The 48,349-nt window shown below is 68.8% G+C and carries 54 protein-coding genes (2 of these 54 running past the window's edge); 14 read left to right on the forward strand and 40 right to left on the reverse strand.

The features are described 5' to 3' along the window. The 17 genes from fliD to PGN16_RS13095 all read right to left on the reverse strand — a co-directional run. Window positions 1-856, reverse strand: partial view of a flagellar filament capping protein FliD gene (fliD, locus tag PGN16_RS13015; protein ID WP_335309818.1) — the 5' portion only. Its footprint begins 689 nt before the window's first position; the window shows 856 of its 1,545 coding nt (coding positions 1-856); its start codon is at window positions 854-856; its stop codon lies beyond the left edge, outside the window. A gap of 34 nt (window positions 857-890) precedes the next feature. Continuing rightward, the gene (flhB, locus tag PGN16_RS13020; protein ID WP_335309819.1) at window positions 891-2,015 is read right to left on the reverse strand and encodes a flagellar type III secretion system protein FlhB; all 1,125 of its coding nucleotides are present in this window, start codon (window positions 2,013-2,015) and stop codon (window positions 891-893) included. Further along, window positions 2,015-2,788: a flagellar biosynthetic protein FliR gene (gene fliR, locus PGN16_RS13025; protein ID WP_335309820.1), complete on the reverse strand. Its 774-nt coding sequence runs from the start codon at window positions 2,786-2,788 to the stop codon at window positions 2,015-2,017. Before fliR ends, flhB begins: the two co-directional genes overlap by 1 nt. 111 nt (window positions 2,789-2,899) lie before the next feature. After that, window positions 2,900-3,181, reverse strand: a complete 282-nt coding sequence (gene fliQ / locus PGN16_RS13030) for a flagellar biosynthesis protein FliQ (RefSeq protein WP_028967499.1) — start codon at window positions 3,179-3,181, stop codon at window positions 2,900-2,902. Between the two features lie 136 nt (window positions 3,182-3,317). Then, the gene (gene fliP / locus PGN16_RS13035; protein WP_443019636.1) at window positions 3,318-4,214 is read right to left on the reverse strand and encodes a flagellar type III secretion system pore protein FliP; all 897 of its coding nucleotides are present in this window, start codon (window positions 4,212-4,214) and stop codon (window positions 3,318-3,320) included. Beyond that, on the reverse strand, window positions 4,211-4,489 hold the full coding sequence (locus PGN16_RS13040; protein ID WP_028967501.1) for a flagellar biosynthetic protein FliO: 279 nt from the start codon (window positions 4,487-4,489) through the stop codon (window positions 4,211-4,213). The genes fliP and PGN16_RS13040 overlap by 4 nt, the downstream gene beginning before the upstream one ends. Before the next feature lie 14 nt (window positions 4,490-4,503). Further along, window positions 4,504-4,794: a flagellar motor switch protein FliN gene (gene fliN / locus PGN16_RS13045; protein ID WP_028967502.1), complete on the reverse strand. Its 291-nt coding sequence runs from the start codon at window positions 4,792-4,794 to the stop codon at window positions 4,504-4,506. After that, entirely contained in the window at window positions 4,791-5,729 is a 939-nt protein-coding gene (locus PGN16_RS13050; RefSeq protein WP_335309821.1) for a flagellar motor switch protein FliM, read from the reverse strand. The genes fliN and PGN16_RS13050 overlap by 4 nt, the downstream gene beginning before the upstream one ends. 6 nt (window positions 5,730-5,735) lie before the next feature. Continuing rightward, a complete protein-coding gene (locus tag PGN16_RS13055; protein ID WP_335309822.1) occupies window positions 5,736-6,419 on the reverse strand; it encodes a flagellar basal body-associated FliL family protein in 684 nt (227 codons plus the stop codon). A gap of 16 nt (window positions 6,420-6,435) precedes the next feature. Next, complete coding sequence (locus PGN16_RS13060; protein WP_335309823.1) at window positions 6,436-8,850, reverse strand: flagellar hook-length control protein FliK; 2,415 nt, start codon at window positions 8,848-8,850, stop codon at window positions 6,436-6,438. Window positions 8,851-8,952: 102 nt separating this feature from the next. Then, window positions 8,953-9,360: a hypothetical protein gene (locus PGN16_RS13065; protein ID WP_335309824.1), complete on the reverse strand. Its 408-nt coding sequence runs from the start codon at window positions 9,358-9,360 to the stop codon at window positions 8,953-8,955. Continuing rightward, window positions 9,353-10,684, reverse strand: a complete 1,332-nt coding sequence (locus PGN16_RS13070) for a FliI/YscN family ATPase (protein WP_335309825.1) — start codon at window positions 10,682-10,684, stop codon at window positions 9,353-9,355. Before PGN16_RS13070 ends, PGN16_RS13065 begins: the two co-directional genes overlap by 8 nt. Next, window positions 10,678-11,448, reverse strand: coding sequence for a FliH/SctL family protein (locus PGN16_RS13075; RefSeq protein WP_335309826.1), 771 nt, complete (start codon window positions 11,446-11,448; stop codon window positions 10,678-10,680). The genes PGN16_RS13070 and PGN16_RS13075 overlap by 7 nt, the downstream gene beginning before the upstream one ends. Next, on the reverse strand, window positions 11,441-12,478 hold the full coding sequence (gene fliG / locus PGN16_RS13080) for a flagellar motor switch protein FliG (protein ID WP_335309827.1): 1,038 nt from the start codon (window positions 12,476-12,478) through the stop codon (window positions 11,441-11,443). The genes PGN16_RS13075 and fliG overlap by 8 nt, the downstream gene beginning before the upstream one ends. After that, on the reverse strand, window positions 12,475-14,214 hold the full coding sequence (gene fliF / locus PGN16_RS13085) for a flagellar basal-body MS-ring/collar protein FliF (RefSeq protein ID WP_335309828.1): 1,740 nt from the start codon (window positions 14,212-14,214) through the stop codon (window positions 12,475-12,477). The genes fliG and fliF overlap by 4 nt, the downstream gene beginning before the upstream one ends. A 1-nt stretch (window position 14,215) precedes the next feature. After that, on the reverse strand, window positions 14,216-14,578 hold the full coding sequence (fliE, locus tag PGN16_RS13090) for a flagellar hook-basal body complex protein FliE (protein WP_335309829.1): 363 nt from the start codon (window positions 14,576-14,578) through the stop codon (window positions 14,216-14,218). Continuing rightward, window positions 14,575-15,846: a sigma-54 interaction domain-containing protein gene (locus tag PGN16_RS13095; protein WP_335309830.1), complete on the reverse strand. Its 1,272-nt coding sequence runs from the start codon at window positions 15,844-15,846 to the stop codon at window positions 14,575-14,577. The genes fliE and PGN16_RS13095 overlap by 4 nt, the downstream gene beginning before the upstream one ends. Before the next feature lie 283 nt (window positions 15,847-16,129). Here PGN16_RS13095 and PGN16_RS13100 point away from each other — a divergent pair, with 283 nt between their 5' ends. Beyond that, the gene (locus PGN16_RS13100; RefSeq protein ID WP_335309831.1) at window positions 16,130-17,503 is read left to right on the forward strand and encodes a flagellin N-terminal helical domain-containing protein; all 1,374 of its coding nucleotides are present in this window, start codon (window positions 16,130-16,132) and stop codon (window positions 17,501-17,503) included. A gap of 376 nt (window positions 17,504-17,879) precedes the next feature. On the opposite strand, the gene PGN16_RS13105 is transcribed toward PGN16_RS13100, so the two are convergent. The 7 genes from PGN16_RS13105 to ispG all read right to left on the reverse strand — a co-directional run bounded on the left by PGN16_RS13105 (window position 17,880) and on the right by ispG (window position 21,853). Then, complete coding sequence (locus PGN16_RS13105; RefSeq protein WP_335309832.1) at window positions 17,880-18,251, reverse strand: TfoX/Sxy family protein; 372 nt, start codon at window positions 18,249-18,251, stop codon at window positions 17,880-17,882. Between the two features lie 4 nt (window positions 18,252-18,255). Further along, the gene (locus PGN16_RS13110) at window positions 18,256-18,576 is read right to left on the reverse strand and encodes a DMT family transporter (RefSeq protein ID WP_335309833.1); all 321 of its coding nucleotides are present in this window, start codon (window positions 18,574-18,576) and stop codon (window positions 18,256-18,258) included. Beyond that, entirely contained in the window at window positions 18,576-19,058 is a 483-nt protein-coding gene (locus PGN16_RS13115) for a GNAT family N-acetyltransferase (protein WP_335309834.1), read from the reverse strand. The genes PGN16_RS13110 and PGN16_RS13115 overlap by 1 nt, the downstream gene beginning before the upstream one ends. A gap of 82 nt (window positions 19,059-19,140) precedes the next feature. Further along, complete coding sequence (locus PGN16_RS13120) at window positions 19,141-20,043, reverse strand: DMT family transporter (RefSeq protein WP_335309835.1); 903 nt, start codon at window positions 20,041-20,043, stop codon at window positions 19,141-19,143. Further along, complete coding sequence (locus tag PGN16_RS13125; RefSeq protein ID WP_335309836.1) at window positions 20,040-20,420, reverse strand: type II toxin-antitoxin system VapC family toxin; 381 nt, start codon at window positions 20,418-20,420, stop codon at window positions 20,040-20,042. The genes PGN16_RS13120 and PGN16_RS13125 overlap by 4 nt, the downstream gene beginning before the upstream one ends. Beyond that, complete coding sequence (locus PGN16_RS13130; RefSeq protein ID WP_335309837.1) at window positions 20,417-20,692, reverse strand: AbrB/MazE/SpoVT family DNA-binding domain-containing protein; 276 nt, start codon at window positions 20,690-20,692, stop codon at window positions 20,417-20,419. The genes PGN16_RS13125 and PGN16_RS13130 overlap by 4 nt, the downstream gene beginning before the upstream one ends. 36 nt (window positions 20,693-20,728) lie before the next feature. Continuing rightward, window positions 20,729-21,853 carry a flavodoxin-dependent (E)-4-hydroxy-3-methylbut-2-enyl-diphosphate synthase gene (ispG, locus tag PGN16_RS13135; protein ID WP_335309838.1) on the reverse strand — a complete coding sequence of 375 codons (1,125 nt, stop codon included), beginning with the start codon at window positions 21,851-21,853 and terminating at the stop codon, window positions 20,729-20,731. Window positions 21,854-21,925: 72 nt separating this feature from the next. Between ispG and PGN16_RS13140 the strand changes: the two genes are divergently transcribed. Beyond that, complete coding sequence (locus PGN16_RS13140) at window positions 21,926-23,050, forward strand: acyltransferase family protein (protein WP_335309839.1); 1,125 nt, start codon at window positions 21,926-21,928, stop codon at window positions 23,048-23,050. Between the two features lie 211 nt (window positions 23,051-23,261). Here the strand turns inward: PGN16_RS13140 and PGN16_RS13145 are convergent, their stop codons facing one another. From PGN16_RS13145 to PGN16_RS13205, 13 genes are all read right to left on the reverse strand, one after another. Beyond that, window positions 23,262-24,164, reverse strand: a complete 903-nt coding sequence (locus tag PGN16_RS13145) for a flagellar motor protein MotB (protein ID WP_335309840.1) — start codon at window positions 24,162-24,164, stop codon at window positions 23,262-23,264. A 5-nt stretch (window positions 24,165-24,169) separates the two neighbouring features. Continuing rightward, entirely contained in the window at window positions 24,170-25,033 is an 864-nt protein-coding gene (motA, locus tag PGN16_RS13150; protein ID WP_335309841.1) for a flagellar motor stator protein MotA, read from the reverse strand. A gap of 294 nt (window positions 25,034-25,327) precedes the next feature. Next, window positions 25,328-26,224, reverse strand: coding sequence for a flagellin N-terminal helical domain-containing protein (locus tag PGN16_RS13155; protein WP_335309842.1), 897 nt, complete (start codon window positions 26,222-26,224; stop codon window positions 25,328-25,330). Between the two features lie 5 nt (window positions 26,225-26,229). Further along, window positions 26,230-27,573 carry a flagellar hook-associated protein FlgK gene (gene flgK / locus PGN16_RS13160; protein ID WP_335309843.1) on the reverse strand — a complete coding sequence of 448 codons (1,344 nt, stop codon included), beginning with the start codon at window positions 27,571-27,573 and terminating at the stop codon, window positions 26,230-26,232. 248 nt (window positions 27,574-27,821) lie between these two features. After that, window positions 27,822-28,175 carry a rod-binding protein gene (locus PGN16_RS13165; RefSeq protein ID WP_335309844.1) on the reverse strand — a complete coding sequence of 118 codons (354 nt, stop codon included), beginning with the start codon at window positions 28,173-28,175 and terminating at the stop codon, window positions 27,822-27,824. Then, a complete protein-coding gene (locus PGN16_RS13170; protein WP_335309845.1) occupies window positions 28,175-29,269 on the reverse strand; it encodes a flagellar basal body P-ring protein FlgI in 1,095 nt (364 codons plus the stop codon). The genes PGN16_RS13165 and PGN16_RS13170 overlap by 1 nt, the downstream gene beginning before the upstream one ends. Next, on the reverse strand, window positions 29,269-30,000 hold the full coding sequence (locus tag PGN16_RS13175) for a flagellar basal body L-ring protein FlgH (RefSeq protein ID WP_443019637.1): 732 nt from the start codon (window positions 29,998-30,000) through the stop codon (window positions 29,269-29,271). Before PGN16_RS13175 ends, PGN16_RS13170 begins: the two co-directional genes overlap by 1 nt. Window positions 30,001-30,008: 8 nt before the next feature. Further along, entirely contained in the window at window positions 30,009-30,800 is a 792-nt protein-coding gene (gene flgG, locus PGN16_RS13180) for a flagellar basal-body rod protein FlgG (RefSeq protein WP_028967528.1), read from the reverse strand. A gap of 15 nt (window positions 30,801-30,815) precedes the next feature. Then, entirely contained in the window at window positions 30,816-31,568 is a 753-nt protein-coding gene (locus PGN16_RS13185) for a flagellar basal body rod protein FlgF (RefSeq protein ID WP_335309846.1), read from the reverse strand. A 32-nt stretch (window positions 31,569-31,600) separates the two neighbouring features. After that, complete coding sequence (locus tag PGN16_RS13190; RefSeq protein ID WP_335309847.1) at window positions 31,601-32,899, reverse strand: flagellar hook protein FlgE; 1,299 nt, start codon at window positions 32,897-32,899, stop codon at window positions 31,601-31,603. A gap of 39 nt (window positions 32,900-32,938) precedes the next feature. Further along, window positions 32,939-33,658, reverse strand: coding sequence for a flagellar hook assembly protein FlgD (locus PGN16_RS13195; RefSeq protein ID WP_335309848.1), 720 nt, complete (start codon window positions 33,656-33,658; stop codon window positions 32,939-32,941). 2 nt (window positions 33,659-33,660) lie between these two features. After that, entirely contained in the window at window positions 33,661-34,071 is a 411-nt protein-coding gene (flgC, locus tag PGN16_RS13200; RefSeq protein WP_335309849.1) for a flagellar basal body rod protein FlgC, read from the reverse strand. A gap of 3 nt (window positions 34,072-34,074) precedes the next feature. Further along, window positions 34,075-34,425, reverse strand: coding sequence for a flagellar basal body rod protein FlgB (locus PGN16_RS13205; RefSeq protein ID WP_335310339.1), 351 nt, complete (start codon window positions 34,423-34,425; stop codon window positions 34,075-34,077). A 288-nt stretch (window positions 34,426-34,713) separates the two neighbouring features. Here PGN16_RS13205 and PGN16_RS13210 point away from each other — a divergent pair, with 288 nt between their 5' ends. From PGN16_RS13210 to PGN16_RS13250, 9 genes are all read left to right on the forward strand, one after another. Then, on the forward strand, window positions 34,714-35,403 hold the full coding sequence (locus PGN16_RS13210; RefSeq protein ID WP_335309850.1) for a motility protein A: 690 nt from the start codon (window positions 34,714-34,716) through the stop codon (window positions 35,401-35,403). Continuing rightward, window positions 35,400-35,930 carry an OmpA family protein gene (locus PGN16_RS13215; RefSeq protein WP_335309851.1) on the forward strand — a complete coding sequence of 177 codons (531 nt, stop codon included), beginning with the start codon at window positions 35,400-35,402 and terminating at the stop codon, window positions 35,928-35,930. Before PGN16_RS13210 ends, PGN16_RS13215 begins: the two co-directional genes overlap by 4 nt. Continuing rightward, window positions 35,927-36,436 (forward strand): flagella basal body P-ring formation protein FlgA, encoded by a 510-nt coding sequence (locus tag PGN16_RS13220; protein WP_335309852.1) that lies wholly within the window; start codon window positions 35,927-35,929, stop codon window positions 36,434-36,436. The genes PGN16_RS13215 and PGN16_RS13220 overlap by 4 nt, the downstream gene beginning before the upstream one ends. A 95-nt stretch (window positions 36,437-36,531) precedes the next feature. Continuing rightward, window positions 36,532-36,813, forward strand: a complete 282-nt coding sequence (gene flgM, locus PGN16_RS13225; protein WP_051273052.1) for a flagellar biosynthesis anti-sigma factor FlgM — start codon at window positions 36,532-36,534, stop codon at window positions 36,811-36,813. Further along, entirely contained in the window at window positions 36,800-37,111 is a 312-nt protein-coding gene (locus PGN16_RS13230) for a flagellar protein FlgN (RefSeq protein WP_335309853.1), read from the forward strand. The genes flgM and PGN16_RS13230 overlap by 14 nt, the downstream gene beginning before the upstream one ends. Before the next feature lie 256 nt (window positions 37,112-37,367). Further along, window positions 37,368-38,207 carry a transglycosylase SLT domain-containing protein gene (locus tag PGN16_RS13235; protein ID WP_335309854.1) on the forward strand — a complete coding sequence of 280 codons (840 nt, stop codon included), beginning with the start codon at window positions 37,368-37,370 and terminating at the stop codon, window positions 38,205-38,207. Between the two features lie 3 nt (window positions 38,208-38,210). After that, window positions 38,211-40,274 carry a flagellar biosynthesis protein FlhA gene (flhA, locus tag PGN16_RS13240; RefSeq protein WP_335309855.1) on the forward strand — a complete coding sequence of 688 codons (2,064 nt, stop codon included), beginning with the start codon at window positions 38,211-38,213 and terminating at the stop codon, window positions 40,272-40,274. Next, entirely contained in the window at window positions 40,271-41,044 is a 774-nt protein-coding gene (locus tag PGN16_RS13245; RefSeq protein WP_335309856.1) for a sigma-70 family RNA polymerase sigma factor, read from the forward strand. The genes flhA and PGN16_RS13245 overlap by 4 nt, the downstream gene beginning before the upstream one ends. A gap of 58 nt (window positions 41,045-41,102) precedes the next feature. Next, complete coding sequence (locus tag PGN16_RS13250) at window positions 41,103-41,237, forward strand: hypothetical protein (protein WP_335309857.1); 135 nt, start codon at window positions 41,103-41,105, stop codon at window positions 41,235-41,237. A gap of 322 nt (window positions 41,238-41,559) precedes the next feature. Here PGN16_RS13250 and ppa read toward each other — a convergent pair whose 3' ends face one another. From ppa to PGN16_RS13265, 3 genes are all read right to left on the reverse strand, one after another. Next, complete coding sequence (ppa, locus tag PGN16_RS13255) at window positions 41,560-42,138, reverse strand: inorganic diphosphatase (protein ID WP_335309858.1); 579 nt, start codon at window positions 42,136-42,138, stop codon at window positions 41,560-41,562. A gap of 33 nt (window positions 42,139-42,171) precedes the next feature. Continuing rightward, on the reverse strand, window positions 42,172-44,094 hold the full coding sequence (locus PGN16_RS13260; RefSeq protein WP_335309859.1) for a M61 family metallopeptidase: 1,923 nt from the start codon (window positions 44,092-44,094) through the stop codon (window positions 42,172-42,174). A 71-nt stretch (window positions 44,095-44,165) separates the two neighbouring features. Further along, window positions 44,166-44,816 carry a DUF1345 domain-containing protein gene (locus tag PGN16_RS13265; RefSeq protein ID WP_335309860.1) on the reverse strand — a complete coding sequence of 217 codons (651 nt, stop codon included), beginning with the start codon at window positions 44,814-44,816 and terminating at the stop codon, window positions 44,166-44,168. A 52-nt stretch (window positions 44,817-44,868) separates the two neighbouring features. On the opposite strand from PGN16_RS13265, the gene hisS reads away from it, so the two are divergent. From hisS to prmC, 3 genes are all read left to right on the forward strand, one after another. Next, window positions 44,869-46,092, forward strand: a complete 1,224-nt coding sequence (gene hisS, locus PGN16_RS13270; protein WP_335309861.1) for a histidine--tRNA ligase — start codon at window positions 44,869-44,871, stop codon at window positions 46,090-46,092. A gap of 112 nt (window positions 46,093-46,204) precedes the next feature. Then, window positions 46,205-47,281, forward strand: coding sequence for a peptide chain release factor 1 (gene prfA, locus PGN16_RS13275; RefSeq protein ID WP_335309862.1), 1,077 nt, complete (start codon window positions 46,205-46,207; stop codon window positions 47,279-47,281). A 639-nt stretch (window positions 47,282-47,920) separates the two neighbouring features. Then, a protein-coding gene (gene prmC, locus PGN16_RS13280) for a peptide chain release factor N(5)-glutamine methyltransferase (protein WP_335309863.1) crosses the window boundary here: on the forward strand, window positions 47,921-48,349 show its 5' portion. 393 nt of this gene lie beyond the right edge of the window; only the first 429 of its 822 coding nucleotides appear in the window; it begins with the start codon at window positions 47,921-47,923; its stop codon lies beyond the right edge, outside the window.

Genomic DNA, 48,349 nt, shown 5'->3' on the forward strand with positions numbered 1-48,349 from the left:
CGTCCACCGACAGCTTGGCGTTGGCGGACTGGCCGACGACCGCCATCTTCGAGGTCCCGGTCGCATCCGGCCCGACGCTGAGCGTGTCGAGCGTGCCGCCGGTGCCCTTCACCGAAAACGCCTGCGCGGTGCCGCTCTGCCCCTTGAGCGACAGGAACGCGCCGCCGTCGGCATCGGTGATGATCGCGGCGGTGACGCCGGTGTTCTTGGCGTTGATCGCGGCGGCGATGCCCGAGAGCGTGTCGTTCGGCGGCGCGATGTCGACGTCGAACGACAGGTCGGTGCCGTCGCTTGCTTTGCCGACCGTCAGGCTGTCCATCTTGCCCGCGGTGTAGTTCGCGGTGCCGATGTTGATCGTCAGCTTGCCGGTGCCGAACTGATCGGTCTTGCCGAGCTTCGCGCTGGTGACGGTCTGCACCGTGGCGAGCGAGGTGACGGTGACGTTCGCCGAGGCGGTGGCCGACATCGGCGCGCCCGAGATCGCGGTCGCCCCGGCCACCTTCGGATCGCTGACGTTCGGCTGCGTCGCCAGCGTACCGCCGGTGACCAGCGTGTTGACCGCCTTGGCGAAGTCGCTGACGAAATTCTTGAGCGTCGCCGCGTCGGAAATCTGCGCGGTCAGCTTGTCGGTCTTGGCGGTGATCTGCGCGCGCTTGGCGGCGAACTGCGCGTCGACGAGCTGCGTGACCAAAGTATCGGTGTCGACGCCCGAGCCCGAGCCGAGCGAGGTCAGGATCGAGTTGGCGGTCGACTTGTTGATCGACGCCGCGCTGCCGGTCTTGGTGGTCGACGTCGTCGACGACGTTTTCGTCGTCGTCGCCGTGCTGCTCGTGCTCGTGCTGCTGATCGTCGCCATGATGCTCTCCTAAACGGCCGCGCGCGGCGATTCTTTATGACTGACGGACACCATTTTCGTCGAAACGTGCGGTATCCGGCACTTCGACCGGCGGTTGCGTCCCGCCGGCTTGCGCATTGAGTCCGAAGACAAAAGCCAGCACGGTGGCGATGGCGAGGTACAGGTCGTCGCGCACCTCCTGTCCCTCGCGGCTGGTGTAGTAGACGGCACGCGCCAGCGCCGGATATTCGAGGATCGGCAGCGCGCGGTCCTTCGCCGCCGAGCGGATCGCGAGCGCCAGCGCGCCGCGCCCCTTGGCGACCACCACCGGCACCTCGTCGCGCCCGCGGTCGTAGCGGAGCGCGACCGCGAAGTGCGTCGGGTTGGTGAGCACGACATGCGCCTGGTCGAGCGCCTTGTGCATCCCGCCGGACAGCATCTCGCGCTGCTTCATGCGCATATGCCCCTTCATCTCGGGGTTGCCCTCGCTCTCCTTATGCTCGTCCTTCACTTCCTGCTTGGTCATGCGCAACTTCTTGAGCAGCTGCATGATCTGGGTCGGCACGTCGATCATGCCGATCGCGACCAGCCCCATCGCCATGACGAGCAGGACATGCGTCAGCGTCGACCCCAGCCCGGCGAGCGCGACCGGCAGGTTGGAGGCGGCAAGCCCGAAGCTGAAATGGGCGGTCTGCCACAGCATCCACGCGCCGATCGCGCCGAGCAGGGTGACCTTGAGCAGCGACTTGCCCAGCTCGATCCAGCCCTGCATCCCGACGATCCGCATGATCCCCGAACCCGGATTGATCCGCGACGCCTTGGGGGCGAGCAGCTTGGCGTTGAAGCTCAGCGAGCCGAGCCCGGCCTGGCTGGCGATCGCGGCGGCGATGGTGATCGCGAACAGCGTGCCGAGCGGCGCGGCCAGCTTCCATCCGGCCTGGATCAGCGGGCGCCACGGCTGGAAATCCTCGACATCGGCGTGGCTGAAGCTGAAGCTCGCCGCCATCACCTCGCGGCACGCGGCGAGCAGCGCCGGGCCGAAGAACATGATCCAGGTGATGCCGGCCAGCACGACGAACGCGGTCGCGAGGTCGCGGCTCTTGAGGACGTCACCCTTTTCCTTGGCGTCGTCGCGACGCTTCTGGGTTGGGGCTTCTGTCTTGTCGCCACCCTCCGACATCAGCCGAGCACCAGGCTTTGCGCGGCGGCGAGGCCCTCACGGACGATCACCTGCATGTAATCGCCCATCGCGGGCAGCGCGATCGCGAGGCTGATGACGCCGACCGCGAGGCTGGCGGGCAGGCCGATCGAGAACAGGTTGAGCGACGGTGCCGAGCGCGACACCATCCCCATGACGAGGTTGAGGCACAACAGCAGGAAGCCGACCGGCAATGCGAGCAGCAGCCCGGCCATGAACGCATAGCCGCCGAACAGCGCGATATCGCGCAGCTGCGCCGCGTTCATCCACGCCGCGCCGGGCGGCAGCGCGGTGTAGCTCTTCACCACCATGTCGACGAGCACCAGATGCCCGTCGAGCGACAGGAACAGCAGGGTCAGCAGGATCGACAGGAACTGGCCGATCGCCGGGCTGGAGCGGCCCGAATTGGGGTCGATCATGTTGGCGAAGCCGATCCCCATCGACCCGCCGATGATCTCGCCCGCGATCAGCGGCGCGGCGAACGCGATCTGGACGATGAAGCCGAGCGCGAGCCCGACCAACGCCTCGGCGGCGACCGCGACGAAGGTGGACAGCGCGAAGATCGTCGGCGGCGGCTGGATCGAGGTGGTGCCGAGCACCAGCACCCCGACCGCGCCGGCCAGCGTGATCCGCACCGGCAGCGGCACGGAGACGTTGCCGAACACGGGCGCGGCGATGAACGCCGCCCCGACGCGGATCATTACGAAGATCAGCGCCCAGAGTTGGGGTTCGATGCTTAAGCCGAAGCCCAACAACCTACGCCTCCGTCACCCCGGCGCAGGCCGGGGTCCAGAGCCACGCAGAACCGCGCTTGCGGCTCTGGACCCCGGCCTGCGCCGGGGTGACGGGGAGAGGCTGGCGCAAGATTAGTGAACCAGATCCGGAATGCGCGCGAAGATTTCGGTCGTGAAGTCGCTCAGCAGCCCGAGGATCATCGCGCCGAATACCATGATCGACACCGCGACGACGATCAGCTTCGGCACGAAGCTCAGCGTCTGCTCGTTGATCGAAGTCGCGGCCTGCACCATCCCGAGGATCAGCCCCGACAAGAGCGCCGGGATCAGGATCGGCGCGGAGACGAGCGCCAGCACCCACATGGTCTGGTTGGCGACGGTCAGGAAGTAATCGGCGTCGACGAGCGGTTGCATGTCATGAACCTTGCGCAAAAATGATGCCGTTCGTGGTGAGGAGGGGCTGAGCGCAGTCGAAGCCCCGTCTCGAACCAGATTGTCCTTCGAGACGCCGCCAAGACTGCGCTCAGCGGCTCCTCAGGACGAACGGAAGCTAAGTCGCAAAACTGTTCGCCAGACTGCCCATCGTCAGCGCCCAGCCGTCGACCAGCACGAACAGCAGCAGTTTGAACGGCAGCGAGATGATCGTCGGGCTGAGCATCGCCATGCCGAGCGCCATCAGCACCGTCGCAACGACGAGGTCGATGACGATGAACGGCAGGAACAGCAGGAAGCCGATCTGGAACGCGGTCTTCAGCTCCGAGGTGACGAACGCCGGCAGCAGCACCGAATAGGGAATGTCCTTCGGCGTGGCATAGGGGCCGGACTTCGCCATCTGCGCGAACATCGTCACATCCTTCACGCGCGTCTGCTTGGCCATGAAGGCGTGGAGCGGCGCCGCGGCGGTCTGGATCAGCTCGGTGCCGCCGATGCGGCCCTGCGAATAGGGCTGGATCGCGGTCGTGTTGATCTGGTTGATCGCGGGGGCCATGATGAAGAAGCTGAGGAACAGCGACAGGCCGATCAGCACCTGGTTGGGCGGGGTCTGTTGCAGTCCCATCGCCTGCCGCAGGATCGACAGCACGATGATGATCCGGGTGAAGCTGGTCATCATCAGCACGATGCCCGGCAGCACCGTGAGCAGGCCCATGATGATGAGCACTTGCAGCGACAGCGACAGCGAGCCGTTATTGTTCTGCGCCCCCGCATCGCCGCGCGACAATTGCCCGAGCGCGCGGTCGACCGCGTCGCCGACGCCCGGCGCGGGCGCTGCCGGCGCACCCTGCACCGCCGGCTGCGACGGGGCGGGGAAGTTCTGCGCCAACGCCGGCATCGCGACGCACAGCGCCACGACGATCGCGAGCAGCGCGAGGATCAGGTGCGAGCGCTTGCCCGCGGTCCGTGCGCGCGGGCGGATCAGCGCGCCGCTGTGCATCGCCGAGGCGCTCATGCGGCGGGCTCCACCGGCACGCGCCCTTCGGCCTTGTCGACCAGCGTCACGCCGGCGCGATTGACCGAGACGAGCAGGCGACGCCCCTCGAAATCGACCACCGCCAGCTTGACCCCCGGCGAAATCATCATCGTCTCGCGCACGGCGATGCCGCGCGTCGACGGCTTGCCCGGCATCCGCGCCTCGAGCCGCCGCCACAGGTACAGGCAGCCGATCATCAACCCGCAGACGAGCGGGAGCATCACGACCAGCTTCAGGATATAAGTCCACATCATCGCGTGCGTGCCCCTCAGCCGCGCTTCTCGGGCGAGACCAGCTCGGTCATCTTGACGCCGTAGCGCTCGCCGACCGTCACGATCTCGCCGCGCCCGATCAGCGTGCCGTTGACCAGCACGTCGAGCAGCTCGCCGGCCTGCCGGTCCAGTTCGATCACGCTCGATTCGCCCAGCGCGAGCAATTCGCGCAGCGACAAGGTGGTCGAGCCGATCTCGACGGTCAGCTTGACGTCGACGCCCTGCAGAAGCCGCAGGTTGGCGGCGACGGCGGCGTCGATCGCGAATCCGCCGGTCATGTCGTTCATTGCAGGGGTCCTTCGAACTTGGAGATGCGAATGGCCGCGCGGCCGTTGGAGGTGCCCACGGTGCCCAGCCCCAGCGCCATCCCGCCGACCACGATCGGCACGTCGGCGCCGAAGCTGATCGGGATGATGTCGCCTTCCTTGAGATCCATGAGCCGCGAAAGCGGGATGGTCGGCTCGGCGAGCACCGAGCGGACCGGGAAGCGCACGCCCATCGCGGCGCGCGTCAGCTGGGTGCGCCATTCGGCGTCGACCTCGCTGGGCTTGGCGACGACCTTGCCGGTCAGCGCGACCGTGTGCGGCTTCAGCGTCGCGACCGGGTAGAGGATGTCGACGAACGCCGGCTTGGCGCTGCCGCGCGCGATCGCGAAGCGGGTGGCGATCACCACCTCGTCGGCCTCGACGCCGGGCACCATGTTCCCGCCCAGCTCGAACGGCTCGGCGGTGAAGCGCGCGCGCGCCAGCGGCTCCCATGCGGTTTCCAGCGCGCGCGCCAATGCCTTGGCGATGCGCGCGACGATCACGTCGCAGGCGGGGGTGAATTCGAGCGCGAGCACCGGCGAAACGTCGCCGGTGCCGCCGAAGAACAGGTCGATGATCTCGACGACGAACTGGCTGTCGATGACGCACAGCGCCGGGCGGCCGTCCATCGACAGCGGGAGCCACGCGGTCAGCTTGTCGCCGCGCGCCGCGCGATAATCGGCGAGGCGCAGCACCTCCAGCGGTTCGGCCCAGGCGCGCGTCTCGGCGCGCCAATAGCCTTCGAACGTTTGACGCACCCCGCGCGCGGCGCGCGCCGACAGATGCTGGAGCGTGTGCAGATCGCCGAACGGATGCAATTTCGCGGGCGCGCCGCTCCCCCCGCCCAATGCGGCAGCGGTGCCGATCGGCGTACCGGAGTCGAATCCGGCATCGGGGGAAGCGGGCCTGTTAACCATGCCCGTTCACTGAACCACGAAAGTGGTAAAGTAGACGTTACTGATCCCGCCGAACCCCTCCTTTTCGCGCAGAACCTGGTTGATCGTTGCGACGAGCCGTTTCTGGAGCTGCTGTTTTCCGGCGCCGGTGAACACCTGATCCTCCGGCGTGTCGCCCAGCGTCAACAGAATCGCCGAGCGAATCGCGATGTCGTTGGTCTTCAGGTTGTTGATGACCTTGTCGTCGTACGGCGTCGACACGGCCAGGCCGATCTGGATGAAGTGCACCGAATCCTGAAGGTTGGAGGTGAACTCCTTCTCCATCGCATAATAGTTCGAGGCATAGGGTTCGCCGCCGTGGCCCTCCGGCGTCGGCGTGCCGTGCGACTCGCTGCCACCGGCTTCGCCCTCGCCACCGCCTTCGGCCTTGGCTTCACCGCCGCCGTGGCCGCCCTCACCACCTTCGCCGCCTTCGGCACCTTCACCGGCGTGCTTCTGCTCGCTCTTGGGGACGAGCTTGGGCTTGTTCGGGTCCTCGTGCGCGGCGGCCTTTTCGGCACCGCCGCCACCGACCATCCCGGAGCCGGCGGCATACAGACCGGCACCGACGCCACCGCCCAGCAGGACGATGACGCCGACGGCGCCGATCACGATCATCTTCATCTTGCCCTTTTTCTTGGGCGCGGCCTCTGCGGCCGGAGCGTCACTCATCGGTCGTTTCCCTCAATCATGCGATTCGCTGGTCGGTGTCGTCGGCGTCCGCGGTGGCGGCCCGACGGGCGGAAGGCGGCGCGGCCGGAACCGGTGCGGCGCGGTGTTGCTGCTGTTGTTGCTGAGGCGGCTGGCGGTCGCCCTGCGCGGTCGTGCCGCCGGGCTGCGCATGGTGGAGCTTCAGCCCGCGCGCCTCGGCCATTTCGGTCAGCCGCGGCTGCGCATCGGCGAGCATCGCGCGCGTCTGCGGCTGTTCGGCGGTGAGCTGGACCTGCACCGTATCGCCCTCGCGACGCAGCGCGACGTCGATCGCGCCGAGCGCATCGGGGACGACGCGGATGCGCATGTCATTGGCATCGGCCATGTCGCGCAGCTTCTCGATGTGCTGGATCATCGCCGCGGGCCAGTGTGGCTGGCGCATGTCGAGCGTCTGCTGCTGCGTCTGGCCGGTTGCGGTGACCGCGGCGGGGGAGATCGCGGCGGTCGCCTGCGGCTGCGTGACCGGCGCGGTCGGATCCGCGGGACGCGCGCGATCCTCGGCGGTGACGGCGCGGTGGATCGCCTCGGCAAAGGTGCGCGCGGCGGAGGCGATCACCGGTGCCGGTGTCGCCTCGGGCGCGGTCGGTACCGGGGCGGGGGCGGCGCGGGGTGTGTCGCGAACGGCGGGCGCGTCCGGTGCGGGTGCGTCGGTAGCCGGTGTCGCGCCCAGCGGAGCGGGAGCGGCGGCGGCCGGGACGGGTTGCGGGACGGCCGGGGCAGCGGCGAGCGGGGTGGGCGCGTCGACGCGGACCGTCGCGGCGCTGGCGATGATCGGGCCGGGTGCCGCTACCGGCTCGTTGCGGAGCGGCTGCGGTAGCGGATTTGCAGCGCTTTCGCGTGGTGCGGGCGCGATCGGTGCGTCGATTTGCGCGGTCTGCGTCGCGATCGGTGCATCATTTGCGACGTCCGATGCCGGGATCGGCGTCGCGCGTGTCGCTTCGGTGCCGCGCGCGGAGCCGGTTCGGGCCACCGGGAGCGGTGCTTCGGCGATGGGCGGACGCGCCGGGGCTGTTTCGACCGGCGCTGGGGTTGCGGGTGCGGCGGCCGGGGGCGCGATCTCTGCGCGCGAAGTCGGGGCAGCGGCGCGCGGCGCGGCGTCCTGGATGATCGCGGCGGCGGTGTCGACGGTGAGGTCGAGCACCGGAGGCGACGCCGCCTCGCCGGTCGCAGCGATCGCGGCAGGCGCGGCTGCGGTGCGGCGCGGCGCGGGGGCGGCGGTGACGCGCGTTTCCTTGGCCGAAGGCACGGTCGGCGATGCGTCTTGCGGCGCAACGTCTACCCATGCGGGCATGGCCTCGGGCGCGACCTTCGCCTCGGGTGCGGGCGCGGTGGGGGCGGCGTTCTGCGGATGCGGTGTGGGGTCGACCGGCTGTTGCGCGACGCGCGGCATCGGAGGGGCCTTGGCTGGCTGCTGCTGGGCGCGGGGTGTCCGGGGGGCGCTGACCGGTTGCTGCTCGGCGCGCGGAGCCGGCGGGGCGCTGGCCGGCTGCTGCTCGGCATTCGATGCTGGGGCGGCGGTGAGCGGCGGTTGCGACGCCTTCGCCGCTGCCGGCTCGGGTGACGTCGGTGCCGGATCGATCGTGGGGCTTGCGGGAGTGTGTGCGACCGTATCGGGAGTCGGCGCGGTGGCCATCTCCGTCACTGCGGGTGCGGGAGCCGGGGGCGCGGCGACCTGCGTCTGTGCGCCGGCGGTCGCCGACACGTTCATGGGGTCGGCGGACGCAGCCTTCGGCGTCGCGGTCGCGACCGGCGGCAGGGCGGGCGGAGCTGCCGCGAGCACGGCTTGCGCTTCGGCCGCGGGATGCGGGGCGTGGGGCGCATCCGCGTGCGGCGTGGCGAGGGCCGGCGGCGTTTCGACATTCGTTGCGGTCACGTCGGTCGGGACTGTCGGGACCGTCGGCGTTTCGGTCGCGGTCGTCGGTGTCTCGCGATCGTCGGTGGCCGGCGTGGCCGGGTCTGCGATGGCGACGGTCGCGTCTGCTTCACCCTTCCTGAGCGGCAATTGCACCGGCACGTCGGGGGTCACGATCCGCAGGCGCGGACGCGCGGGGGCTTCGGTGCCCGGCTTGGCCTCCGCGCGGGCGGCGACCTTCGGATCGAGGACGGTCGGCGCGGCAAGCTCTTCGTTTGCGGGGAGCGCGGGCGGCGGCGGGGGGACCGCGACGCCGGTCGCATCGGCCAGCCACGCCAGCGCCGCCTCGCCGGTCGGCACCACGGCATCGACCAGCGGCAGCCCGGTGCCGGTACCGGCAAGATCCTGCCGCCCCGGCTCGCCGACGACCGTCGGCACGCCGACCGCAACGCCGTCGCCGCAGCCGGGCAGCACCAGCTTCAGGAAGTCGCCGGTCGCGCCCGCCACCCCCGGCGTGGGCGAGGCCGCACCCGGCAGCATCGCGCCCGGTGCCGTCGTCAGGAGAAGGCTTGCGATCGTGGTCAAAGGTCAGGCCGCTTTCGTGGACAGGGTTCGCCGGCCACCTTGCAAGGAGCGTGCCGTTTATTTCTTCGGGCGCGCGGGCACGTCCTCGAGCGCCTTCATCTCGGCGCGCAGATCGGCGGCGTGCTGCCGCTCCATCAGCTTTTCGACCGCGCTCTGGTCGCGGCGCGCGCCACGCGTCGCCTCGCTGCTGCGTTCGACCTGCGCCTCGGCGGCGCGGACGCGATTCATCGCGGCTTCCGCCGACCGGTGCAGCCGCTCGCGGAAATGCGCGCTGGCGGCGAGATTGACCGCGCCGGCAAAGGTGGAAGGGGCAGGGGCGACCGCATCGGCGAGCTGCGCGATCCGCTGCGCCAGTTGCGTCTCGCTGGTCAGCTGCGCCTGCGTCCGCGCCTCGTCGGCGCGCGCCAGCCCGAGCTGGAGCGTGCGGACGCGGTGCAGGCGCTTCAGTCGCTTGGCGTCAGGCATCGCCGAAGACGCCGACCAGCTCCATCTCGGCATCGGCCAGCGACACCATCTGGTGCGTGTCCTGGCGCACGAATTCCATGATCGCGGGCTGGTAGGCGATCGCGGCGTCGATCGCGGGATCGCTGCCGCTGCGATACGCGCCCATCAGCACGAGGTCGCGGTTTTCCTCATAGGTCGCCAGATGGCGGCGCAGGATGCGCGCGGCCTGCTGGTGATGCTGCGGCACGATGTCGTTCATCACGCGGCTGATCGATTTGGAGATGTCGATCGCCGGATAGACCGCGCGCTCAGCCATCGCGCGGCTCAGCACGATATGCCCGTCGAGGATCGAGCGCGCGGAGTCGACGACCGGATCGTTGCCGTCGTCGCCGTCGGCCAGCACCGTATAGATGCCGGTGATCGACCCGCCGGTGTTCACGTCCGACCCGGCGCGCTCCAGCAAATTGGGGAGCATCGCGATCGCGGAGGGCGGATAGCCGCGCGCCGAGGCCGGCTCGCCCAGCGCCAGCCCGATCTCGCGCCCGGCGTGCGCGACGCGGGTCAGCGAATCGATGATGAGCAGCACGCTCTTGCCCTCGGCGCGGAACGCCTCGGCGATCGCGGTGGCGCGCAGCGCGCCGCGGATGCGCAGCACCGGCGAGTGGTTGGCGGGCACCGCGACGACGACCGAGCGCTTGCGCGCCTCGCCCGCGACCTTGGTTTCGAGGAAGTCGGCGACCTCGCGGCTGCGCTCGCCGATCAGCCCGATGACGACGACATCGGCCTGCGCCGCGCGGACCATCATGCCGAGCAGCACCGACTTGCCGACGCCCGATCCGGCCATGATCCCGACGCGCTGGCCCTGGCCGACGGTGAGCAGCCCGTTGATCGCGCGCACGCCGACGTCCATCGGCGCGAGCACGCGGCCACGGTCGAGCGGCGACTGCATATGCCCGGCGAGCGGCCAGCGCCCCGCGCCGCGGATCGGGCCGAGCCCGTCAATCGGATGGCCCGCGCCGTCGACGACGCGCCCGAGCATCGCCGCGCCGACTTCCGCCTCGCCGGGAGGGCCGAGCGGACGGACGGGGGCGTTGGGGAGCAGGGCGGCGGGGCCACCGAGATTCATCATCAGCGTGCGGCCGTTGCGGAAGCCGATCACCTCGGCCTCGACCTGTTGCCCGCCCTCCGCGCCGATCCTGCAGACGGTGCCGACCGGCAGCGAGAGCCCGACCGCCTCCATCAACAGCCCGTCATAGGACGACAGCCTACCGGCGACGCGCGGCTTCGGCCGCGATCCGGCGAGGGCGAGCGTGCCGAGATAATCCTCGGCGAACTGGTTCAGCACGCCGGCACCGCCGCGCGTTCGATCGCGGTGGACAGCTGATCGAGCCACATCGCCGGGCCATCCTCGACGATCGTCGACGCGGCCTCCATGACGAAGCTGCCGCGTTCGACGCTGTCGTCGGCGACCGGGAAGACGGTGCCGGGCACGCGGCCTTCGAGCAGCGGCAGGTCCTCGGGATGGACGCGCAGCATCGCCGATTCGCTGGCGTCGGCGAGCAGGTCGGTCGCGGCCTCGACGCGCGCGGCGAGCAACGGCGCGGAGACGCCGATCTCACCGACCAATTGCGTCACCAGCATCGTGACCGTGCGGCGCAACGCCTCGGCCAGCGCGACGCGGTCGATCGCGCCGCCGGCCTTCATCGCGCCCGCGACCGCCTCCAGCAGCTCGCGTTCGCGCGACACCACTGCGTCGGCCGCCATCGCGGCGTCGGCGAGCCCTTCGTGATAGCCGGCGATCCGCGCCGCCTCGATCTGTTCGACGCACGCCGGGATCGGCGCATCGGCGTCCAGCATGTCCCAGCCGGCGGTCGGATCGGCATCCGGATCGGCGGGCGAGAAATGGCGCGGCTGGTCGCCCGCCACGTCGTCCGACATTTCCTCGGCCGACGACGGCGCGGGTGGACGCGCGCCGAACGCCTGTTCGATGCGCGCGATCAGGTCCGCCGGCGTGAAGCCCGGCGCGATCCCGGATTGCGCGCGCGTGCGGCTGAGCGCCGCGGCATCGGCGCGCGATGGCATACCACTGACGAAATCCGCCTCAGACATAATCGTCGTCGCCTGCCCCCAGATTGATCGTGCCGTCCTTGGCAAGGTTGCGCGCGATCTGGATGATCGCCTTTTGCGCCTCGAGCACTTCGCTCAGCTTCATCGGCCCGCGTGCTTCCATATCGTCGCGGATGCCCGATGCGGCGCGTGCGGACATGCAGCCTAGGATGCGGTTGCGCGCCGCCTCGTCCACGCCCTTCAGCGCGCGGCCCAAAGTATCGCCGTCGACGTTGCGGATGAGCGTGCCCAGCCCCTTGTCGTCCAGCTCCAGCAGGTTGTCGAAGACGAACATCGCCTCCTCGATCTGCCGCGCGATGTCGCGGTCCATCTTGAGCAGCTTGGGCATGACGCGCTGTTCGGTCGACTTGCGCGCGCCCTGCAGGATCTTCGCCGCCTCGCGCGCGCCGCCCAGCTGGAGCGCGGTGGAGGACGCCCCGCCGCCACCGCTCGCGCCGCCGCCGCCGGTGCGGCTGGCGATCAGCGTGCGCAGCGCGTCGACCGCGTCGGGGGTGATCGGCCCGAGCCGCGCGATGCGGTGCAGGATGTCGGGCTGCACCAGCTCGGGCAGCAGTTCGAGCACCTGGCTGCCGATCGACGGATCGAGATTGGCGATCATCACCGCGCAGATCTGCGGATGCTCCTTGTCGAGCATCGCGGCGATCTCCTTGGCGTCGAGCCAGTCGAGCAGGTCGATCTCGCACACCGCCTCGGCCGGGGTGATCTGCGCCAGCACGCTCTCGGCCTTGTCGCGGCCGAGCGCGCGCGTCATCACCGCCTCGACCTTCGGGCCGGGGTTGAAGGTGATGCCGGTGCGCTCGCGGGCCTTGCCGACGAAATCGTCGAGCACCAGCTCGACCTCTTCCTCGCTGACGTCGGCGACCGCGAACATGGCGGTGCCGAGCTTGCGGACCTCTTCGGGATCGAGCTTCTGGAGGATCGCGGCGGCCTCTTCCTCGCCGACGAGCATCATCAGCACCGCGGCGCGCTCGACGCCGGTGAAGACCCGCGGGGCGGTGGCGACCTCGGTCACGGCTTGGCGTCCGCGCCGAGCATGTCGCGCACCGCCAGCGCCGCGCGCGCCGGATTGTCGCGCGTGAAGCCGCGCACCGCGTCGATCCGCTCCTCGTAGCTCTGGCTGGTCTCGATCTGGTCGAGGCTGACCGGCGGCTGGACCGCGATCTGCTCGCCATCCGCGCCCTCGCCCTCGCCGGCTTCGCCCGACGCATCGGTCAATGCCGCGCCATCGCGCTTCGCGCCGTCCGCCAGCGCGGCGGCGTCCTTGTCGGCGGTGGCATCCTCGCGCTTCTTCATCAGCGCCTTGGCGATCGGGCGCACGCCGAGCAGCAGCACCAGCAATGCGATGACGAGCGCGGTCAGGTTGCGCGCGAGCATCGGCACCAGCGCATTGTCGTACCATTTGGGCGCGGCGCTCGCGTCGGCACTGGCATCGGCGAACTTGCGGCTGATGACGGTGACATTGTCGTTGCGCGACTGGTCGAAGCCGACCGCGCTCTTCACCAGATCGTTGATCTGCTGGATCTCCATCGCGGTGCGCTTGGTCTTCTCCGGATCGCGCAGCAGCACCGCGACCGACAGCCGCTTGATGTTGCCCGGCGCGGCGCGTGTGACCGAGACTTCCTTGTTCAGGTCATAGGCGCGCTGGAACGCGTCGGTCTGCTTGGCGGGATCGGGTGCGGGGCCGCCGGCGGTCGGCTGCGGCGCGGGCGTGCCGGGGTTGCCGGTCGCGGGCTGCGGCGTGGAAAGCTGCGAGGCGGGCGGGGGCGTGTTGCTCAGCGCGCCGGGGATGCCCGACGGCGGCGCGTTGGTCGCCATGTTGCCGGTCCAATTGCCGGTTTCGGCGCGCAGCCGGCCTTCCTTGTCGTAGCTTTCGCGGGTCGCGCTGGTTTCGTCGAGGTTGACGTCGGCCTGTACCTCGGCGGTGAAATTGCCCGCGCCGACCAGCGGCGTGAGCAGCTGGATCAGTTGCTGGCGGTATTTGTCCTCGACGCGGCGCTGGAATTCGATGCGCCTGTCGTTGGCGCTGTCGGGGCCGTCGCCCGACTTGGTGAGCAGCCCGCCCATCTGGTCGACGATCGTCACCGCATCGGGCTTCAGCCCCGGCACCGACGAGGCGACGAGGTTGACGATCGACTGGACCTGCGCGTCGCTCAGCGAGCGGCCGCCCTGCAACTTGACGACCACCGACGCCGACGGCGCGGCATTGTCGCGCACGAACACGCTTGCCTCGGGCATCGCGAGATGGACGCGCGCCTCGGCGACCGCATCGATCTCCTGGATCGAGCGCGCCAGCTCGGTCTCGCGCGCCTGGCGAAGCCGTTCGCCCTCGACCGCGCGGCTGACGCCCATCGGCAGCTCGTCGAGGATCGCGTACCCGCCCGGCGCGGCCTTGGGCAGACCCTGCCCGGCGAGCAGCAGCCGCGCCTTGGAATAATCCTCCTCGTTGACGGTCAGCGTGCCCGCCGAATCGTCGATATGGCTGGGGATGTTCGCCGCCGACAGCGCGGTGGTGACCGCGGCCTTGTCCGAATCGGGCAGCCCCGAGAACAGCGTCTTCTGCGGCGGGGTCGACAACGCCGACCAGGCGAGCCCGGCCGCGCCGATCAGCCCGACCATCAACGCCATCGGTCCGGCGCGCCGCACTGCGGGCTGCGCCATCACGCCCTGGATCTGGCGCAGCGGGTTGGCGAACTTCTCCGGGACCAGCGTGACCGGCACCGGGTTCTGCGGGGTGAGAGCGTTGCTCATATCAGACCGGCATGCTCATGATGTCCTTGTACGCGGACAGGATCTTGTTGCGGACCTGCAGGGTGGCCTCGAAGCCGACCGACGCTTCCTGACGGGCGAGCATCACCTTGGCGATGTCGACGGTCTCGCCGCGTTCGTATTGCTCCGACAGCGCCGAGGCCTTTTGCTGGCCGTCGTTCACCTTGGCGATCGCCGACTGCATCGTGTCGGCGAAGCTGGTCGCGTTCGCCGCGCCGCCCGCCGCCGGGGCGGGGGCGGCCGAGGCCGCGCCGCTGGTGCGGTTCAGGGCGGCGTTGCGCTCGAGGATCTGCGCGCGCAGCGCCATCACCCGGTCGACGCCGCCGACGCCTCCGATCGCGCTCATGCCGACAGCATCCGGCTGGTGCCGGCGGCGAGATCGTCACCCTGCTCGCGCGCCTTGGCGAGGCGATAGCGCAGTGTGCGCTCGGAGATGCCGAGCCGCTTGGCGGTCTCGATCCGGCTGCCGCCGCACGCCGCCAGCGTCTCGCGGATCGCGGCGAATTCGGAGAATTGCACGACCTGCCCCAGCGTATTGTCGTCGCCGCCGCCCAGCGGTGCGACGCGCGGTGCGGGCGAAGGACGGTCGAAGACGATGTGATCGACCTCGATCGTGTCGCCGCCCGCGAACAGCAAAGCGCGCTGGATCACGTTCTCCAGCTCGCGGACGTTGCCCGGCCAGTCGTGCGCGACCAGCTTGGCGATCGCCGCATCGCTCGGCCACGGTACCGACGGACGGTTGCCGGCGTGGCGCAGGATCATCGTCGCGGCGAGCGCGGGAATGTCCTGCGGCCGCTCGGCGAGCGCGCGGGTCGACAGCGGGAAGACCGACAGGCGGTAGTAAAGATCGGCGCGGAACCGGCCCGCCGCCACTTCGGCCTGCAGGTCGCGGTTGGCGCAGGCGACAACGCGGACGTCGACCGGCTGCGGCATGGTCGCGCCGATCGGCACCACCTCGCGCTCCTGCAAGACGCGCAGCAGCTTGGCCTGGAGGTTGAGCGGCATCTCGGCGATCTCGTCGAGCAGCAAGGTGCCGCCGTTCGCGGCGCGGAAGAAGCCCTCGCCGCCCGACGACGCGCCGGTGAACGCGCCCTTCTGGTGGCCGAACAGCATCGCCTCCAGCATCGTCTCGGGCAAAGCGGCGCAGTTGATCGCGACGAACGGGCCGTCGCGACGCTCGGAGTTCAGGTGGATGGTGCGCGCCAGCACTTCCTTGCCGGTGCCGGTCGGGCCGTTGATCAGCACGGTGATGTCGGCCTGCGCGACGCGCTCGGCCAGCGCCAGCAGCGCCAGCGACTCGGGATCGGCGGCGGTGGGCAGCTCGGGTCCGCCGATCAGCGCGCGCGCAAAGGCGTTGCCGACCGCGGCATCCTCATGGCCATAGGCGATGCGCGCCGGCTGACCATCGCGGAACGGGATCACCTCGCGCCCGGTGTTGCCGACGATCAGCGTGCGCGCCGGGGCGGGCACCGCCTCGCCCTCGGCGACGAGATAGGCGACGTTCGGCTGCGGCCGCGCGGCGGGGGCCTGCACGGCGAAGCCCTGCGCGCGCAGCGAGGACACGAGCGTCAGGTGCGCGCGCTCCACGGTGGCTGTCGGCATGATCGAACGCATGGCGAGTATTTCCCTCGAATCAGTGCGACGGTGATGCGGCCGGGGTGGTTAACGCGCGGTATAATTGCCGCCGTTGCCGGCAGACTTTTTCCGGGCGCCCGGGGCGCCCGCGCGCGCGTACACGTAGGGGGAAGTGGGGGGGCGGCGGCGGCCTGCCGGTCGCAGAAATTCTGCGACGAAAAGCGCTAAAGGTCCGGCGCGGACAGCCGTTTGATGCGGTGACGGCACGGCCACCTGCTCATTCGGGGGCGGCGGGACGGGCCGGTAAGATGGAGATTTTCCCATGACCGTGATCAACACCAACACCTCGGCGATGCGCGCGACCAACGCTTCGACCGCCGCCAGCAAGGCGCTGTCGACCTCGATGGAGCGCCTGTCGACCGGCAAGCGCATCAACTCGGCAAAGGACGACGCCGCCGGCCTCGCGATCGCCAACCGCATGGCGAGCCAGACCAAGAGCATGGCGATGGCCGTCCGCAACGCCAACGACGGCATCAGCCTGGCGCAGACCGCCGAAGGCGCGATGGGCGAAGTGACCAACATGCTGACCCGCATGAAGGAACTGGCCACCCAGTCGGCCAACGGCACGCTGCAGGACTCGGACCGCACCGCGCTTCAGTCGGAAATGACCCAGCTCACCGCCGAAGTGAACAACGTCGCGAAGACGACCTCGTTCAACGGCGTCAACCTGCTCGACGGCAGTTCCAGCTCGGTCAAGCTGCAGACTGGCATCAACTCGAACCAGACGATCAGCATGGCGCTGACCGACACGCGCGCTTCAACGCTCGGCCTGACGGCGGCGGTCAAGGGTACGGCTGTTACCGCCACCGCGCTCGCCGCCGGCGCTGTGGTTGTGAACGGGCAGGACATTGGCGTGGTTGCAGCCGCTGACAAGGACGCCAGCAAGATTGCGACCGCGATCAACTCGGCGGTGTCGAACGTCACCGCGACCGCCAAGAACAGCGTCACCGCCAGCGTCGGCACGCCGACTACCGGCAACACCCTGACCGTCGGCTCGACCGTCGTCACGATGACTGACAACGAAAAGGATGCCGCATCGGTCGCCGCCAAGATCAACGCCACGCTTGCGGGGGTTTCGGGCAACAAGATCGCTGCCACGACCGACAGCACGGGTAAGCTGGTCCTTACCAGCAGCGACGGCAGCAACATTGGGCTGACCGACACCAACAGCATCCTGTCGGGTGCCAAGGACGGCCTGGGCAACTCGGTGACGACCGGCTCGACCGCTGTGACCGTTCGCGGCAACGTGTCGATCGAAGCGGCTTCGGGTACCGCGTTGACGATCTCGGGTACCGCGGTGGGAGACGCCGGCTTGACGGCGGCCAGCACCTCGGCGATCTCGATCTCGTCGCAGACCGGCGCGTCGGCAGCGATGTCGGTGATCGACGGCGCGCTCGACAAGATCTCGTCGGCTCGTGGCACGATGGGTGCGGCGCAGAACCGGCTGGAATCGACGGTCAACAACCTGACCACCACCGCGACCAACCTGTCGGACGCCAAGAGCCGTATCGAGGACGCCGACTTCTCGACCGAGACGACCGCGCTCGCCAAGGCGCAGATCCTCGGCCAGGCCTCGACCGCGATGCTGGCGCAGGCCAACCAGTCGCAGCAGGGCGTAATGAAGCTGCTCGGCTAAGTCCGGCAGCCGACCACCGGCCTCTCGCCCCCGATCAGAGCGGGGCCGGTGCCGGACAAGAAGACCCCCGTCAGCCGGATGGCTGGCGGGGGTTTTCGCTGTTTGCGGCCGGGGACTCGCCCCGCACATCGTCGCCCCTGCGCAGGCAGGGGCCTATCGCTGTTTCGTCCGGGTGAGCGGCGAGACACAGGCGGGTCGGTGCGTGTGTCGGCGTCACGCAAGACGAAACAGACATGGGCCCCTGCCTGCGCAGGGGCGACGGCGCGTGGCGTTGATGGCAGCTTCTCTTGCGCGGTCGTCAGCTTCCATCCGCTTCGTGCGGGGCGGCAAGTCCGGTATGACGACGATGGTGCGAGTGAATCGTCGCGCGTCGTCGTTATGCGCGCTTCCGTCGGGATGCCGGCTTCTTCCTGACCGGCGCTCTCCGCCCTGCCGCGACGCCGAGCATCGCCCAGTCGCGCAATGCCTCGGGATCGTCGTGGCACTCCTCGGGCGCGCGCCGGTAGTTCATCGACGCCGTCGTCCCGTCGCTGCGCTCATGCGTGAAGCGCGCGCAGCCCGCCGCATCCCATGTCGCGTCGCTCTCGGCATCGCCCTTGAACCACAGGCTGCCATCGCCGCCGACGATCGCGAAGACCACGCCGTCGAGGTAGAGCGTCGCGCCGCCCATCATCCGGCGGTGCGTGACGCTGCCCTCCGCGGCGAGCGCCTCCGCGACCCAGTCGACCAATCCGCGATTCAGCGCCATCGTCTCAATGCCCCGCCGTCAGCTTCAGCCCGGCGATACATCCGACCGCGCCGAGGATCAGCAGCAGCCGCACCGGTGTCGCCGCCTCGCCGTAGAAGACGATGCCGGTCAGCACGGTGCCGAGCGCGCCGATCCCGGTCCACACCGCATAGGCGGTGCCCATCGGGATGCTGCGCGCCGCGACCTCCAGCAGCAGCATCGACATCGATACCGAGGCGAGGAAGGCGAGCGTCCAGCCGATGTGGCGGAAGCCGTCGGCGTTGCGCAGGCAGGTGGTGAAGCCGACCTCGAACAGCCCGCCGACGACCAGCCAGACCCACGCCATCAGCCGCGCCCCGCCAGCGTGCGCAACGCCGCGCCGTCGACGCGCTGCACGGTCCATTCACCTTGCGCGACCGCACCCTTGGCGCGGTAGAAGTCGATCGCGGGGGTGTTCCAGTCGAGCACCCACCATTCGAAGCGCGCATAGCCGCGGTCGACCGCGATGCCGGCCAGCGCCTTCAGCAGCGCCGCGCCCGCGCCCTGCCCGCGTGCTTCGGGCGCGATGTAGAGGTCGTCGAGCCAGATGCCGCGCTTGCCGGTCCAGGTCGAGAAGGTGAGATAGAAGATCGCGAAGCCGACCGCGCGGCCATCCAGCTCGGCGATCAGCGCCTCGGCGGCCGGGGCGGTGCCGAACAGCGCGTCGTGGAGCATCGGCTCGGTCGTCTCGACCGCGTCGGGTGCTTTCTCGAACGCGGCGAGATCGCGGACGAAGCCGAGCATCGTCGGGACATCGGCGGGGGTGGCAGGGCGGATAACAAGCGTCATGCGCGCGGGTGTATCGTCTCGGACGCGTCCGCCCAACCCTCTCACGTTATCCCGGATCAAGTCCGGGGCGACGGTGAAGGAACTACGCCGCGCCCTCCAGCGCCCCCTGCGGCACCGCGCGCCGCCGCGCCGCGTACAGGCACGCCGCGACGATCACGCCGGCACCCGCCAGCGTCGTCGGCGCGACCCGCTCGCCGAAGCACAGCCAGCCGAGCACCGCGGCATAGACGAACGACGTATATTCGGTGGTCGCCAGAAACCCCGCCTCGGCATGGGCATAGGCCCAGCCGAGCAGGAACAGCGAACCGGTCGCGAGCAGCGCGGCGACCGCCACCTTCCACCACAGCGCGGGCGCGGGCAGCATTGCCAGCCACGGCGCGGCGCACAGCAGCAGCGTGGCGGTGACCGCCGACTGGACGAAGGCGATCTCGCGTGGGCTCGCGGCCTGGCTCTGGAGCCGCGCGACGATCAGGTTCGCGGCGTAGAGGATCGCCGAGCCGAGGATCGCGCCCGCGCCGGCAAGCGCCTCCGGGCCGAGGGTCATCCGCGTCTGCCCGGCGAGGATCACCGCCACCCCGGCGAGCGCCGCAACCGACGCCATCACCACCCGTGCGCCGACGCGCTCGCCCAGCAACCACGCGCCGAGCAGCAAGGCGAGCAGCGGCGCGATATAGGTCAGCGCGATCGCCTGCGCCATCGGCACGCGCGCCAGCCCCCAGAAGAACAACAGCGCCATCGCGGTGGTCAGCGCGCCGCGCGCCAGATGCAGCCTGAGCGCGCGCGCGCCGATCCTGCGCCCGCCGCCGAGGCGCCACGCCGCGCCGCCGATCGCGGTCTGGAGCAGCGTCCGCCACAGCAGCGCATTGTAGACGCCGATCGCCAGCACCAGCGACTTCATGAACGCGTCCATGACCGAGAACAGCCCGATCCCGCCTGCCGCGACGCCGAGCGCCAGTGCGGGGGAGAGGTGGCGTGGGGTGGTCAACGGATCAGGCGAACGTCGACGTCGCCGTCGAACGCCTGCCAGACGCGGTCGGCGGTCACGACGGTAGCGCGATGGACGATGCCGAGCGCCAGACAGGCGCGGTCGGCGAAGGACAGGCACAACGCCTGGGCGCGGGGGTGAAGCGCGGCGCTGACCCGAGCCTGTTCGCTGTCGAAGGAGGCGATCACCACTTCAAGGCGACGCAAGCTGTCCAGCACCGCCCCGGCGTCTATGCCACGGCGGACACATTTGTGGAGCACTTCATCGAGATTGACCGCCGAGAGCAGCGCGCCGCGTACGAACGGCAGCGCGACATCACTGCCTGCTTCGTCGAATAACAACGCCAGCAGCGCGGACGAATCGAAGACGATCGTCACGCTGCCGATGCCGCGTCCGCGTCACCTTCGCGGCGCTGTTCCTCTCGGCGGCCGGCGAGCAGATCGTCGACGATACTTCCATGTGCATCACGGAACGGACGGAAGATGTCCTGCACCTCCCGGACGACCTGGGCGTGCGTCCTGAGGACCATTCCGCCTTGTGCGTCACGGTCGATGACGACCATGTCGCCGTCTTTGATGCCCAACTCGCGGCGCAGGTCGGCAGGGATGACGATCTTGCCGCCCGCGATCACCTTCGCATGATAGGTCATGTCAGGTCCTCCAGGACCTGATGCATAGCACAAGACCTACGCCGCTGCCAGTTTCGCCGCCGCGTCCGACGCCTCGATCTCTGCCGCCTTCGCCTCGACCAGCTTGACGATATGGTCGATCATGTCGGCGTCCTGCACATGATGGTCGGTGACGCCCGACAGATAGACCATGTGCTTGCCGTTGCCGCCGCCGGTGATGCCGATGTCGGTCTCGCGCGCCTCACCGGGGCCGTTGACGACGCAGCCGAGCACCGACAGGCTCATCGGGGTGCGGATGTGCTGGAGCCGTTCCTCCAGCGCCTGCACGGTGCGGATCACGTCGAAGCCCTGCCGCGCGCAGCTGGGGCAGCTCACCACGCGCACGCCGCGGTTGCGGATGCCGAGCGCCTTGAGGATCTCGAACCCGACGCGGACTTCCTCTTCGGGCTCGGCCGACAGCGAGACGCGGATCGTGTCGCCGATCCCGAACCACAGGAGCGAGCCGAGCCCGATCGACGACTTCACCGTCCCGCCGATCAGCCCGCCGGCCTCGGTGATGCCGAGATGGAGCGGGCAGTCGGTCGCCTCGGCGAGCCCCTGATAGGCGGCGACCGCGAGGAACACGTCCGACGCCTTCACCGCGACCTTATATTCATGGAAGTCGTGGTCCTGGAGCAGCTTGATATGGTCGAGCGCCGATTCAACCAGCGCCTCCGGGCACGGCTCGCCGTATTTTTCGAGCAGGTCCTTCTCCAGCGACCCGGCGTTGACGCCGATGCGGATCGCGCAGCCGTTGGCCTTGGCGGCGCGCACCACCTCCGCGACCCGATCGGACGAGCCGATGTTGCCGGGATTGATGCGCAGGCACGCCGCGCCGGCGTCGGCGGCCTCGAGCGCGCGCTTGTAGTGGAAATGGATGTCGGCGACGATCGGCACCTTCGCGGCGCGCACGATCTGGCCGAGCGCGGCGGTGGAGGCGGTGTCGGGACAACTGACGCGGATGATGTCCGCCCCGGCCTCCTCGCAGCGGCGGATCTGGTCGATCGTCGCGGCGGCATCCTCGGTCGGGGTATTGGTCATCGTCTGCACGGTGACCGGAGCATCCCCGCCGACGGGGACATTGCCGACCATGATCTGGCGGCTGGGACGACGCGCGATATCGCGCCACGGACGGATCGACATGCGCGCCATATACGCGTGTGGCGTGGCAGTTCAAAGTCGCGGCGCGCGCTTACTGGTGCTAGGCGACCGCAAATGCAGCGTCATTACGGCCTGGACTGGCTCCGCATCGGGGCCTTTGCGATCCTGATCCTCTATCATGTCGGCATGGTGTTCGTGCCGTGGGACTTCCATGCGAAGCTGCCCGGCGCGTGGTGGGTGGCGGTGCCGATGATGGCGTCGAACCCGTGGCGGCTGGCGCTGCTGTTCCTCGTGTCGGGCTATGCGAGCCGGGCGCTGATGCTGCGCAACAAGGCGCCGTGGCGGTTCGCGCGGCAGCGCTCGCTCAGGCTACTGGTGCCGTTGATCTTCGGCGTGGCGGTGATCGTCCCGGTGCAGCCGTGGGTCGAGCTTTCGCAGAAATATGGCTATCCGCACGGCTTCGGGCACTTCTGGGTGCACGATTATTTCCGGTTCGCCCAGATCGAGCCGCTGTTTCTGCCGACGTGGAACCACCTGTGGTTCGTCGCCTATCTGTGGGTCTATACGTTGGTGCTCGCCGCGGGCGCGTTGCTGCTGCCGCGGGCGGTGCGGCGGGCGATACAGGCCGGGTTCGCGTGGATGGTGCTGGTCAGCTTCTGGCTGTTCCCGGGCGGGCGCGAGACGCATGCGCTGATCGACGACTGGGTCGCGCACTTCAGCTACTTTCCGTTCTTCCTGTTCGGCTATGCGCTGGCGTGTGCGCCGGAGACGCTGGCGGCGCTGGTCGCGCGCTGGAAGCCGTCGGCGGCGATCGCGCTGGTCGCCTATGCCGTGGTCGCGGGGATCGAGATCCGCTGGCCGGGGAGCCGGATGCCATACCCGTGGGGGATCGTCTTCTCGGTGGCGCGTTCGGTCGAGGGCTGGGCGGCGGTCGCGGCGCTGATCGGCTATGCCGACGGGCATTGGAACCGCGACCGCAAGTGGCGGCGGATGCTGACCGAGGCGGTGTTCCCCTTCTACATCGTCCACCAGTCGATCATCGTGCTGGTCGCCTTCTGGCTCGCGCCGTTCGCGCTGCCGGGCGGGGTGGCGTTTGCGGTGCTGGTCGCGGCGACGCTGGCGGGCTGCTGGGCCTTCTATCTGGGTGGGCGTGCGATCGGGCCGCTGCGCCCGTTGATCGGGCTGCGGCGACATGCGTCGCGGCGGACGCATGTCGATCCGCGGCCGGCGATCGTTTGAGTAGCGGTGACCTGCCTTCTTCCGTCATCCCGGATCCCTCGACGAAGCTCGGGAGAGCCTTGATCCGGGATCCCGCTTTTGGGTTCGGCCGGGAAGAAGCGGGGCCCCGGATCAAGTCCGGGGCGACGAGGAAGGGGGTGGGGAGCGCGCCTCAACCTCCACCGTCATCGCTTCGCTACGCTCGCAACGACGGAAGGGGGAACGCCGTCGCTTACTGGCCGAACGTGCCCGCGCGGTAGAGCAGGGTGATCGCGACGCGGCGGTTGCGGGGGTCCTGCGGATTGTCGGCGATCATTGGCTCGCGGTCCGCCACGCCCTCGATCCGGTTGAAGCGCGTCTCCGGAATGCCGCCCAGCGCCAGCCGGCGGCGGGTCGCCTCGGCGCGGCCCGACGACAGCATCCAGTTGTTCATCGCGCGCGGATCGCCATAGGGCAGGCTGTCGGTATAGCCGCGGATCGAGATCGGGTTCTGCGTCTCCCTGATCCCCTGCGCGACCAGCCCGATCAGCGCCGACGCATCGCTGGCGAGCGCGGTGGTGCCCAGCGCGAACATCGAATAATCGGCGTCGTCGACCAGATCGATACGCATCCCGTCCGAGGTCATCGTGAAGCGGATGTGCTTGGCCAGCTTCGCCAGCTCGCGCTGCGCCATGATCTTCTGCATGACCTGCTGGCGCAGCTTGGCGAAGTTCTTGGCGTCTTCCTTGGCGATCGCGCTGCTGCTGCGCAGCGAGCCCTTCTGCCCGAAGCCCTTGGCCTCGCCGACCGGATCGGTGGTGACCAGCGCCAGCGCGTGCAGGTCCGACGTGCCCGCCTTCGGCCCGATCTTCTCCTTGGAGGTCAGCGACTCGCCGCCGAACATGCCATTGCCGCCGATCCCGACGCGCTTCTTGTCGATCAGCGTCGGCGCGAAATAATCGGCGATGCCCTTGCGCTGCTTCTCGGTCGTCGCGCCGAGCAGCCACAGCAGCAGGAAGAACGCCATCATCGCGGTCACGAAATCGGCATAGGCGACCTTCCACGCGCCGCCGTGGTGTCCCCCGGCGACCATGGTGATCTTCTTGACGATGACGATCTTGGGCGGCTCGTTCTTGCCGTGCGGAGCTTTTGCCATCGCGCTTACTTACCGCGCAGGCCGTCGAAGACCTCGGCGAAGCCGGGCTGATTCTTGTGGTCGATTCCCGAGCGCGCCGCCTCGATCACCAGCGGCTGCGGATGGCCGTGGAGCGAGGCGATGATGATCTGCTTGACGACGTGATAGATCGCCGCGTCGGCCGCCACGACCTGCTTCAGCCGGCCCGCGAACGGATTGACGATGCCGTAGGCGAGCAGCACGCCCATGAAGGTGCCGACCAGCGCCGAGCCGATCATCCCGCCCAGCACCGACGGCGGCTTGTCGATCGAGCCCATCGTCTTCACGATGCCGAGCACCGCCGCGACGATGCCGAGCGCGGGGAGCGAATCGGCGAGGCTCTGCAGCGTATGCTCCGGACCCTCGACCTCGTGATGGTGGGTCTTGATCGCGTTTTCCATCACTTCCTCGACGGCATGGACGTCGAGCGTGCCCGAGGACACGACGACCAGCCGCAGCGTGTCGGCGATCAGGTTGACCAGCGTATGGTCCTTCAGCAGCTTGGGATATTCGGCGAACACCGCGGAGGACTTCGGATCCTCGACGTGCGGCTCGAGCGCGATCGGCCCTTCCATCCGCAGCATCTTCATCAGCTTGCTGACGAGGAAGATGACGTCGAGATAGTCCTGCTTCTTGTAGACCGGTCCCTTGAAGACCTTGCCGAGCCCGCCGCCCAGCGCCTTCAATTCCTTGCCGGAATTTCCGATGACCAGCGCGCCGACCGCGGCGCCGCCGATGATGAGCATTTCGTGCGGGATCGCCTCGAACACCGGTTCGAGGTTGCCGCCGGTGATGGCGAAACCGCCGAACACCATGCCGAGGAGGATGACGAGGCCGATGGCCGGGAACATGGCACTTTCCCCAAAAAGCGTGCGGGATGATTCTCGAGGGGAGTGGTTAACCCGACAGCGGTGGAGAAGTGGTTACTGCGGGGGTGATTATGCGGGGTTTGCCCGGACGGTGCGGTGCGGAATCATCGCGCCGTTCGTTCCGAGGAGAGGCTGAGTGAGGGCGGTGCTGCGCCTCGAAGCGTGCTTCGAGACGGCATTTCGACGTCGCTCCGTGCCTCCTCAGCACGAACGGGGACGGGCCGGCATCGGGATGCGTCATTGCTTCGCTTGCGCTCGCAATGACGGAAAGGTGGATCAGCGCAGGTAGCTGAACAGCGACAGCTGCGACAATTTCGAGAAGCTCGATTGCGTCGCGTTGAGGATCGTCATCGTCTTGGCGAATTCCGCCGCGGTCGCGGTCATGTCGGTATCCTCCAGCGACGAGCGCAGCTCCTCGCGGTCGGCCGAGACATTCTCCTGCAACGTCTGTTGCAGCTCGACGCGCGCGGCGCGCGCGCCGACCGACGCCTGCACGATCGAGACCTGATCGGTGGCGCTGTTGACCTTGTCGAGCGCGTCGCGCGCCGACTGCCCGGTCGAATCGCCGCTCTGCAACGCCGTGGCGAGCTGCGTCAGCATCGCCAGCGTGTCACCCGCCGGGCCCTGGAACACGCGCGCGGCGGTCTCGGTCGGCTGGATCGACATATTGTCGGCGATCGGCACTTCGGACAGCGACGGCGCGGTATTGTAGGTGAAGGTGCCGTCGGTGTTCTTGGTGATCGCCGGATCGCCACTGGCGCTGCCGAACAGCGAGCGGCCGTTCGAATCGGTGACGTTGCCGAGCCCGATCAGCGTGTCGACGACCGCCTTCATCTCGTCGCCGATCACCTTGCGGTCCTGGACGCTGAGCGAGCCGTTGCTGGCGCGCACCGTCAGTTCGGTGGCGCGCTGCATCTGCGTGTAGATCGAATCGAGCGTCGTGTCGGCCTGCGACAGCAGCGACGACGACATGTTCATGTTCGACGAATAGGCCGCGGCGTCGATGTTCTTGCGATCGAATTCGGCGAGTTGCTGCCCGACCGCGACATTCTCGGACGGCGAGGTGAATTTCTTGCCGGTGGCGAGCTGGGTCTGGAGCTTAACCGCGTTCGACATCAGCGATCCCATCCGCGCCGCGGACCGATCGAACATGAGGCTGCTGGAGATCTGCATGGCGCTTACCTGATCTCGAGGATCGACTGGAAGGTTTCCTTGGCGACCTGGATGACGCGGCTCGATGCCTGATACGCCTGCTGATATTTGAGCAGGTCGACCGCCTCGTTATCCAGATTGACGCCCGTGAGTTCGGAGCGCGTGGTGATCGCGCCGTCGCGGATCGTGGTCTGCGCATCCGCGACCAGCCGCCGCTGCTTGAGCGTCGCGGCATTGTCGGTGACGAGCGCCTGCACGCTGCCCTCGAATCCCATGCTGCTGCGCTTGCCGGCGAGCGCGACGAGGTTCGACGCGTCGCGCGATCCGCCCGCGCGACCGGCGGCGGCGATCTGGTCGCCGCTCGTCAGCTTCACCTTGAACTGGGTCGGGTCGGTGGTGCTCGCCTCGAAGAAATCGGTGCCGGGGTTGCCCTTCAGGTCGTCGCCGGCGGCTTGCAGCGTGTTGACCGTCTCGGTCAGGTCCTTGGCGATGCGGCCCAGCGCGTCGCGGGTGGTGGCGATGCGCTGCGCGCCCTCGACCATCCCGGCCAGCGACCCGCCATCGGGATCGAACAGCGTCGGGGAGCCGGCGGGCGGGCGCACCGCGAGCGCGACATTGCTGCCGGTGCGGCCATAAGCGACCTCGCTGGCGTCGCGCGGGTCGACGAGCACCGGGCCGTTCGGGCCGGCGGCGCGAACGGTGGCGCGGCCGTAATCGTCGATCTTGACGTCGACGTCGGTCAGGGCGCTCATCTGCTGGAGGATGTCGTCGCGCTGGTCCATCAGCCCGGCCATCGCCGAGGTGCCGGGCGCGGTGCGCACCAGCCCCTGATTGACCTTGAGCATCGCCTGGTTGAGCCGGGTCAGCTCGGCGGCGGCCTGACCGGCCTGACCGTCCAGCTCGGCGGCCGAATCGTCGAGCGCGCGCGCGGTGACGCCGAACGCATCGGCGACCGACGAACCGGCGCTCAGCATCCCGGCGCGCAGCGCGGTGGAGGACGGGTCGGCCTGAAGCGCGGTGCCGGCGGCGAAGAAGGCGGTCATCCGCGACGACAGCCCGCCGCTGCCCAGCGCGGTTTCGATCCGCTCGAGCCAGACCGAGCCGGCCTCGGTCCGCGACAGATCGGAGGCGGCGGTGCGCAGCGTCTGGTCGGCATAGGCATTGCCGGCGCGCAGGATGTTGAAGGCGGACGACCCCATGCCGTTGGGCGACGAGGTGTTCCAGCCGGTGCCCCCGGTGATCTCGCGAATGCTGGGGGTGCGTCGGACATAGGACGCGTTACCGGCATTGGCGATGTTCTCCGACGTCGTCGCCAGCGCCGTCTGGTACGTGCGCACGCCCGAAGCGCCAAGGGAGAGGAGGTCGGCCATGCGTTCAGGGTGGCACGATTCGGGTTAAGATCGGGTTTATGGGTGGGTTTGGGGGGACGGGTGGAGTTGCCCGCCCGTTCGTGCTGAGGAGGCATTGAGCGAAGTCGAAATGCCGTCTCGAAGCGCATGTCCTTCGAGACGAGGCTTCGACAAGCTCAGCCTCTCCTCAGGACGAACGGAGGGGGAGGTGAGGCTCTCCTCAAGGCCGTCCGTCATTGCTTCGCTGCGCTCGCAATAACGGACGAAGGTCAGGGTTTCGCCGTCGGCGTCGCCGCCCCGCTTGCTGGCGCACCCGAACCCGCCGCCATTTCCGGCTGCGACTGCGCCAGGAACTTGCTCATCGCCTGCCCGATGCCAAGCGGGTGGTGTTCGGCCATGTTCTGGACGACCTTCTGGTCGCTCATGTCGCGGAACGTGTCCATCGCCTTGCTGTCGATCAACGGGTCGGCGAGCTTCGCCTGGCGCATCGATTTCAGCATCATGCCGGTGAATACCGATTCGAACTGCTGCGCGGCCTTGTCGAGATTCTGCCGGGTCGCGGCGCGCGACAGGCCGGTGTCGAGCCCGGTCTGGCCGGTGATGGCTCCGATCGCGTCGCTCATTACAGCACCACCAGTTCGGCCTTGAGCGCGCCGGCTTCCTTGAGCGCCTCGAGGATCGCGACGAGGTCGGCCGGTGACGCGCCGATCGCGTTCACCGCCTTTACGACATCGGCCAGCTTCGGGCCGGGCGTCAGCATGAACATCGGCTTCTTCTCCTCGGTGACCTGCACGTTGGAGCGGTTCTCCATCGCGGTCTGGCCGTTGCTGAGCGGGGCGGGCTGGCTGACGCGCTGGCTCTCGTCGATGCGGACGGTCAGCTTGCCGTGCGTCACCGCCGCGGGGGCGAGCCGCACCGCCGAGTTGATGACCACCGTGCCGGTGCGCGCGTTGACGATCACCTTGGCGGGCGGCTCGGCGCTGTCGACGGTCAGATTCTCGATCTCGCTCATCAGCGTCGCGCGGACGTCAGCGCCGACCGGCGCACGCACCGCCACCGACACCGCGTCGGTCGCCTGCGCCGAGCCGAAGCCGAGCTTGCGGTTGATCGCGGCGGCGACGTTCTGCGCGGTGGTGAAATCGGCGCGGGCGAGATTGTAGGTGAGGAACGGCGTGTCGGCGAAGCTGGTGGCGACCGCGCGTTCCACGGTCGCGCCCTCGGGGATGCGCCCGGTCGAGGGGACGTTGACGACGATCTTCGAGCCGTCCGCGCCCTCGGCACCCAGTCCGCCGACCGCGAGATTGCCCTGCGCCATCGCATAGACCTGTCCGTCGGCCCCCAGCAGCGGGGTGAGCACCAGCGCCCCGCCGCGCAGCGACTTGGCCTTACCCATCGAGGCGACGGTGATGTCGATCCGCTGGCCGGGCTTGGCGAACGGCGGCAGCTCGGCGGTGATCAGCACCACCGCGGCGTTCTTGAGTCCCGGATTGGCGTTGGGCGGCAGTTGCAGCCCGAAGCGCGAGGCGACCGCCTTTACCGACTGGACGGTATATTCGAGATTGTCGTCGCCGGTGCCGGGCAGCCCGACCACCACGCCGTAACCGGTGAGCTGGTTCGAGCGGATGCCCTGGAACCCGCCGAGATCCTTGATGCGATCCGCGTGCGCAGGCACCGAGACGATCAGCGCGAGGAGCGCGATGAAGAGCGTGCGCAACATCAGAACGGGCTCACCACCTGGAAGAAGCGGGACAGCCAGCCCTGACGGCTGGCGCGGGCGACGTCGCCCTTGCCGGTGTAGGCGATCTGCGCATCGGCGACGCGAGTCGATTCGACGCGATTGTCGCGATCGACATCGGCGAAGCGGACGATGCCCTTGATCTGGACGAATTCGTCGCCGCGGTTGAGCGTCACGCGCTTCTGCCCGCGCACCAGCATCGTGCCGTTCGGGTAGACTTCGGCGACCGTGACCGACACCTCGCCCGACAGCGAGTTCGACTGGTCGGCCGCGCCAGTGCCGTTGAAGCCGCGGTTGCCGCTGGCGCCGACGTCGGTGGAGCTGAGCAGCCCGCCGAGCGGACCGGTGGACGGCGGGGTCAGCCCGAACGAGCCCTTCGAATCGATCTTCGACGCCGACGACTTGGACGCGGCAGTCCGCTCGACCAGCACGATCGTCAGCGGATCGCCGACGCGGCGCGCGCGCCAGCCCTCGTAGAGCGCGGCATAGCCGGTCGACGCCTGGAAGATCGCGCCATCGGCGACCGGCGCGGTCGGCACCGGGGCGACCGGCTCGACGCGCGCGGCGCTGAAGTCCTCGGCGGGCTTCTTCTTGAGCAGCTTGCCGAACACGCTGGCGTGCGCCGGCGCGGGGACCATCGCCACCGCTGCGGCGGCGCCGAGCATCCCGCCCAGCAACATGCGAATCCGGCGAAGGGAAGATACGGTCGTCATGATCCGCGTCATGACAGATTTTGGTTAACGGTTTTCAGCATGTCGTCGGTGGCGGAGATCATCTTCGAATTGACCTCATAGGCGCGCTGCGTCTCGATCATGTCGACCAGCTCCTCGACGACGTTGACGTTGCTCGCCTCCAGCGTCCCCTGCCGCACGCGGCCGCGGCCGTCCTCGCCGGGCACGCCCATATTGGCCGCGCCGCTCGATGCGGTTTCGAGCAGGAAATTGTCGCCGTTCGATTCGAGCCCCGCCGAATTGGGGAAGCTGGCGACCTGGATCTGCCCGAGGTTCTGCCCCTCGGCCTGCCCCGGGATCGTCGCGGTCACGGTGCCGTCGGTGCCGATCGTGATCTGCGTCGCGTTGGTGGGCACGGTGATGCCGGGCATCACCTGATAGCCCTGGCTGGTGATCAACAATCCCTCCGGCGAGCGCGAGAAATTGCCGGCGCGGGTATAGCCGAGCTGACCGCCGGGCATCTGCACCTGAAAATAGCCGTTGCCGTCGAGCGCGAGGTCGAGGCTGTTGCCGGTCTGGCTCATCGACCCCTGCGTCTCGGTGCGCGACGTGCCCTGCACGCGCACGCCGGTGCCGAGGTTCAGCCCGGTGGCATATTTGGTCTCACCGGTCGACTGCGCGCCCGGCGCGGTGACGACCTGATACGACAGCGTCTCGAACGCGGCGCGATCGCGCTTGAACCCGGTGGTGCTGACGTTGGCGAGGTTGTTCGAAATGACGCGCATCCGCGTGTCCTGGGCGTCCAGCCCGGTGCGCGCGATGTGCATGGCGGCGGTGGTCATCGGTTACGTCCTTCCTCAGCCCGGCAGGCGCATCACGGATGCGCTCGATTCGTCCATGGAGCGGGCCTCTTTCAGAAGATTGGCCTGCACTTCGTAGCTGCGCTGGTTCTCGATCATGTCGACCAGCGCCTGGGTCATGTTGACGTTGGAGCCCTCCAGCGCACCGCTGGTGACCGATGCGTCGAGATCGGCGGGCATCACGCCGCCGCCGCGCACGCGCATCAGATTGTCGAGCCCCTTCACGGCATCGCTGCCCTTGCTCGACACCACCTTCAGCCGGTCGACGACGGTGACCTGTCCGGTCTTGTCGCCCTGCGGCACGATCGAGATCGAGCCGTCCGACCCGATGCTGACCGAATCGTACGGCGGCAGGGTGATCGGGCCGCTCTGCCCCATGACGATGAAGCCGTCGCCGGTCTGGAGCGTGCCCGAGGCGGACACCGACAGGTCGCCGCGCCGGGTATAGGCTTCCGACCCGTCCGACGCCTGCACCGCCAGCCATTTGTCGGCATCGCCCATCGCGACGTCGAGCGGCCGCCCGGTCTGCTGGACGACGCCCGGCGCGCGATCGGCGTCGCGCACCTCTTCCGAGGTCGGCTGACGCGCCGACAGCTGGGTCGAGCCGTCGGACAGGATGATCCGGTCGAACACCACGCGATCGGCGCGGAACCCGGTGGTGGAGACGTTCGCCATATTGTTGGCGATCGCGGCCTGCGACTGCATATGCGCGCGCAGGCCGGTCGCCGCGGTATAGACCAGTTTGTCCACTTACATCCTCTCCGACGTCCCGACCGACGGCATCAGCCGCGGATGTTGAGGATCGCCTGCGACACCTGCGTCGCGGTATCGAGCGCCTTCGAGTTCGCCTGGAAGTTACGCTGCGCGGCGATCAGGTTGACGAGTTCCTCGGTGATGTCGACGTTCGAGCCTTCGAGCTGGCCCGACTTCAGGCTGCCGAAGCCCTCGGCGGCGGCGAAGCCGAGCGTCGCCTTCCCCGAGATACCCGTCGCCTGCCAATAGTTGCTGCCTGCCTGGCGCAGACCGGTCGGCGCGGAGAACTTGGCGATCGCCACCTTGCCGAGCGGCACGATGTCCGAGTTGGAATAGCTGGCCTTGATGATGCCGGCGTCGTCGACGGTGATGCCGACCAGCTGGCCGACCGCGACGCCGTCCTGCACGCGGTTGCTGACCGCCGCGGCGGCCGAGGTCTGCGTCGAGCCGGTCAGGTCGAGCTTGATCGTCTGCTGCGCCGCGCCCGAGGCCGGGATGAACGGCTTGAACGTGATCGCGTTCGGCGGGACGAGCGCGCCGGTGGTGTCGTAGGTCTGCGTGACCGGGCCTGCCGCCGAAGCGCCCGCCGGAGTCAGCATCTGGTCGCCGACGAAGGTGAAAACCTGCCACGTGCCGGTGTTCGGCGCCGGATTGCCGTTCGCGTCGACGGCGTTCGGATTGCCCTCCGCCGTGCGCACATAATAGCTGGTCATCGTCATCGGATTGCCGTTCGCGTCATAGACGCGGGTCGCGACCGAGTTGTTGTAGGTCGAGGTGTCGGTACGCTTGAACAGCGACGCGTCCTTGACCGTGGCGGTCGACGGGATCTGCACCTTGGTCGCGACGTTCTTGGTCGCGGTCGGCGAGCCGCTGGTCGGCTGGATCTGCAGGTTGGTCAGCGACTTGTCGCCCGTCGCGGTGACGTTGCCGTCGTTATCGACCGGATAGACCATCAGGTAGCTGCCCTGCGCGTCGATCACGTTGCGGCTGTCGTCAACGGTGAACGCGCCGGTACGGGTGTAGTTGACCTGATCCGACAGGCCGGTCGACTTCACCACGAAGAAGCCTTCGCCGAGGATCTGCATGTCGAGCGCGCTCTTGGTCTGGTTCGACGAACCGTCCGAGAACTGCTGCACGGTGCCCTTCACCGACACGCCCGAGCCGACCATCTTGCGCGGATCGGTCGACACGTTCGACGAGATGACGTCGGCGAACGCGGTGCGGCTCTTCTTGAAGCCGTTGGTCGAGACGTTGGCGAGGTTGTGGCTGATGACCGACATGTCGGTCTGCATGGCCTGGAGGCCCGAAAGTGAGGTGAAGAAGGACATGGGGGGTGCTCCTGGGGATGTTTCTGGAAGACGAAGGGGTTAGGCGACCTTGCGGACCGCGGCGGGATCGACCTTGCCGAGGCCGGTGACGTTGAGGACGGGCTCGGCGCCCGCGCTCAGGCTGACGGTCTCGACCGGCGCCCACACCAGCGACTTGGCGGCGACGATCGTGCTGCCGTTCGCGGCCTCGACGTTGACGGTGTAGGGGCCGTTCTCGACCTTGTTGCCGGCGTCGTCCTTGCCGTCCCAGCTATAGTCGACCGCGCCGGCCTCCTGCTTGCCGAGCTGGATGTTCTTGACCGCCAGCCCGTTCTTGTCGGTGATCGTGACGTCGACGTCGGTGGCCGAATTCGGCAGCTCGACCGCGCCCATGATCCCGCCCGAGGTCCGCTCGTATGCGGTCTTGCCCTCGGTCAGGACCGTGCGCCCGACGAAGCTCATCGCGTCGCTCGACGAGGTGGTGCCCAGCCGGTTGGCGATCCCGGCCAGCGTGCTGCTCATCTCGCTGATCCCCGCGACCTGCGAGAAGGTCGCCATCTGCGCGACCATCTGCGTATTGTCCTGCGGGTTGAACGGATCCTGATATTGCAGCTGCGCGGTCATCAGGCGCACGAAGTCCTTCTGCCCGAGCTGCGACTTGCCGACGGTCGAGCCGGCGTCGGTGGTCCCGGTGACGGAATTGGAGCGCGCGACCCCGGCGGCGGCGAAGATCGCGTCCTGCGTCGTCTTGTCGGTCGTGCTGGTGGAAATGGCGGTCATGGTCAGCGACCCATCTTGAGAGTGTCGAGGATCAGCGTCTTGGCGGTCTGCATCACCTCGACGTTGTTCTGGTAGCTGCGCGCGGTCTCCATCATGTCGACCAGCTCGCGCGATTCATCGACCGCCGCGTCGAAGACGTTGCCGTCCTTGTCGGCGAGCGGATGATTGGGATCGTAGCGCTTGGTGGGCTTCTCGCCCGCGGTGACGATCTGCTGGACGTCGACCGTGGACAGCCCGCTCGCCTCGTCGAAGCTGGTGCGGAACACCGGCTTCATCGTCTTGTAGGCGGCCTCCTCGGTGCCCGCGACGCCGCCGGCATTGGCGAGGTTCGACGCGGTGGTATTCATCCGGGTCAGCTGCGCCGACATCGCGCGGCCCGCGACCTGGAAGACCGTCATCGGGGTACCCGACATGGCTTATTCTCCCTTCAGCGCGCGGGTGATCTGCCCGATGCGTCCGTTGAGGAAGGCGAGCGTGCTCTGATATTGCACGGCGTTCTCGGCGAAGGCGGTCTGCTCGGTGGACAGTTCCACCGTGTTGCCGTCCATCGACGGGTTGGTGGGAACGCGGTACTTGAGCGCACCGCCCAGATCGGCGCCCACGCCGCCCGGCTGGCTCTCCACCGCGTTGAGCGCGGTCGTGAAGTCGATGTCGCGCGCCTTGAAATTGGGCGTCGATGCATTGGCGATGTTCGACGCCAGCACGCCCATGCGCTGTGCACGCACCTCCAGCGCGGCAGCGTGAACTCCGAACAATCCCTCGGCCATCGGCCCCAACTCCTCCATGCACGACAGGTGCACGAGGCTGTTGAGCAAAGGCCGTGCCAAATGGGTCGGGCAACGGGCTAAATCCCCGTCATTGCAAGCGTAGCGAAGCAATCCAGAGCCGGACCAGGACGCCCTGGATTGCTTCGCTGCGCTCGCAATGACGAAAGAGCGGCGACCGACCGGCAAAGGCTTGCCGGTTGCCGGCAAATCCCCTTGCCGCCCGCGCGCGGCGCTGCCGTCCGCACAAGCGCCCGACTCACTTGGCCCACGGCTTGCAACGGGGCGGGCATGACACCTGCGCTGCTTCTCGACCCCGTGGCGCTGGCGATCGTGCTGGGCGGCACGATGCTGGCGACCGTTCTGCGCACCCCGCTGCGCGATCTTGCGCGGGCGTTGCTCGCGCTCGCCACGCTGCCGCGCCGCCGCTTCCGTGCGGAAACGCGGCTGGAGCAGATCGCGACGCTGTCGCGGATCGCGCAGCGCCACGGTGTCCATGCGCTCGATCGCAGCGTGATCCGCGACGCCGATATCGCCGCGGCGATCGTGTTGATCGTCGACGGCGCGCAGGCGCCGGTGGTCGTCGAGGCGCTCGACACCGCGCGCCGCCAGCGCGCCGAGCGTCACCGGATCGTCGTCGAATGCTGGACCGGCATGGCCGAGACCGCCCCGGCGATGGGGATGATCGGCACGCTGATCGGGCTGGTCGCGATGTTCACGCGGATGAGCGATCCGCAGGCGATCGGCGCGGCGATGGCGGTCGCGCTGCTCGCCACCTTATATGGCGCGTTGCTCGCCAATCTCGTCGCGATGCCGATCGCGGCGCGGCTGCGCACCGCGGCGCGCGCCGAACTGCTGGAGCGCGAGCGGCTGCTCGCGCCGCTCGCCGCGCTGGCCGAGCGCGAGGCGCCGCGCGTCCGTGCGCGCGCGCATGACGCGGAAGCGCCGCTGGCGATCGTCGCGCAGGACGAGGCCGCATGAACGACGACGCCTTGCTCGATGTCCAGCCCGGCCGTCCGTTGTGGCTGATCACGCTCGCCGATCTGGCGCTGTTGCTGGTCGGCTTCTTCGTGCTGCTTCAGGCCAATCAGACGCTGACCCCGCACGATCTGGCGCGTGGCATCGCCGAAGGGTTTGGGGTCGAGCCCGCTCCCGCCGCGATGCCGGTCGCCAGCCACGGCGTCGCGGGCTTCGCGCCCGGCTCGGCGGTGTTGCCGCAATCGACCGACGCGTTGCTCGCCTGGGCGCGCGCCGAGCTGCGCGACCCGCGCGTGCGGCTGACCGTCACCGCCAGCACCGACGGCAGTGCCGCCGACGTCGATCCCGCCTCGCGCAGCGCGACGGTGCTCGCCGCCGATCGCGCCCGCGCGGTCGCCGCCGCCTTGGCGGCGGGCGGGGTGCCGGATGCGCGGCTGCTGCTTTCCACGACGCCCGCGCACGGTCCCCGCGCGGTGGCCGTCACGCTCGCCTTCGCCGGCGAGGCCAATTCGCAAGGAACCCCCAGATGATCGCGCTGCTCGCCGCCGCCTCGCTCGCCTTCCAGGATACCGCCGCGATCGACCGCGCGGTCGCCGCCTTCACCACGCGCCCGATCGGCAGCGAGGGCGGCGCGCGCGCGCCGGTCGATGCGCGGCTGCGGCTCGCCACCTGCGGGATGGTCGCGCTGTCGTGGCGCACCGACGCGCATGATGCGGTGGTGGTCGCCTGCGCCGACCCCGCGTGGCGAATCTTCGTGCCTGTCATCGCGCCACCGCGCGCCGCCAGCGCCGCGCCGGCAGTCGTCCGCACCGGCGCCGTCGCACCGGCACCGCGCGCCGAGCCGGTGATCCGGCGTGGCGACACCGTGACGATCGAGGCCGGCTCGGACGGCTTCTCGATCACGCGTGAGGGCGTGGCGATGGCCGATGCCGCGCCTGGCGGACGCGTGATGGTGCGCGTCAACGATGCCGCGCGTCCGGTGCAGGCGGTGGCGGTCGACGCGGGCCGCGCGACGCTGCCCGGCTGGCCGGAATAAAAAAGTGCTAAAGCCGCCGCCCCAACGGTCGTTTCTGCCGGTGTCAGCGGAAACCCACGGGTGTGGACATGGTGGAATCAGTAGGATCAGCGACGGTGAGGGCGGGGGTTTCCCCCGTCTCCGCCGTCCAGCGGACCGCAAAGGCCGCGCCGGTCGCCGAGGCGGCGCCGGTCACGAAGCAGACGGGCACGGACGCGACGCAGGCGCCGGGCGCGCTGGCCAGCGCGATGGCGGCCGAGCCGCCGGTCAACGCCGACCGCGTGCAGCAGATCAAGACCGCGCTCGCCAACGGGACCTTCCCGTTGTCGCCGTCGACGATCGCCGATCAGTTCATCGCGCTGCGCTACGACTGGGTGTCCCGCAATGACGCGGCGTGACGCGCTGGTCCGCGTGATCGACCTGCTCCACGCAGAGATCGCGGCGCTGAAGAGCAACGACATGAACGCGCTGGAGCGCGCCACCGCGAACAAGCTGCGCGCGATCGAGGAATTGCAGCAGCTCGGCGATGGCCCCGCCACGCCGGAACTGCGCGGGCTGGTCGAGGAGGCCGACCGCCTCAACGATACCTGCCGCATCTACGTGAACCTGATGGCGGCAAATGTTCGCCGCCGCCTGCAACTTCTTTCCGGTCAGGGCGGCAGCTCCTACGGCCGCAGCGCCGCCGCCTACGCCTGACCCACGGAATCACCGCTGACACGACGACGCCCCGGCCCACCCCCGGGGCGTTTCGATTCCACCGGGCGAGGCCCGTCGCCCCTGCGAAGGCAGGGGCCTATGGCTGTCGCGTCGCGCGCAACGCCGACACAGGCTGCAACGCGTTTGTGTCAGGTCGCTCGCCCGGACGATGCAGACATGGGCCCCTGCCTGCGCAGGGGCGACGGTGTTTTGCCGGCCTCACCCTTTTGGCACGCCCCTTGCAGAAATGCCGGGCATGAGCGTTTCCGCGATCACTTCTGCCACCCAGCGCGTCACGTCCGCGATCCAGCGCGCCGCGCAGCGCACCGGCGTCGACTTCGATTATCTGATGGGTCAGGCGCGGCTGGAGAGCGGGCTGAACGCCAATGCGCGCTCGGGCACCTCGTCGGCGACCGGGCTGTACCAGTTCCTCGATCAGAGCTGGCTCGCGGTCGTCAAACAGCATGGCGCCGAGCATGGTCTCGGCTGGGCCGCCGACAGCATCCAGAAGTCGGGCGGGCGCTACACCGTGTCGGGCGGCAATCGTCAGGCGATCCTGGGCTTGCGCAACAACCCCGAAGTCTCCGCGCTGATGGCCGCCGAGCATGCCAGCGACAACAAGGCCGCGATCGAGGCGGTGACGGGTCGCGAGGCGACCGGCACCGATCTGTATATGGCGCACTTCCTCGGCATCGGCGGTGCGCGCACCTTCCTGTCGGCGATGCAGAGCAATCCCGATCGCAGCGCCGCGGCGGTGTTCCCGACCGCGGCGCGCGCCAATCGCAGCGTGTTCTTCGAGCGTGACGGTTCGGCGCGTTCGCTGTCGGAGGTGTACAAGCGCTTCGCCGACAAGCTGGGCGACGGTGGCGATGCCGCCGCGACCGCCAAGGCCAACAACCAGTGGCAGTTCGCCGCGCAGGCGCTCGCCATGGGCGAGGACGCCACCGTCGTCACCGGCACCGGACAGAGCGCGACCGACGCGCTCGACTGGGCGAAATCGGCACTCGGGCAGCGCAACACGGGCGCCAGCCTGCTGCGCCCGTCGCCCGACAATGCGCGGCTCGCCTATATGATGCTCGCCGGGCTGGGGCGCTAAACGATGAAGATCCTCGCCCACATGCGTCAGGGTGCGCTGCCCGCCGCGATCCTGCTGCTCGTCGTCCTCATGGTCGTGCCGATCCCGGCCTTCATGCTCGACGTGTTCTTCATCATGAACATCACGATCAGCCTCGCGGTGCTGATGGTCGCGCTGAATGCCGAGAAGCCGCTCGACTTCTCGTCCTTCCCGACCGTGCTGCTGTTCGCGACGCTGTTCCGGCTCGGGCTGAACGTCGCGTCGACGCGCATCGTGCTCGTTCACGGCCACACCGGCTCGGCGGCGGCGGGGCATGTCATCGAGGCGTTCGGATCGTTCGTGATCGGCGGCGACTATGTCGTCGGCCTGTTCGTGTTCGCGATCATCGTCATCATCAACCTGATCGTCGTCACCAAGGGCGCAGGCCGCGTCTCCGAAGTGTCGGCGCGCTTCACGCTCGACGCGCTGCCCGGCAAGCAGATGGCGATCGACGCCGATCTCAACGCCGGCCTCATCACCCCCGACGAGGCCAAGAAGCGCCGCGTCGACGTCGCCACCGAGGCCGAATTCTACGGCTCGATGGACGGTTCGTCGAAGTTCGTGAAGGGCGACGCGGTCGCCGGCCTGCTGATCCTTGCCGCGAACATCGTCGGCGGGCTGATCCTCGGCCCGGTCAGCCACTCGCTGACGATCGCCAAGGCCGCGCAGACCTATACGATGCTCGCGATCGGCGACGCTTTGGTCGCGCAGGTGCCGGCGCTGCTGCTCTCCATCGCCGCCGCCGCGATCGTCACCCGCGTGAAGTCCGAGAAGGATCTCGCCGGCCAGATCGGCAGCCAGTTCGGCTCGGCGCGGACCTGGACGCCGGTCGCCGTGATCCTGACGCTGCTCGGCGTGCTGCCGGGGATGCCGCATTTCGTCATCCTGCCGCTCGCCGGTGCCGCCGGGTTCGCCGCGTGGAAGCTGCACCAGATCGCCAAACGCCCCGCGATCGTCGAGACGCCGCCGCCGGTCGAGGCGCCCGATCCCTCCAAGATCGGCTGGGACGAAGTGTCGGAAACGATGCTGGTCAATCTCGACATCGGCTACGGGCTGGTCCCGCTGGTCGACGAGCGTCGAGGCGCTCCGCTGATGGGCCGCATCACCGGCGTGCGCCGCCAGCTGTCGAAGGAACTCGGCTTCGTGGTGCCGCAGGTCCGCGTCCGCGACGACATCAACCTCGCGCCCTATACCTATCGCGTCATGCTGGGCGGGGTGTGCGTCGGCGAGGATCAGGTCTCGCCCGACGAGATGCTGGCGCTCGACACCGGTCAGGGCTTCGGCGAGCTGATCGGCAAGAAGGCCAAGGACCCGACCTTCGGGCTCGACGCGACATGGATCGCGACCGGCGACGCCGATGTCGCGACCGGCCAGGGCTATCTGGTCGTCGATTCGGGCACCGTGATCGCCACGCACCTCAACCATGCGCTGGGCGCGAACGCCGGCGACCTGCTGGGCGCGGATGAGGTCCAGTCGCTGCTCGACGAGCTGAAGGAGCGTGCGCCGCAACTGGTCGCCGCGCTGGCGCCGCTGCCGCTCACCTCGCTGGCGACGGTGCTGAAGGGGCTGTTGTCGGAAGGCATCCAGCTCCGCGAATTCCGCCGCATCGCCGCCGCGATCTCGATCGCCGCGCAGCGCAGCGCCGACCCGGTCGAGATCATCGAGCTGATCCGCCCCGAACTGGGCTCGCTGATCATCGCCAAGCTGGCCGGCGTGCGCGAGCCGCTGCGCGTGATGACGCTGGAGGGCGGGCTGGAGCAATTGCTCGGCCAGGCCGCGCGGCAGGATCCCGGCCGCCACGTCATCGAACCCGAACTCGGCCGTCGCATCGTCGACGCGCTGCAAGCCGCGGCCCAGCCGCTCATCGCGGAAGCGAAGCCGTTCGCGCTGGTCGTCCAGCCCGCGATCCGCGTCGCGATCCGCAAACTCGTCCGCACCGTTCTACCGGATACGCCCGTCATGAGCTTCTTCGAAGTCCCCGAGGACAAGGCCGTCGAGGTCGTCGCGATTATCGGCAACCAGCCGCAGCAGCAGGCGCTGGCGGCATGAGCGCCGAACCGATGCCGCAGGCGTTCACCGCCGCCCAGCCCGTCACGTCGCCGATCGACGGCGCGCCGCTCACCTACAAGCCGCGGCCGCGCGCGCGCGACGAGAATGCGTTGGTGCGCGAGCATCTGCCGCTCGTCCGCCGGCTGGCGTGGCACGTCCATGGCAGTGTCTCGACCGCGATCGAGGTCGAGGATCTCGTGCAGGTCGGACTGGTCGCGCTGGTCGAGGCGGTCGCTGCGTTCGAGGATCGCGGGCAGGTGACGCTCAAGCAATATCTGGTCACCCGCCTGCGCGGCGCGATGATCGACGAGTTGCGTCGTCACGCCGCGATGACGCGCGGCGCGATCCGGCGGAAGCGTGAATATGCGCGCGCGGTCAATCAGCTGAGCCATGAATATGGCCGGGCGCCGACCGAGCGCGAGCTGGCGACGCGGCTGGAGGTGACGCCGGAGAAACTGCGCACCGACTATGCCGCCGCCGAGGCGATCAAATATGAGTCGATCGACGAGGTCTATGCCGACGACCAGCCGTGGTTCGCCAGCAACGAGCCCGATGCCTTCGAGCAGCTCTCCGAAACGCAGACCCGCGACCGGCTGATCGCCGCGATCTCGGCGTTGCCGGAGCGCGAGCAGCTCGTGATCCAGCTCTATCACGTCGAGGAGCTGAACCTCGAAGAGATCGGTCAGGTGCTCGGGATCGGTGCGGCGCGCGTCTGCCAGATCAAGAGCGCGGCGCATGCCAAGCTGAAGAAGGCGATGACGCAGCGTTGATCGGTGCGACCTTCACCGGGGGCCGTGCGTTGGTGCGGCGATCAGGAGGAGGAACGCGATGACCGAACCCCGCAGCCACCCCGCACTGAGCGAAGAGCAGCGCGACCCCGATGGCACCGACGCCCCGGACGAGCTGCCCGCAGGCGAGCCGGACGACAATCCCGATGACCTGACGGTCGCCGATCAGGAATGAGGGAGGCGTGGCAGGTCGTGTGACAATCGAAGTGGATTGACGTCAACTTGGTCCGTCATTGCGAGCGTAGCGAAGCAATCCAGGGCGTCTTGGTCCGGCCCTGGATTGCTTCGCTACGCTCGCAATGACGAACGATACGTTCCACCTCACGTCATCACGCTCTAACGCGGATACTCACCACCCAAGCTCGTCATCCCGGACTTGATCCGGGATCCCGCTTCTTCTCTCACCACCCGAGAAGAAGCGGGGCCCCGGATCAAGTCCGGGGCGACGAGGAGGCGATCAAAACGACAAATGGCCGCCGGTCGCCCCCGTTCAGGTGTTATTCGCGACCCGGCACGTCATGGTCGTGCGGCTCGACGCCCTCGGCCTTGGCGGCCTCGTAGCGGTCGATCGCTTCCATCACGATCCGGCGCGCTTCCTCGCGGTCGCCCCAGGTGCCGATGCGCACCCACTTCTTCTTCTCCAGATCCTTGTAGTGGGTGAAGAAGTGCTCGATCTGCGCGAAGACGATCTCGGGCAGGTCGTCCTTCTCGCCGACGTTCGCGTAATAAGGGAAGGTCGAGTCGACCGGCACGCAGACCAGCTTCTCGTCGCCGCCGGCCTCGTCCTCAAGGTTCAGCACCGCGATCGGGCGCGCGCGGACGACGCAGCCCGGGATGAACGGCGAGCGCGCGACGACCAGTGCGTCGAGCGGATCGCCGTCGGGCGACAGCGTGTGCGGCACGAAGCCATAGTTGGCGGGATAGCGCATCGGCGTGTGCAGGATGCGGTCGACGAACAATGCGCCCGACGCCTTGTCGAACTCATATTTCACCGGCTCGCCGCCGGTCGGCACCTCGATCACCACGTTCAGGTCGTCAGGCGGGCTCTTGCCCACCGGGATCAGGTCGATACGCATTCTCTTCCCCTCTTGAGGTGCGAACGCCCCGGATCAGCGGGGCGCAAGAAGACGATCGAGACCGGTTTCCCCGGCGCCGATCTTCTGAAGGCGCGGGTAACGCAAGCCATTATGATAGTCGAGTGCTGCACTGCGGAAGCGATCACCTTGCTTGACCGTCAAGGGGATAGCGGCCTTCGTGCCCTTTGCGGCGGTGATCGCGGCCTTCAGTTTGTCGGCGCTATACGCCTCGCCGTCGATCGCGACGATCTGGTCGCCCACCGTGAAACCGGCCTTGAACGCGGGGCTGTCCCACGTCACGCCGGTCAGCGTGCCCGAAGAGTCGAGCACCATCCCGCCCGAATAGGTGAGGTTGGTGGACTTGGACGCGGCTTCGGCGGCCTTGAACGACGACGTCGGCGTCTCGCTATAGGACAATTGATAGCCATTGCGCGCAAAGCCGTCGATCGGCGCGCCGCTGGCATGTTCGGTCAGCCGGCGGCGCAGATAGCCCGCCCAGTCCCACGGCACGATCCCGTTCAACGTCCTGGCGACATCCTCGAACGTATAGGTGACCTCGCCCCAGTCGCCGTCGCGGATGCCGAAGAATGCGCGGGCGAAATCGTCGATCGACTTCGCGCCGCCCGATTTCTCGCGCAGCAGCGAGTCGACGTCCATCCAGACGAGCAGCCCTTCGTTGTAATAATCCTCGCTGCGCTGCCAGCTCGTCCAGCCCTTCGGCCGGCGCTGCGAGATGATCGGATCGTTGGTGGTGTCGATCAGCGCGCGCCATTGCCGCGCGGGCTGGCTGTCGTAGAGCGCCATGATCGCGGCATATTGGTCGAGCGTGTCCTGCTTGCTGACCAGGCCGGAGCGCGCCTGGAGCACATAGCCCCAGAATTGCGTCTGCCCTTCATAGACCCACAGCAGCGAATCGCGCATCGGCGTGCGGAAGTCGGGGGTCCACAGGTCCGCGCCGCGCCGGAACTTGCCGTCCCAGCTGTGCGTGAACTCGTGCGGCAGCAGGTTGCGGCGGCCGGGGCCGTCGTTCCACTTGGTGAAATAGCCCGGCGTCACGCCATTCTCGCTCGAACGGTGATGCTCCAGCCCGATCCCGCCCAATTTGTCGGTGATCGACAGCAGGAATTCGTATTTGTCGTAATGCTGCGCGCCGAAGGTCTTCACCGCCTGCTCGACCAGCCGCTGGTGCCCGGCGATCTGCTCGGGGGTGGCGACCAGCTCGGCGGGGTCGTCGGCGAAGACGTTCAGGTTGACGCGGGGAGAGAGCGGCCAGACCTTGCCATACTTGCCCGCCAGCACCGGCGAATCGACCAGCACCTCGTAATTGGTGGTGTCGTATGTGTAGGTCGACCCCGTCTTCTTCGCTGGCACCGCGCCCGCCGCGGTCCAGCCGTCCGGGTACTTCACCGTCATCTGGATCGGGATCTGCCGCGTGAACCAGCCGGCCGGGTAGAGGCTCACCGAATTGGGCTGGAGCGAGATCATCGTCGGGGTCATCACGATCCGACCCTGGTTGGTCTGCGTCGCCGAGATGAACTGGAACCGCGCCTCGACCGTCTTCGTGCCCGCCGGCACGTCGATATGGAAGGCGTAGACGTCGACCGGATCGCGCGTCCATTCCACGCGCTTGCCGTTGGCGGTGATGATCAGGCCGGCCAGCTTCTCGATCTCGCCGCGCGGGCTATGCGCGCCGGGCAGCCACTTCGGGAACAGCAGCACCATATGCCCGGCCTGCGGCACCGGGATCGTCTCGGTCACGCGGAAGATTCCCTGCGACGGATCGCTGGCGTCGACGTTCAGCTTGATCGTCCCGGGGAAGCGCACGTCGCGCGCGGCCGGGATGGTGTCGGTGAACGGCACCGGCTGCGGTGCGCTGTTGCCGGCGGGGACCTGCGCGGCGAGCGGGGTGAGGGCGACGGAGGCGAGAAGGGCGGCGGACGCGAAACGGGCGATCATCGGGGCTCCCAAAGGACAGCGTGACTGACCCGGTTAATCAGCCCGCGTCGCCCGCGTCCAGCCCCCCGCCGTCAGTTGGCGCCCAACACGTTGATGCTGAACGCGATCACCCCGAGGTTGAACACGAACCCGGCGAGGCACTGCCCCAACACCGCGCGCCGCACCGCGCCTGCGCGGATCGTCACGTCGGAGGTCTGGAAGGTCATCCCCAGCGTGTAGCTGAAATAGACGAAGTCCCAGTAATCGGGCGTGTCGGTCCCCGGAAAGTCGATCCCGCCGGCATCTTTCCCGTCGTCACCCGGCATATAGAACAGATGAGCGTAGTGCAGCGCATAGACCATGTTCGAGAACAGCCACGCCAGCGCCAGCGTGACGATCACCAGCAACCGCGTCGGATCGCTCTGCCGCCCCTGCAATTCCTCGTGCACCGCGGTCAGGATCACCAGCATCACCGCCGCGGTGATCGCCAGCAGCAGCGTGCGATTGGCGTCATTGGCCTGCGCGACGACGCGCATCTGCGCCGGGCTGTCGTGGCGCGGCAGCCGGACCATGCTCAGCAGGAAGACGATCGCGGCGATATCGAACCCCGCCATCGCCGCGCGCCCGCGCCCGAGCGGCGGCCACAGCGCCGCAACCGCGACGACCAGCACCACCACGAACAGCACGAAGCGCGGCGGTGCGATTCGCCGTCCCAGTCCCCACCAGCGCGCCCGATCGTCCATGCGAACAGCCGCTAGCGCGCGGCGGCGTCCGCGACTAGATGCGCACCTTCTTATGGCCCGTATTCCCACCCCGCAGCGCGTGCGCGGCACGCAGGACATCTTCCGTGACGAGCAGCGCCGCTTCGCGCACGTGCTCGACACCTTCGACCGCGTCCGCCGGCTCTATTGCTTCGAACGCGTCGAGGTGCCGGTGTTCGAGGACACGCAGGTCTTCGCGCGCTCGATCGGCGAGACCACCGACGTCGTCTCGAAGGAGATGTACACCTTCCCCGACAAGGGCGACGACCTGCTGACGCTGCGCCCCGAGTTCACCGCCGGGATCGCGCGCGCGTACATCACCAACGGCTGGCAACAGTTCGCGCCACTCAAGCTGGTCACCAGCGGCGCGGTGTTCCGCTACGAGCGCCCGCAGAAGGGCCGCTATCGCCAGTTCCACCAGATCGACGCCGAGGTGCTCGGTGCGCCCGAGCCGGCGGCGGATGTCGAGCTGCTGACGCTCGCCGACCAGTTGCTCCACGAACTGGGTGTCGCCGAGGGCGTGACGCTGCAACTCAACACGCTCGGCGACGCCGCGACCCGCGATGCGTGGCGCGATGCCCTGGTCGCACATTTCGAGGCGCATCGCGGCGACCTGAGCGAGGACAGCCTGACGCGGCTCGACAAGAACCCGCTGCGCATCCTCGACAGCAAGGACCCGCGCGACCGCCCGATCGCCGACGCCGCGCCGGGGATCGACGCGTACATGAGCGTCGAGGCCGGTGCGTTCTTCGAGAGCGTGCAGAAGGGCCTCGACGCGGCCGAGGTGCGCTGGACCCGCAACGAGCGGCTGGTGCGCGGGCTCGATTACTACCGCCACACCGCGTTCGAGTTCGTCACCGACCGGCTCGGCGCGCAGGGCACCGTGCTGGCCGGCGGTCGCTATGACGGGCTGGTCGAGAGCCTCGGCGGCCCGGCGACCGCGGGCGTCGGCTGGGCGGCGGGGGTCGAGCGGCTGGCGATGCTGCTGGAGGAGCCGGCGGCGGCGCGGCCCGAGGTGGTGCTGGTCGTCGAGAACGACGCCGCGCACACCGCGGCCGTCGCGACGCTCGCGAAGCTGCGTCGCGCTGGCGTGGCGGCGGAACTGGTCGCGACCGGCTCGCCCAAGAAGCGTTACGACAAGGCGCTCAAGCTCGATCCGGCCGAGACGCTGACCTTTGCGATGGACGGCGACACGGTCACCACCCGCGGCCGCGTGCTGCGCGGCGACACGTCGCGCGTCGCCGAGATCCTCGCGTGACCCTGCCTCCCTACCGTCGCCCCGGCCTTGAGCCGGGGCCCCGCTGCCTTTTCAACGCCGCGGCAGAAGCGGGACCCCGGCTCGAGGCCGGGGTGACGATCGGGGCGCGCGCATGACCAGCATCTCGATCGACCGCATCCGCCAGATCGAGGCGCGCCGTGACGAGCTTGCCGCGCAGATGGCGACCGGCAACCTCGACGGTGACCGCTTCGTCGCGGTGTCGAAGGAATATGCCGAGCTGGAACCCGTCGCGCAGGCCGCCAGCGAGGTGCGCCGGCTCCGACAGGAGGCCGAAAGCCTCGCCTTCATGGCCGGCGACGCCGATGCCGAGCTGCGCGCGATGGCCGAGGAGGAATTGCGCGACAACCGCGCCGCGCTCGACGCCGCCGACCGCAAGCTCGCGCTCGCGTTGCTGCCGCGCGATGCCGCCGACCAGCGTTCGGCGATGCTCGAGGTCCGCGCCGGCACCGGCGGTGACGAGGCGGCGCTGTTCGCGGGCGACCTGTTCCGCATGTACCAGCGCTATGCCGAGGGGCAGGGCTGGCGCGTCGAGCTGATCTCCGCCTCGGACAGCGATGCCGGCGGCTACAAGGAAGTCGTCGCCAGCGTCACCGGCTCGGGCGTGTTCGCGAAACTGAAGTTCGAAAGCGGCGTCCACCGCGTCCAGCGCGTCCCCGCCACCGAGAGCGGCGGGCGCATCCACACCTCGGCGGCGACCGTCGCGGTCCTGCCCGAGGCCGAGGACGTCGACGTCCAGATCGACGAGGCCAAGGATTTGCGCATCGACGTCTATCGCTCGTCGGGGCCGGGCGGGCAGTCGGTGAACACCACCGACTCGGCGGTGCGGATCACCCACTTGCCGACCGGGCTGGTGGTGATCCAGCAGGATGAAAAGTCGCAGCACAAGAACAAGGCCAAGGCGCTCAAGGTGTTGCGTACTCGGCTCTACGAGGCGGAGCGCGAGCGGCTCGCCGCGGAACGCTCGGGGACGCGCAAGGCGATGGTCGGCTCGGGCGATCGGTCGGAGCGGATCCGCACCTACAATTTCCCGCAAGGGCGCGTCACCGACCACCGCATCAACCTGACGCTTCACCGTTTGCCGGAGATTCTGGCGGGCGAGATGGATGAGCTGATCGGGGCGTTGATTTCAGAGGATGAGGCGGAGCGGCTGGCGACGCTGGAGGCGTAGCGCGGCTTGCCGCGTGCCGCGGCAAGACTCGCGCAAGCCCGGCCGGCGGGTGGCTTCAGCCACCCGACCGACGACGCGGCTTCGCCGCGGCGCAGCGCAGGCTGGCCCGTCGCACCTGGCGACGGGACTCAGCCCAGCGCGGCCGGCGGGGCAGCGCCCCGACCGACGACGCGGCTTTGCCGCGGCGCTGTCCTACACCTGCGATCTCAAGCTATTCTCCGCCATCTTCACCAGACTGGTCCCGCCCATGCCCCATCGTCATTGCGAGCGCAGCGAAGCAATCCAGGGTTGCCACCCGGACGCCCTGGATTGCGTCGCTGCGCTCGCAATGACGGGCGGGCGGCAGATGTTGAGACACCGCGCCACCGTCTCAACATTCACAACATTCGCGCGCGTGCGAGGCGAACTCCACCCCAAACCACACCATCGTCACCCCGGCCTTGAGCCGGGGTCCCGCTTCTTGTCGACCGAAGTGAAAGCGGGACCCCGGCTCAAGGCCGGGGTGACGGAAGATGTTGTTATCTCAGTAAATCATAGAAAAGATCGCCGGATCCAAACCACTCCCTGCCGCAAAACCCGAACGTTGAGAAACCCCGCCAGCGTCTCAACATTCGCAACATTCGCGCCGGTCACCACCGCATGACCACCGCCCGCGACGCCCTCCGCGACGCCGCCGCGCGCTTCGCCTTCTCGCCGACGGCGCGGCTCGACGCCGAGCTGTTGCTCGCCCACGCGCTCGGCATCGACCGCAGCCGCCTGCTGCTCACGCTCGAAGACCACGACCTCCCCCCCGCCTTCGCCGAACTCGTCGAACGCCGCGCGCGCCACGAACCGGTCGCCTATCTCACCGGCACCCGCGCCTTCTGGACGATCGACCTTCAGGTCGGTCCCGGCGTCCTCATCCCGCGCGCCGACAGCGAGACGCTGATCGAGGCTGCGGTCGATCATTTCGCGGGCACCGACGGACCGCGCCGCATCCTCGATCTCGGCACCGGCCCCGGCACCTTGCTGCTCGCCGCGCTCGATCAATGGCCGGGCGCGACCGGGAAGGGCGTCGACGCCTCGCCA

Source organism: Sphingomonas phyllosphaerae, from assembly GCF_036946485.1.
GTDB lineage: Bacteria > Pseudomonadota > Alphaproteobacteria > Sphingomonadales > Sphingomonadaceae > Sphingomonas > Sphingomonas phyllosphaerae_E.

Coding starts and splice junctions, on each gene's coding strand:
- flhB (WP_335309819.1), bottom strand. CDS start 2,015: ATGTCGGAGGGTGGCGACAAGACAGAAGCCCCAACCCAGAAGCGTCGC.
- fliQ (WP_028967499.1), bottom strand. CDS start 3,181: ATGCAACCGCTCGTCGACGCCGATTACTTCCTGACCGTCGCCAACCAG.
- fliP (WP_443019636.1), bottom strand. CDS start 4,214: ATGAGCGCCTCGGCGATGCACAGCGGCGCGCTGATCCGCCCGCGCGCA.
- PGN16_RS13040 (WP_028967501.1), bottom strand. CDS start 4,489: ATGATGTGGACTTATATCCTGAAGCTGGTCGTGATGCTCCCGCTCGTC.
- fliN (WP_028967502.1), bottom strand. CDS start 4,794: ATGAACGACATGACCGGCGGATTCGCGATCGACGCCGCCGTCGCCGCC.
- PGN16_RS13050 (WP_335309821.1), bottom strand. CDS start 5,729: ATGGTTAACAGGCCCGCTTCCCCCGATGCCGGATTCGACTCCGGTACG.
- PGN16_RS13055 (WP_335309822.1), bottom strand. CDS start 6,419: ATGAGTGACGCTCCGGCCGCAGAGGCCGCGCCCAAGAAAAAGGGCAAG.
- PGN16_RS13060 (WP_335309823.1), bottom strand. CDS start 8,850: ATGCTGCCGGGTGCGGCCTCGCCCACGCCGGGGGTGGCGGGCGCGACC.
- PGN16_RS13065 (WP_335309824.1), bottom strand. CDS start 9,360: ATGCCTGACGCCAAGCGACTGAAGCGCCTGCACCGCGTCCGCACGCTC.
- PGN16_RS13075 (WP_335309826.1), bottom strand. CDS start 11,448: ATGTCTGAGGCGGATTTCGTCAGTGGTATGCCATCGCGCGCCGATGCC.
- fliF (WP_335309828.1), bottom strand. CDS start 14,214: ATGAGCAACGCTCTCACCCCGCAGAACCCGGTGCCGGTCACGCTGGTC.
- fliE (WP_335309829.1), bottom strand. CDS start 14,578: ATGAGCGCGATCGGAGGCGTCGGCGGCGTCGACCGGGTGATGGCGCTG.
- PGN16_RS13095 (WP_335309830.1), bottom strand. CDS start 15,846: ATGCGTTCGATCATGCCGACAGCCACCGTGGAGCGCGCGCACCTGACG.
- PGN16_RS13100 (WP_335309831.1), top strand. CDS start 16,130: ATGACCGTGATCAACACCAACACCTCGGCGATGCGCGCGACCAACGCT.
- PGN16_RS13105 (WP_335309832.1), bottom strand. CDS start 18,251: ATGGCGCTGAATCGCGGATTGGTCGACTGGGTCGCGGAGGCGCTCGCC.
- PGN16_RS13110 (WP_335309833.1), bottom strand. CDS start 18,576: ATGGCGTGGGTCTGGCTGGTCGTCGGCGGGCTGTTCGAGGTCGGCTTC.
- PGN16_RS13115 (WP_335309834.1), bottom strand. CDS start 19,058: ATGACGCTTGTTATCCGCCCTGCCACCCCCGCCGATGTCCCGACGATG.
- PGN16_RS13130 (WP_335309837.1), bottom strand. CDS start 20,692: ATGACCTATCATGCGAAGGTGATCGCGGGCGGCAAGATCGTCATCCCT.
- ispG (WP_335309838.1), bottom strand. CDS start 21,853: ATGTCGATCCGTCCGTGGCGCGATATCGCGCGTCGTCCCAGCCGCCAG.
- PGN16_RS13140 (WP_335309839.1), top strand. CDS start 21,926: ATGCAGCGTCATTACGGCCTGGACTGGCTCCGCATCGGGGCCTTTGCG.
- PGN16_RS13145 (WP_335309840.1), bottom strand. CDS start 24,164: ATGGCAAAAGCTCCGCACGGCAAGAACGAGCCGCCCAAGATCGTCATC.
- motA (WP_335309841.1), bottom strand. CDS start 25,033: ATGTTCCCGGCCATCGGCCTCGTCATCCTCCTCGGCATGGTGTTCGGC.
- PGN16_RS13155 (WP_335309842.1), bottom strand. CDS start 26,224: ATGCAGATCTCCAGCAGCCTCATGTTCGATCGGTCCGCGGCGCGGATG.
- flgK (WP_335309843.1), bottom strand. CDS start 27,573: ATGGCCGACCTCCTCTCCCTTGGCGCTTCGGGCGTGCGCACGTACCAG.
- PGN16_RS13165 (WP_335309844.1), bottom strand. CDS start 28,175: ATGAGCGACGCGATCGGAGCCATCACCGGCCAGACCGGGCTCGACACC.
- PGN16_RS13170 (WP_335309845.1), bottom strand. CDS start 29,269: ATGTTGCGCACGCTCTTCATCGCGCTCCTCGCGCTGATCGTCTCGGTG.
- PGN16_RS13175 (WP_443019637.1), bottom strand. CDS start 30,000: ATGACGACCGTATCTTCCCTTCGCCGGATTCGCATGTTGCTGGGCGGG.
- flgG (WP_028967528.1), bottom strand. CDS start 30,800: ATGACCACCGCCGCCATGCACATCGCGCGCACCGGGCTGGACGCCCAG.
- PGN16_RS13190 (WP_335309847.1), bottom strand. CDS start 32,899: ATGTCCTTCTTCACCTCACTTTCGGGCCTCCAGGCCATGCAGACCGAC.
- PGN16_RS13195 (WP_335309848.1), bottom strand. CDS start 33,658: ATGACCGCCATTTCCACCAGCACGACCGACAAGACGACGCAGGACGCG.
- flgC (WP_335309849.1), bottom strand. CDS start 34,071: ATGTCGGGTACCCCGATGACGGTCTTCCAGGTCGCGGGCCGCGCGATG.
- PGN16_RS13205 (WP_335310339.1), bottom strand. CDS start 34,425: ATGGCCGAGGGATTGTTCGGAGTTCACGCTGCCGCGCTGGAGGTGCGT.
- PGN16_RS13210 (WP_335309850.1), top strand. CDS start 34,714: ATGACACCTGCGCTGCTTCTCGACCCCGTGGCGCTGGCGATCGTGCTG.
- PGN16_RS13215 (WP_335309851.1), top strand. CDS start 35,400: ATGAACGACGACGCCTTGCTCGATGTCCAGCCCGGCCGTCCGTTGTGG.
- PGN16_RS13220 (WP_335309852.1), top strand. CDS start 35,927: ATGATCGCGCTGCTCGCCGCCGCCTCGCTCGCCTTCCAGGATACCGCC.
- PGN16_RS13230 (WP_335309853.1), top strand. CDS start 36,800: ATGACGCGGCGTGACGCGCTGGTCCGCGTGATCGACCTGCTCCACGCA.
- PGN16_RS13235 (WP_335309854.1), top strand. CDS start 37,368: ATGAGCGTTTCCGCGATCACTTCTGCCACCCAGCGCGTCACGTCCGCG.
- flhA (WP_335309855.1), top strand. CDS start 38,211: ATGAAGATCCTCGCCCACATGCGTCAGGGTGCGCTGCCCGCCGCGATC.
- PGN16_RS13245 (WP_335309856.1), top strand. CDS start 40,271: ATGAGCGCCGAACCGATGCCGCAGGCGTTCACCGCCGCCCAGCCCGTC.
- PGN16_RS13250 (WP_335309857.1), top strand. CDS start 41,103: ATGACCGAACCCCGCAGCCACCCCGCACTGAGCGAAGAGCAGCGCGAC.
- ppa (WP_335309858.1), bottom strand. CDS start 42,138: ATGCGTATCGACCTGATCCCGGTGGGCAAGAGCCCGCCTGACGACCTG.
- PGN16_RS13260 (WP_335309859.1), bottom strand. CDS start 44,094: ATGATCGCCCGTTTCGCGTCCGCCGCCCTTCTCGCCTCCGTCGCCCTC.
- PGN16_RS13265 (WP_335309860.1), bottom strand. CDS start 44,816: ATGGACGATCGGGCGCGCTGGTGGGGACTGGGACGGCGAATCGCACCG.
- hisS (WP_335309861.1), top strand. CDS start 44,869: ATGGCCCGTATTCCCACCCCGCAGCGCGTGCGCGGCACGCAGGACATC.
- prfA (WP_335309862.1), top strand. CDS start 46,205: ATGACCAGCATCTCGATCGACCGCATCCGCCAGATCGAGGCGCGCCGT.